The sequence below is a fragment of the Gordonia lacunae genome, from assembly GCF_002149015.1.
GTDB lineage: Bacteria > Actinomycetota > Actinomycetes > Mycobacteriales > Mycobacteriaceae > Gordonia > Gordonia lacunae.
This window is the reverse complement of record NZ_NGFO01000031.1, coordinates 1-57,671: the sequence shown is the minus strand read 5'-3', so window position 1 is coordinate 57,671 and position 57,671 is coordinate 1. Positions and strand designations below refer to the sequence as shown.

General features: G+C 69.3%; 36 protein-coding genes (1 of these 36 running past the window's edge). 20 read left to right on the top strand and 16 right to left on the bottom strand.

The window, feature by feature from the left end:
- A protein-coding gene (locus tag CA982_RS21495; RefSeq protein ID WP_086537219.1) for an amino acid permease crosses the window boundary here: on the bottom strand, window positions 1-616 show its start. It extends 950 nt beyond the left edge of the window; 616 of the gene's 1,566 nt are visible here — the first part of the coding sequence; its start codon is at window positions 614-616; its stop codon lies beyond the left edge, outside the window.
- A 249-nt stretch (window positions 617-865) separates the two neighbouring features.
- Between CA982_RS21495 and CA982_RS21490 the strand changes: the two genes are divergently transcribed.
- Window positions 866-1,519 carry a TetR/AcrR family transcriptional regulator gene (locus tag CA982_RS21490; RefSeq protein WP_086537218.1) on the top strand — a complete coding sequence of 218 codons (654 nt, stop codon included), beginning with the start codon at window positions 866-868 and terminating at the stop codon, window positions 1,517-1,519.
- Between the two features lie 493 nt (window positions 1,520-2,012).
- On the opposite strand, the gene CA982_RS21485 is transcribed toward CA982_RS21490, so the two are convergent.
- The 3 genes from CA982_RS21485 to CA982_RS21475 all read right to left on the bottom strand — a co-directional run bounded on the left by CA982_RS21485 (window position 2,013) and on the right by CA982_RS21475 (window position 22,591).
- The gene (locus CA982_RS21485; protein WP_244176421.1) at window positions 2,013-3,074 is read right to left on the bottom strand and encodes a hypothetical protein; all 1,062 of its coding nucleotides are present in this window, start codon (window positions 3,072-3,074) and stop codon (window positions 2,013-2,015) included.
- On the bottom strand, window positions 3,071-21,505 hold the full coding sequence (locus CA982_RS21480) for an amino acid adenylation domain-containing protein (RefSeq protein WP_086537216.1): 18,435 nt from the start codon (window positions 21,503-21,505) through the stop codon (window positions 3,071-3,073). The genes CA982_RS21485 and CA982_RS21480 overlap by 4 nt, the downstream gene beginning before the upstream one ends.
- Before the next feature lie 552 nt (window positions 21,506-22,057).
- On the bottom strand, window positions 22,058-22,591 hold the full coding sequence (locus tag CA982_RS21475; protein ID WP_086537215.1) for a DUF4188 domain-containing protein: 534 nt from the start codon (window positions 22,589-22,591) through the stop codon (window positions 22,058-22,060).
- Between the two features lie 50 nt (window positions 22,592-22,641).
- On the opposite strand from CA982_RS21475, the gene CA982_RS21470 reads away from it, so the two are divergent.
- From CA982_RS21470 to CA982_RS21460, 3 genes are all read left to right on the top strand, one after another.
- Complete coding sequence (locus CA982_RS21470) at window positions 22,642-23,238, top strand: TetR/AcrR family transcriptional regulator (RefSeq protein WP_086537214.1); 597 nt, start codon at window positions 22,642-22,644, stop codon at window positions 23,236-23,238.
- 35 nt (window positions 23,239-23,273) lie between these two features.
- Window positions 23,274-23,777, top strand: coding sequence for a MarR family winged helix-turn-helix transcriptional regulator (locus CA982_RS21465; RefSeq protein WP_086537213.1), 504 nt, complete (start codon window positions 23,274-23,276; stop codon window positions 23,775-23,777).
- A 112-nt stretch (window positions 23,778-23,889) separates the two neighbouring features.
- On the top strand, window positions 23,890-24,759 hold the full coding sequence (locus CA982_RS21460) for a type IV toxin-antitoxin system AbiEi family antitoxin domain-containing protein (protein WP_086537228.1): 870 nt from the start codon (window positions 23,890-23,892) through the stop codon (window positions 24,757-24,759).
- 72 nt (window positions 24,760-24,831) lie between these two features.
- Here the strand turns inward: CA982_RS21460 and mmsB are convergent, their stop codons facing one another.
- The 3 genes from mmsB to CA982_RS21445 are packed head-to-tail and all read right to left on the bottom strand — an operon-like array spanning window position 24,832 to window position 28,512.
- Window positions 24,832-25,701: a 3-hydroxyisobutyrate dehydrogenase gene (gene mmsB / locus CA982_RS21455; protein ID WP_086537212.1), complete on the bottom strand. Its 870-nt coding sequence runs from the start codon at window positions 25,699-25,701 to the stop codon at window positions 24,832-24,834.
- Between the two features lie 39 nt (window positions 25,702-25,740).
- Window positions 25,741-26,916, bottom strand: coding sequence for an acyl-CoA dehydrogenase family protein (locus tag CA982_RS21450; protein WP_086537211.1), 1,176 nt, complete (start codon window positions 26,914-26,916; stop codon window positions 25,741-25,743).
- 6 nt (window positions 26,917-26,922) lie between these two features.
- Complete coding sequence (locus CA982_RS21445) at window positions 26,923-28,512, bottom strand: CoA-acylating methylmalonate-semialdehyde dehydrogenase (RefSeq protein WP_414961770.1); 1,590 nt, start codon at window positions 28,510-28,512, stop codon at window positions 26,923-26,925.
- A gap of 102 nt (window positions 28,513-28,614) precedes the next feature.
- On the opposite strand from CA982_RS21445, the gene CA982_RS21440 reads away from it, so the two are divergent.
- Entirely contained in the window at window positions 28,615-29,055 is a 441-nt protein-coding gene (locus CA982_RS21440; RefSeq protein ID WP_086537210.1) for a flavodoxin domain-containing protein, read from the top strand.
- Between the two features lie 24 nt (window positions 29,056-29,079).
- Here CA982_RS21440 and CA982_RS21435 read toward each other — a convergent pair whose 3' ends face one another.
- Complete coding sequence (locus CA982_RS21435) at window positions 29,080-30,027, bottom strand: DMT family transporter (protein WP_086537226.1); 948 nt, start codon at window positions 30,025-30,027, stop codon at window positions 29,080-29,082.
- Window positions 30,028-30,141: 114 nt separating this feature from the next.
- Here CA982_RS21435 and CA982_RS21430 point away from each other — a divergent pair, with 114 nt between their 5' ends.
- Genes CA982_RS21430 through CA982_RS21415 form a run of 4 tightly spaced genes read left to right on the top strand, consistent with a single transcriptional unit; the run spans window position 30,142 to window position 33,836 of the window.
- Complete coding sequence (locus CA982_RS21430) at window positions 30,142-30,420, top strand: hypothetical protein (protein WP_086537209.1); 279 nt, start codon at window positions 30,142-30,144, stop codon at window positions 30,418-30,420.
- Entirely contained in the window at window positions 30,417-30,911 is a 495-nt protein-coding gene (locus CA982_RS21425) for a SixA phosphatase family protein (protein ID WP_086537208.1), read from the top strand. The genes CA982_RS21430 and CA982_RS21425 overlap by 4 nt, the downstream gene beginning before the upstream one ends.
- 21 nt (window positions 30,912-30,932) lie before the next feature.
- A complete protein-coding gene (nadE, locus tag CA982_RS21420; RefSeq protein WP_086537207.1) occupies window positions 30,933-31,757 on the top strand; it encodes an ammonia-dependent NAD(+) synthetase in 825 nt (274 codons plus the stop codon).
- A gap of 39 nt (window positions 31,758-31,796) precedes the next feature.
- Complete coding sequence (locus CA982_RS21415; RefSeq protein ID WP_086537206.1) at window positions 31,797-33,836, top strand: NAD(+) synthase; 2,040 nt, start codon at window positions 31,797-31,799, stop codon at window positions 33,834-33,836.
- Here CA982_RS21415 and CA982_RS21410 read toward each other — a convergent pair.
- The 4 genes from CA982_RS21410 to CA982_RS21395 all read right to left on the bottom strand — a co-directional run bounded on the left by CA982_RS21410 (window position 33,768) and on the right by CA982_RS21395 (window position 39,815).
- Entirely contained in the window at window positions 33,768-34,982 is a 1,215-nt protein-coding gene (locus CA982_RS21410; protein WP_086537205.1) for a Cmx/CmrA family chloramphenicol efflux MFS transporter, read from the bottom strand. The two genes, CA982_RS21415 and CA982_RS21410, sit on opposite strands and share 69 nt — an antisense overlap.
- Before the next feature lie 547 nt (window positions 34,983-35,529).
- Window positions 35,530-36,930: a WS/DGAT/MGAT family O-acyltransferase gene (locus CA982_RS21405; RefSeq protein ID WP_086537225.1), complete on the bottom strand. Its 1,401-nt coding sequence runs from the start codon at window positions 36,928-36,930 to the stop codon at window positions 35,530-35,532.
- A gap of 132 nt (window positions 36,931-37,062) precedes the next feature.
- On the bottom strand, window positions 37,063-37,896 hold the full coding sequence (locus CA982_RS21400) for a fibronectin type III domain-containing protein (RefSeq protein ID WP_144066089.1): 834 nt from the start codon (window positions 37,894-37,896) through the stop codon (window positions 37,063-37,065).
- Entirely contained in the window at window positions 37,896-39,815 is a 1,920-nt protein-coding gene (locus tag CA982_RS21395; protein ID WP_086537204.1) for a protein kinase domain-containing protein, read from the bottom strand. Before CA982_RS21395 ends, CA982_RS21400 begins: the two co-directional genes overlap by 1 nt.
- A 105-nt stretch (window positions 39,816-39,920) precedes the next feature.
- Between CA982_RS21395 and CA982_RS21390 the strand changes: the two genes are divergently transcribed.
- The 6 genes from CA982_RS21390 to CA982_RS26700 all read left to right on the top strand — a co-directional run bounded on the left by CA982_RS21390 (window position 39,921) and on the right by CA982_RS26700 (window position 46,698).
- Entirely contained in the window at window positions 39,921-40,472 is a 552-nt protein-coding gene (locus tag CA982_RS21390; protein WP_086537203.1) for a nuclear transport factor 2 family protein, read from the top strand.
- Window positions 40,473-40,851: 379 nt separating this feature from the next.
- A complete protein-coding gene (locus CA982_RS21385) occupies window positions 40,852-41,844 on the top strand; it encodes an acyl-ACP desaturase (protein WP_004022003.1) in 993 nt (330 codons plus the stop codon).
- A gap of 197 nt (window positions 41,845-42,041) precedes the next feature.
- Window positions 42,042-43,175, top strand: a complete 1,134-nt coding sequence (gene dusB, locus CA982_RS21380) for a tRNA dihydrouridine synthase DusB (RefSeq protein WP_086537202.1) — start codon at window positions 42,042-42,044, stop codon at window positions 43,173-43,175.
- Between the two features lie 178 nt (window positions 43,176-43,353).
- Window positions 43,354-45,612 (top strand): LCP family glycopolymer transferase, encoded by a 2,259-nt coding sequence (locus CA982_RS21375; RefSeq protein WP_086537201.1) that lies wholly within the window; start codon window positions 43,354-43,356, stop codon window positions 45,610-45,612.
- 106 nt (window positions 45,613-45,718) lie between these two features.
- Window positions 45,719-46,381, top strand: a complete 663-nt coding sequence (phoU, locus tag CA982_RS21370; RefSeq protein WP_058253532.1) for a phosphate signaling complex protein PhoU — start codon at window positions 45,719-45,721, stop codon at window positions 46,379-46,381.
- A 167-nt stretch (window positions 46,382-46,548) separates the two neighbouring features.
- Entirely contained in the window at window positions 46,549-46,698 is a 150-nt protein-coding gene (locus CA982_RS26700; RefSeq protein ID WP_004022007.1) for a hypothetical protein, read from the top strand.
- Between the two features lie 109 nt (window positions 46,699-46,807).
- Here the strand turns inward: CA982_RS26700 and pstB are convergent, their stop codons facing one another.
- The 4 genes from pstB to pstS form a co-directional block, all read right to left on the bottom strand.
- Window positions 46,808-47,584: a phosphate ABC transporter ATP-binding protein PstB gene (gene pstB, locus CA982_RS21365; protein WP_004022008.1), complete on the bottom strand. Its 777-nt coding sequence runs from the start codon at window positions 47,582-47,584 to the stop codon at window positions 46,808-46,810.
- Window positions 47,585-47,629: 45 nt separating this feature from the next.
- Window positions 47,630-48,529, bottom strand: a complete 900-nt coding sequence (gene pstA / locus CA982_RS21360) for a phosphate ABC transporter permease PstA (RefSeq protein WP_086537200.1) — start codon at window positions 48,527-48,529, stop codon at window positions 47,630-47,632.
- A gap of 2 nt (window positions 48,530-48,531) precedes the next feature.
- Window positions 48,532-49,560 carry a phosphate ABC transporter permease subunit PstC gene (gene pstC, locus CA982_RS21355; protein ID WP_086537199.1) on the bottom strand — a complete coding sequence of 343 codons (1,029 nt, stop codon included), beginning with the start codon at window positions 49,558-49,560 and terminating at the stop codon, window positions 48,532-48,534.
- Window positions 49,561-49,701: 141 nt separating this feature from the next.
- Complete coding sequence (gene pstS, locus CA982_RS21350; protein ID WP_086537198.1) at window positions 49,702-50,778, bottom strand: phosphate ABC transporter substrate-binding protein PstS; 1,077 nt, start codon at window positions 50,776-50,778, stop codon at window positions 49,702-49,704.
- Between the two features lie 232 nt (window positions 50,779-51,010).
- Between pstS and CA982_RS21345 the strand changes: the two genes are divergently transcribed.
- From CA982_RS21345 to CA982_RS21325, 5 genes are all read left to right on the top strand, one after another.
- Window positions 51,011-52,303 carry a hypothetical protein gene (locus CA982_RS21345; RefSeq protein WP_086537197.1) on the top strand — a complete coding sequence of 431 codons (1,293 nt, stop codon included), beginning with the start codon at window positions 51,011-51,013 and terminating at the stop codon, window positions 52,301-52,303.
- Window positions 52,304-52,368: 65 nt separating this feature from the next.
- A complete protein-coding gene (locus tag CA982_RS21340) occupies window positions 52,369-53,349 on the top strand; it encodes a glycosyltransferase family 2 protein (protein WP_086537196.1) in 981 nt (326 codons plus the stop codon).
- A 23-nt stretch (window positions 53,350-53,372) separates the two neighbouring features.
- Window positions 53,373-54,152 carry a glycoside hydrolase family 16 protein gene (locus CA982_RS21335; protein ID WP_086537195.1) on the top strand — a complete coding sequence of 260 codons (780 nt, stop codon included), beginning with the start codon at window positions 53,373-53,375 and terminating at the stop codon, window positions 54,150-54,152.
- Window positions 54,149-55,483, top strand: coding sequence for a glycosyltransferase family 2 protein (locus tag CA982_RS21330; RefSeq protein ID WP_086537194.1), 1,335 nt, complete (start codon window positions 54,149-54,151; stop codon window positions 55,481-55,483). The genes CA982_RS21335 and CA982_RS21330 overlap by 4 nt, the downstream gene beginning before the upstream one ends.
- The gene (locus CA982_RS21325; protein ID WP_086537193.1) at window positions 55,480-57,642 is read left to right on the top strand and encodes a hypothetical protein; all 2,163 of its coding nucleotides are present in this window, start codon (window positions 55,480-55,482) and stop codon (window positions 57,640-57,642) included. The genes CA982_RS21330 and CA982_RS21325 overlap by 4 nt, the downstream gene beginning before the upstream one ends.
- Window positions 57,643-57,671: the final 29 nt, after the last annotated feature.

Genomic DNA, 57,671 nt, shown 5'->3' with positions numbered 1-57,671 from the left:
CGACGACACCGACGAGTTCGCAGACGACGCCGATGCTGTTGACCCGGCTCATCCACCGGACGCCGACACAGTTGATCGCGGTCACGACCACCAGCAGGACCGAACCGAGCAGCACCGCATTAGCCGCACCACTCGTGGTGGTCAGGGTCGGGTCGTCGCCGATGATCTGGAAGCCGATCCAGATCGACGGCAGGACGACCTGCAGGGCGATCGCGGCCGCGGCGGCGGTGACCACCTGAGCGATCATCATGAACCACCCGCCGAACCAGCCGACGACCTCGCCGCCCATCCGGCGGGACCACTGGTAGATCGCGCCCGAGATCGGATACCGCGCAGCAATTTCGGCGAAGCACAAGGCGACCAGGAATTGGCCGGCGTAGACGATCGGCCAGGTCCAGAAGAAGGCCGGGCCGCCGAAACCGAACCCCAGGCCGAACAGCTGGAAGATGGTGGTCAGGATGGAGACGAAGGAGAACCCGGCGGCGAAGGACGCGAACTTGCCGAGCGAGCGATGGAGTTGCTGGTCGTAGCCGAGCGCCGAGAGATCGTGTGCGTCGGCATCTCCGGCGGGCGAGGAGGGCGTCGTCGCGGGAGCCACTTCGGGGGTGGAGGTCATGCGCGGTCTTCCTTTCAGAGAAGAAGCTCCACGTTGAGCAACGGTGGGTCAGGCACTGTTTCCTGTCACCTGATAGATAAGACCTCCCGGATTTCTATCGATTGACAGGATTGTTCCGGTCGTGAAAACTCCGGTTACGTCCCCGTTACGCGCCTGGGATTACCCCGACCTGCGGGTTCATGGACGGCAGAAGTGCCCGAACCGTCGGCTAGGGTCGAGAAATCCGCCGACCGTACTGAGGAGACGAGCATGCCGACCGGCCCGAGCGCGGCCCCGACTCCGATCGGTCGCGGCCGTCCGCGCCTGGTGCCGGCACGACGACGCGGGCAGACCGCGCGCGAGGAGATCCTCGACGCCGCCGCCGAATTGTTCACCCGCCATGGGTACACCGGGACGTCGACGCGGATGATCGCCGAGGCGGTGGGAATCCGGCAGGCGTCGATGTACCACTACTTCCGCACCAAGGACGACATCCTCGCGACCTTGCTGGAGACGACCGTCGTCGCCTCGCTCGAACGCGCACGGGAACTCCTCGGCGGAGACGAGCCCGCGCTGACCCGGCTACTGGAACTCGCGCGCTTCGACGTCGACCAGCTGGCGCGATCGCGCTGGAACCTCGGGGCGCTGTATCTGCTGCCCGAGGTCGCCGATCAGCGCTTCGCCGAATTCCGCTCGGACCGACAGGAATTGGCCGACTCCTATGCCGCGCTGGCCGCCGCGGCGCTCGGCGATGACACCGACCAGCGCACGCTGCTCCCCTTCCGGCTGGTGGAGTCGGTCATCATGATGCGCGCCGACGAGCAGCGCGGCGAACTCGGCGAGCACACGGCCGCCGGACTCGCCGCCACCGTCGTCGACGCGATCGAGATGCTCGTCGAGCACCGGATCGGGGCGGGTTCATAGGCACCACTGCGCAGACGTCGACCCGACCCGAGGCGTCAGCAGGACACCAGAACTCGTCCAGAGCACCCTCACCCCAGAGCTCCCGAGTACCTCTTCGCACTCTGGACCGTTCTGACGTGAAGCGCACAGGTCGGATACGCCCCCCGGTTCGCGGGCATCCCTCCTGGCAGGGGCGGCACCGCGCATCCGCCACTCGTGCGCCAGAATCGGCAACGAGGGGTCGGACGTTGACCACGGTCAACGATGGACGCACACTCGACGAAATCTCCTGCACAGTCGACGATGTCGGGATATCAGGCCTGTGGAGAACCCTCGGGATCGAAGTGATGGTCGTGGCCCTTGTCGTGCCGGAGCTCAGCAACCCACCTCGGGACCGCTCCTGTGCCTTCTTGACTCCACAGTGAGACGAGCCCGATCCGCGTCCCGCTCGCACCATCGAGCGGAACCGCAGATCGTGCGACGCAGTACGTCGGCGCGGTCGTTGTCCCGCCGGTCACCCTGCTTCGCAGGTGCCGAGCGCACCGCCCTGCAGTGCCACCTCCACCTTGCGCACGATCGAGCAGTCCGCCGGACCACTCCCGACGGTCCGCATGGGTTCGACCCGCTTCACCGCGGGAGTCGGGGCCACCTGCCGGACGACGGGTGCGGTGACCTCGGGGACAACGACCGGCGCGGGTGCGGCGTGCTTCGCCTGATGCGGGACGACGACCCGTTCGGTCGACACCTCGGTGGTATCCGTGCGCAGGTGCCGGGGCCCGTTGATCGGGACCTTCCAGCCTTTGTCGTAACCGTGCGCGGCGCCGATCGCGACACCCGCCGCGACCGCGGGCAGCGCGACGAGGGTGGCGACCACCGCCGTCCCCACCAACGGCCCGACGACGAGTCCGGTGGGCCACAACGGCAACGCGAGTATCAGGCCCAACGGGGCACCCACAACGCCACCGACCGCGAGGGAGAGTGGCGCGGCCACCCCGGCGCCGATGACGCCGCCCACTGCCGCGTCACCGACCATCTGTTCGGCCACCCGGTCCGCGCGGGCGGCCGGAACACCGTTGCTCCGCAACACATCCGAGATGCCCTGGACGATCTCACCGGCCCCTGCCGAGATCTGGGCCGCCAGCTCCGGCGACAACGCGCTCGGACGGGTCAGATCGAGGTTGCCGACCCGGACCCGGTCACCGGCATCGGCCGCGACCGGCACCCTCACCTGGCCGAGCGGCCGTAGGTGCCGCGGCGACGACGACGGGACGACCGAGGTCACCTCCGGCCACTGGCCGATCACCACCGGGCCGGCATCCGACACCAGCGCGGCGTCGACACGCGCGATCCGGAAGGCGTTGCCGGGCAGCACCTCTCCGCCTGGCGTCGATGACGAGGGAACCACCGGGACCGGTAAGGCAACACCGGGCGCGGCCGCCTGGGCGACGGCCGGGGCCGTCACGGTCAGCGATGCGGCCAATGCGCAGCCGAGCAGGGCCCCGGCCGGGCGGCGACCGCGCGGGCGTGGGCACCGGTGTGCGCCGGATTTGCCGATCTTGTCCATGGACGACCTCATTTCTTGATGGTGAACCGATCATCGTGAGCAAACGCTAACCCCGAACGGACCTGCTGCGAGGCACTTTCGGACGTCAGGTGGTCGTCGAGGACCGCGGCGATCCGCACGATCGCCTCGTTCTCGGTCATCCCCAGATGGTGGGTGTCGACGTCGACATTCGTGATGCTCCCCCGGACGTATCGACCCCACCCGTCGGCACCCACCGCATCCGGCCGCCGATCGCGCACGGCGGTGAAGTAGAGCAGGTCGGTCTCGACGATCGGCGGGCACCAGTCTCCGGTCGCACGGATGAGCAGGTTGTAGGCGTCGGTCAGCCGCTCGATCGTCGCGGCGTCGATGCCGAACCCGTCTCCGAGACGCTCGGCGATCTGTTCGGCGGCGCGTTCGGCGGTCGCATCCGAACTCACGAAGTCGATGCCGAGCACCGGCCCGAGATTGCTGATCAGCTCTCCGGCTGTGACCGTGGTGATCGCCGAGGTGTCGACGCCGTCCGCCTCCGCGTCGAGCATCGCCAGCAGGGCGACCTCGTGCCCGGCCGCCCGCATCTCGGCCGCGACCGCGTGTGCGATCACCCCACCCAGCGACCAGCCCAGCAGGTGATACGGGCCCTCCGGCTGCACCGACCGGATCTCGTCGAAGTACCTCCGGGCGATCTCGGACATCGTGGTCGGACCGGGCACCTCACCCCCGATCTGGGGCGCCTGCACACCGTAGACCGGTCGGCCACGCGGGATCTGCCGGCTCAGCGTCTGGTAGCACCAGGACAGTCCGGACGCGGGATGGATGCAGAACAGCGGCGCCTGCTCACCCTCCGGACGGATCGGGAGCAGGACGTCGAACCCCCCGCCGCGTGACCCCGGGCCACCCGGCCCGTTCGCGACGTCGTGGTCGGCATCGAACCCGTCGCGCATACCGGCCTCGATCCGCCGGGCCAGGTCGGCCGGGCTCGAATCGGAGAGCATCCACCGGATCGGGATCTCGACGTGCAGCTCGGTCTCGAGATCGTTGACCACCTGGACCGACCTCAGCGAATTGCCCCCGAGGGCGTAGAAGTCGTCGTCGGCCCCGACCCTGGGCACGCCGAGCACGTGCTCGAACGTCCGCGCGATCTCGGTCTCGAGCCACGACGAGGGTGCGCGGAACCCGGAGGCGCCGCGGGGCGGCTGTGGCAACCGCGCCCGGTCCAGCTTCCCCGAGGCGGTGAACGGCAGCGAGTCCAGCACCATCACCGCGGTCGGCATCATGTATCCCGGTAGCGCCGCCGACGCGAAGGCGACGACCTCGGCGGTGTCCACCGATCCCGCCCCGCCGCGGTCCGACCCGGCCGGCACCAGGTAGACGGTGAGATAGTCGACCGCGTCGGTGGAGGTGACCGCGGCGGCGGCGCGGGCGACGCCCGGATGCCCGGCGAACACCGCCTCGATCTCGCCGAGTTCGATCCGGAGCCCGCGCAGCTTGACCTGGAAGTCGCTGCGTCCCAGGTATTCGAGCTCACCGGTTCGGCGTCGGCGCACCAGATCGCCGGTGCGGTACATCCGGGCACCGTCGACGAACGGGTCGGCCACGAAACGGTCGGCGGTGAGACCCGGGCGCCCGTGATAACCCCGCGCCACCTGCGTCCCGGACAGATACAGGTCGCCGGTCACCCCCGCCGGCACCGGACGCATCCGCGAATCCAGCACGTAGGCACACGCATTCCACACCGGTACGCCCATCGGCACCGCCCCGTCGCCGGCGGTCCCCACCGCGGCGGACGTCGCATGCACGGTGAACTCCGTCGGACCGTAGAGGTTGTACATCTCCACTCCCGGCAGCGCGCGGCGGGCGGCGTCCACCACGTCGGGCCCGAACGCCTCGCCCGCCACGAGCAGAGTCCGCAGCGAGGTCGCGGAACCGGCGGGCAGGGCATCGGCGAACACCGCCAGCATCGACGGCACGAACGAGGTGATCGTGACCCGGTGGGCGGACATGACCTCGGCCAGGTACCGCGGATCGGTGTGGCCGTCCGGTCGCGCGATGACCAGACGGGCACCCACCGCCAGTGTCGCGAACAGTTCCCACACCGACACGTCGAAGGTCGCGGGAGTCTTCTGCAGCACCACGTCCGCTCGGTTCAACCCGTACTCGGCGCTGATCCAGTGCACCTGATTGATCACCGAACGATGCGACACGGCAACACCTTTGGGTCGTCCCGTGGAACCGGAGGTGAACAGAACGTAGGCGAGGGCATCCGGGTTCAGCGGTCTGATCCGCAGGTCGTCCGTCAACGGGGCATCGTCGAAGCCCGACAGGTCGACGGAGTCGAGTGAGGACAGCACCAGCACCGGCTGGGCACACTCGATCATGTAGTCGATCCGTTCGGCCGGATGATCCGGGTCGATCGGCACGTAGCCACCGCCCGCGGCATGCACCGCGTACATCGCCGTGATCTGGTCGAGCGAGCGCCGCATACGGAGTGCGACCAGCGAATCCGGGCCCACTCCCTGTGCGATCATCCACCGGGCCAGTCGATTCACCCGCCCGGCGAACTCGGCGTAGCTCTGCGTGACCGCCCCCGAGATCACCGCGGTCTCCTCGGCGTGCACGGCCGCAGCCGAGGCGAACATCGAAGCAAGGGTCTCGCCGGGGTCCACATGATGCGACGTCGCGTTCGTATCCTGGAGTGCGGCAAGTCGTTCGGCGTCGTCGAGCATGTCCACGTCGTGGACGGCGCGGTCGGGATCGGTCGTCATCGCCTCGAGCATCCCCACCAGCCGCTCGACGAACCGTTCCACGGTCGACGCATCGAAGAGATCGGACGCGAAGGTGACCCCGCCGGTGATGCCGGCCGGCGTGCCGTCCGCGGCGTAGGCGTCGGCCACCGTCACCTGCAGGTCGAACAGGGCCAGCCCGGTGTCCGGCTCGACGGCCCGCACCGACAGGTCGGGCAGTTCGATGTCGGTCGTCGAGATGTTCTGGAACGCCAGCATCACCTGGAACAGCGGATTGTGGGCGTCGGACCGAACCGGATTGAGTTCGGAGACCAGCCGCTCGAACGGGACGTCGGCGTGACCGAATGCCGCGAGGTCGGTGTCGCGCACGTCGTCGATCAACTGCGCGAACGACAGTCCGCTCCGCACCCTCGTACGCAGGACGAGGGTGTTGACGAACATCCCGATCAGGTCATCGAGATCGCGTTCCCCGCGTCCGGCGTACGGGGTGCCGATGGCGACGTCGTCGGTCGCGGCGAGGCGGGCGAGCAGGGCGGCCAGCGCGGCGTGGAAGACCATGAACAGGGTCGTGTTGTGCGCGCGGGCGACCCGTTGCAACCCCGCGTGCAGATCGGCGTCGACGATCAGGCCGACCGAATCCCCGGCGTAGGACTGGGTCGCCGGGCGGGGCCGGTCGGTGGGTAGTTCGAGCAGCGGGGGCGTGTCGGCCAACTGCTCGACCCAGTAGTCGATCTGCGCCCGCAGCAACGAATCCGGGTCCGCCTCCGACCCCAGAACCGCCCGCTGCCAGATCGCGTAGTCGGCATACTGCACCGGGAGCGGCGCCCATCCGGGCGCGTCCCCCTGAAGACGCGCGACGTAGGCCGTCATGATGTCTCGGGCGAGGGGCGTCAACGACGAGCCGTCACCACCGATGTGGTGCAGGACGACGGCGAACACCCATTCGTCGCCGCCCAGGTCGAAGAGCACGATGCGCGTCGACGCCTGGGCGGTCAGGTCGAACGGTGTCCCGATGAGATCCGCGATCGCCGGGTCCAGTTCGGATTCGGCGACCTGGGCGACCTCCATCGGCACGATGTCGGCCTCGGCCGGCAGGATCACCTGCGCCGGCTCGCCCTCGACGAAGGGGTAGACGGTGCGCAGGATCTCGTGCCGATCGACGACGTCGCCGATCGCCCGGTGGAGCGCGTCCACGTCGAGATCTCCGGACAGCCGCACCACGATGGGGATGCTGTACGCCGACGAATCGGGTTCGATCCGATTGAGGAACCACATGCGTTGCTGGGCATAGGACAGCGGAACCCGTTCCGGACGGGCGTGCGCCACGAGGCCAACCCGGCCGGTGTCGGCGTGGGATTCCGCGCGCGCTGCCAGCCGCGTCACCGTGGACGCCTCGAAGATCAGCGAGACCGGGATCGTCGTGTCCAGCGCCGCACCGATTCTCGCCACGACGCGGGTCGCGGCGAGACTGTTCCCGCCCAGGTCGAAGAAGTCGTCGTCGGCACCGACCGCGGCGTCGACGGACAGGACGTCGGCGAACACCCCCGCGACGATCTCCTCGACCGGCGTGGCGGGTGCGCGGAACGTCCGGGTGGTGACGATGGGCGCGGGGAGGGCACGCCGGTCGAGCTTGCCGCTCGGCGTCAACGGGATCTCGTCGAGGACCACGACCGCGGCCGGGACCATGTACGACGGCAGGACCTCGCCGAGTCCGGCACGCAGCTTCTCGCCGGTGAGTGCGACGCCGGGCGCCGGCACCACATACGACACCAGACGCATCCCGATACCGGCGTCGTGGCGGGGAACGGTGACGGCGAAGGCCACCGCGGCCAGTCCGGTCAAGGCCGCGTCGATCTCCCCGAGCTCGACCCGGAAACCATGGACCTTGACCTGGAAATCGTTGCGTCCCAGAAACTCCAGCATCCCCGCGGGGTTCCGGCGGACGATGTCACCCGTCCGGTACGCGCGTTCTCCACTGCGTCCGAAGGGGTGGGCGACGAACCGCGCCGCCGACACCCCGGGACGGTTCAGGTAACCGCGCGCCAGCGCGGGCCCGGACAGGTACAGTTCCCCGGCGACGCCGTCCGGCACGGGTTGCAGACGCGGGTCGAGCACGAGCGTCTGCATCCCGGCGAGTGCCGAGCCGATCGTCGAGCGCTCGCCCACCTGCAGCGGAGCCGTGGCGGTGGCCACGATGGTGGTCTCGGTCGGGCCGTACAGCACGCGGAACTGCCGGGCGCCGGCCGCATCGGCGCCCACCCACCGGCTCACCAGATCGGTGGGCACCTCGTCACCGCCCGAGAACACCACCCGCAGATCGTCGAGCCCGTCCGGCTCCACCGATGCCAGCGCGGCCGGCGTGACGAATGCGTGCGAGACGCGATGGTGGCGGAGGAAATCCGCCAGTTCGCGACCGCCACGCATCCCGGTGGGCGCGACCACCAGCGCGGCCGCTGCACTCACGGCGAGCAGGATCTCCAGCAGCGAGGCATCGAACGACGGGGACGCGAAATGCAGGACCCGCGGGGAGGATCCGGCCGCTCGGTCGACGTGCAGCGTGGCGAGATAGTCCGCGACACCCGCGTGCGAGACGGCGACCCCCTTCGGCACGCCGGTCGAGCCCGACGTGAACACCACCCACGCGATGTTCGCCGGTCGGATCGGGCACACCCGGTCGGACCGGTCGATCGGTGCGGAGGGCAGTTCCCCGATCTCGGCGGCGGTCGCGGGGTCGTCGAGCACCACCCAGTCGAGCGCGCCGGACAGCGCTGGTCGCGAGTCGCGCGTCGTGACCCCCAGCGGCGCTGCCGAATCGGACACCATCTGGTCGATGCGCGCGGCCGGGTAGTGCGGATCCACCGGCACGTACGGGGCACCCGTCTTCACGACGGCCCACCACGCCACCAGCGACTCGACCGACCGCTCGACCGCCACGACCACCGGCCGCTCCGGTGCCGCCCCGCTCCGAATCAGTTGCCTGGCCAGCCGATTCGAACGGCGATCGAGCTCACCGTAGGACAGTTCGACGTCGCCGGCGATCACCGCCGTGCCGTCGGGATCCGCCTCGACGGCGGCCGCGAAGATCTCCGGCAGCAGCGCCGGTTCCGCCACCGCACCCGATCCGACAACCGAGAGCAGTTCGGCGCGCTCGGTGCCACCGAGCCAGTCGATGTCACCGACGGGCGTCGACGCATCCGCGACGATCGCGTCGAGGACGAGCTCCAACCGACGGACGAATCCCGCCACGGTCCCGGGATCGAAGAGGTCGCGGGCGAACATCATCGTTCCGGAGATCCCCTGCGCCGCTCCGTTGTCCGCGTACGACTCGGCGAGCACCAGCTGGAGGTCGAACTGGCAGATGCCGGTGTCGGCCTGCGCGCGCGAGACGCGCAGGTCCGGTAGTTCGACGTCGACGCCGGACAGATTCTGGAACGCGAGAGCAACCTGGAAGAGCGGATGGTGCGCGGTGGATCGCTGCGGATTGAGCTCGGAGACGATGCGCTCGAACGGGACGTCGGAGTGCTCGAAGGCATCCAGGTCGACGTCGCGCACGCGGTCGAGCAGCCCGGCGAACGGCTCCGCCGCATCGAGGCCGGTCCGGAGCGCGAGCGTGTTCACGAACATGCCGACGAGCGGTTCCAGACCCGGTTCGCCACGTCCGGCCACGGGTGTGCCGATCACGACGTCGTCGCCCCCGCCCAGCCGGCCGAGGACCGTCGCGAGCGCGGCATGCAGGACCATGAACAGCGACGCGCCGTGTGAGCGCGCCAGGGCCAGGAGTTGCCCGTGCCGGTGAGCATCGATCGCCACCGGCACCTGCCCGCCCGCCAGTGTCGCCGCCGGCGGTCGCGGCCGATCGGTGGGCAGGTCGAGGACGTCCGGGGCACCGGCCATGGTCGAGCGCCAGAAATCCAGCTGGGTGCGCATCAGCGAGGTCGGATCGTCCTCACTTCCGAGCATCTGCCGTTGCCAGAGCGCGTAGTCGGCGTAGTGGATCGCGAGCGGTTCCCAGGGCGGTTCCGCGCCGGCGAGCCGGGCGGCGTACGACGTCATCACATCATGCGCCAGCGGCGCCATGGACTGTCCGTCACCGGCGATGTGATGGACGACGAGTACGAGCAGGAACCGCCCGTCGGCCGGCTCCCGATGGTCATGTGCCGCGCCGTCCGGGTCGACGGCGACCACGGCCACCCGGATCGGCACCGATGTGGTCACGTCGAAGCCGCGGCGTACGAATCCGACCACGATGTCCTCGACCTCGGCCATCGGCGCCCGGCTCGATTCCACGGCCACCGCGACCTCGTCGAGGATGAGTTGCCTCGGCTCACCGTCGGTTTCGGGATAGATCGTCCGCAGGACCTCGTGCCGCTCGACCACGTCTCCGAGCGCCTGTTCGAGTGCGCGGAGGTCCAGTCGTCCCGTCAGTTCGAGGACCACCGGGATGTTGTACGCCGGCGACTCCGGCTCCATCCGGTTGAGGAACCACATCCGCTGCTGCGCCAGCGACAACGGAAGTCGTTCCGGGCGAACGGTTGCCGTCAGAGGTGTGCGCCGGTCGTCGCCCAGCGATCCGACCAGCTCCGCCAGGGCCGCGACGCCGGGCGCCCGGAACACGGACCGCAGCGGGATCCGCACCCCGAGTTCGGCACCCAGCCGCGCCGTCACCACCGATGCGCTCAGCGAGTCGCCGCCCAGCTCGAAGAAGTCGTCGTCGGCGCCCACGCGCGGAATCCCGAGGACCTCCTGGAACACAGTGGCCACCGCGACCTCGGCGCGGTCGGACGGTGCGCGGAATTCCCGTGCGGCGAACACGGGTTCGGGCAGCCGACGCCGATCCAGCTTGCCGGTCGGGGTGAGCGGGATCTCGTCCAGGACGACGACCGCGGCGGGAACCATGTACGCGGGCAGCGTCTGCTCCAGTGACGCGCGTAGTTCCGCACCGGACAGCGACACCCCCGGTGCGGCGGTCACGTAGGACACCAGGCTCTGCGGCGTCCCGTTCCCCCCGTGCGGGACGGTCACGGCGTAGGCGACGTCCACGCGAGACCCGAGGCGCACGTCGATCTCACCCACCTCGACTCGTGTGCCCCGCACCTTGACCTGGAAGTCGTTGCGTCCCACATATTCCAGATCACCGGAGCGGGAGGTCCGGACGAGATCCCCCGTTCGGTACATCCGGGTGCCGGGCACATCCGCCGGACAGGGCACGAACCGCGCGGCCGTGGTCGCGGCTCGGCCGACGTACCCGTCGGCCAGCCCGGGGCCGACGAGGTACAACTCGCCGACGACGCCCTGCGGGACCGGGCGCAGCCACGAGTCGAGCACCATCGTGCCGACGGGGCCCACCGCGGTTCCGATCGTGATCGGCCCGGCCACGCCCAACGGTGCGCTCGCGGTGGCCCAGATGGTGGATTCGGTCGGTCCGTAGAGGTTGACCATGTTCCGGGCGCCGGCCCAGCGCCAGACCAGCTCGGGCCCCACGGGCTCACCCGCGGTGGCCAGTACGCGCAGGCTGTCGAGACCGTCGGCCGGCACGGTGGCCAGGGCCGAGGGTGTCAGCACCGCATGTGAGATGTCCTCGCGCCGGATCAGATTCGCGAGGTCGGGGCCGCCGTAGACCTCCGGCGGCGACACGGCCAGCCGTCCCCCGGACCCGTGCGCCATCAGCAGTTCGAACACGAAGGCGTCGAAGCTGGGCGATGCCACCTGGAGCACGGTCGACGAGTGGTCGACGCCGAGAACCGCGCGCTGGGCCGCGACGACCTGTGACAGTCCGCGATGCGAGACCGCGACACCCTTGGGCGTACCGGTGGACCCCGACGTGTAGATCACGTAGGCGGTGTCCGCGATCCGGATCGGGCCGCCCCGTTCGGTATCGGTGATCGGGTAGCCGGGGCTGACGCTCGCACGCTCGCTCCGCAGAGAGCCGGGGGCGGCGACATTCGCGTCCGTGTACGGTTCGTCGCTCTGCGTGTCGTCCACGACGATCCAGTCGATGCTGTCGGGCAATTCCGTCCGGCATGCGCCGACCGTGATCCCCAGCCCGGCGCGGGAATCGGCCAGCACGAACTCGATGCGTTCGGCGGGCAGGTTCGGATCCAGCGGCAGGAACGGCACTCCCGCCTTGGCCGCCGCCCAGATCGCGATCGTCGCCTCGACGGACCGTGGCAGAGCGCACGCCACGAGCCGACCCGCTGTGCGCCGCAGGATCTGCCGCGCCACCCGGTCGGACTCGGCGTCGAGCTGTCGGTACGACATCGACGTCTGCCCGCAGGTCACCGCGATCGCATCGGGATCGTGTCCGGCCGAGGCGGTGAGGATGTCGAGCAGGGTTGCCGGTGGCGCCATCTCGCCGGCCCGACCGGCACCCACCGTCCCCGCATGGCGGAGGTCGCCGAGCCGGGCACCGGGCCCGTCGGCGATCCGGGCCAGGCACTCCACGAAGTGGTCGGCGATCTCACGCGCACGGGTCTCGTCGAACTCGTCGCGATGGAACCGTACCGTGATGCCGAGCCCAGGCTCTCCCTCGCCGTCGGTCTTCGGCGCCACGACGACACTCAACGGGTATGGCGTGGCGTCGAGTCCGGTGATGCCGTCGACGTGCAAACCGGCCGAGGTGACCAGCTGTTGCAGCGCGTCCTCGCGCAGTGGGAACGACTGGAAGGCCAGCGCCGTGTCGAACAGGTCCAACCTGCCCACCGCGCGATGGATGGCCGGAAGTCCGACATAGTGATGGTCGAGGACCAGTGCGTTCGCGTCCTGCACGTGAACCAGCAGGTCACGCAACGACATCGACGGTTCGAGACGGACGCGGATCGGCACGGTGTCGAGGAACATCCCCAACGCGCGTTCGACGCCGGGCAGCTCCGGGGGTCGCCCGGCCACGGCGGAGCCCAGCACCACGTCGGTCTCGCCGGTGAGGGTTCGCAGGACGAGGGCCCACGCGGCCGACAGCGCGGTGCCGACCGTCACGGCGGAGTCCGCGGCCGCCGACCGCAGGCGCGCGTACTCCTGCTCGGGGAGTTCGGCGGCGACCTCACCGGCCGGGACCCCGCTCATCGCGGGACCGCGCCGGGTCACCCGGGTGGGTCCGTCGACGTCGGCGTAGGCCTGCGCCCACGCGGCCGTCGAGGCGTCGTGATCCTGGGCCGCGAGCCATGCGAGGTAGTTCCGGTACGACGCCGCCGGGCCCGCCGCGCCGATCTGGGCCGGATCCCCGTAGTACTGCAGGAGTTCGCCGAACAGCAGGGGCATCGACCAACCGTCGAGGATCACATGGTGGTTGGTGACGTGGAGTGCGAAGCGGTCGGTGTCGAGCCGGACGAGGGTGAATCGGATGAGCGACGGCTCGGCGAGGTCGAAACCCGCTGCGGCGTCGTCGGCGGCGATCCGACGTGCCGACCCGCGGTCCTCGGCGGTGGTGAGATCGACGGTCCGGAAACGTACCTCGACGTCGCCGACGACGATCTGCCGAGGGCCCCGCGACGTCTGGACGAAGGCGGTCCGCAGGATGTCGTGCCGGTCGACGACGGCCTGCGCGGCGCGATGCAGCAGCTCGCCGTCGACCGGACCGGACAGGGCGATCGTCGATTGCACGGTGTAGTCGTCCACGGAGTCCGGGTCGAGCGTCGAGTGGAAGTGGATGCCCGACTGCGTCGGCGACAGCGGCCACACATCCGTGAGCGCCGGGAAGCGGTGTCGCAGACCCTCGAGGTCGGCGTCCGGCAGCTCATCGAGGTGCGAATCCGTTGGTGTGACAGCGACTTCACCGCTCCCCACCACCGACTGGACGTCGGTGTTCGGCCCGCTCGCTCCCCGCCCGGCGCCGGTGTGACCGGTTCCGGTCGCGACGGCGGCCAGGGCGGCGACGGTCTTCGCCTCGAAGACCGCTCGCGGCGTGATGGACAGGCCCGCTGCCTTCGCCGCCGCGACCAGCTGCATCGAGACGATGCTGTCGCCGCCGAGTGTGAAGAAGTTGTCGTCGGCGGTGACGTCGTCGAGCTGCAGCACCTCGGCGAACAGGGTGGCGATGATCCGCTCCGCCGGCGTCTCCGGCGCTCGCCCACCCCCGCTCTCGGCACGGAAGTCACACTGCCGCAGCGCCTTCGTGTCGACCTTTCCGGATCGGGTGACGGGCATCGACTCCAGTTCGACGATCGCCGCCGGAACCATGTAGTGCGGCAACGTGTTGGCGAGTTCGTCGTGCAGCGCATGCACGTCCGGCGCCCCGTCGGGCGTCCCCACGACGTAGGACACGATGACCGGATGGCCCGCGTGCCCGCGCTGCAGCACCGTGGAAGCCTGGGCGACACCGGCGTTGCGCACGAGGTGGGCATCGATGTCCCCGGTCTCGATCCGCAGGCCGTGGATCTTGACCTGCTGATCGTTGCGACCCAGGTACTCCAGTCGCAGAACACCGTCCGCTCGTACCCACCGCACGGCATCGCCGGTGCGGTACAGGCGTTCCCCGGGCGCGCGCAGCGGGTCGGCGACGAACCGCGTCGCGCTGACGCCCGGGCGATCGAAGTAGCCGCGCGCGAGTCCGGGGCCACCGAGGTAGAGTTCGCCGACCACTCCGACGGGCACCGGGCGCAACCAGGTGTCGAGGACGAACGCCGACACACCTCGGATCGGCTCGCCGATCGTCACCGGCTCCCCGGGCCGGAGGTCATCGGCGCCGGTCGCCCAGATCGTGCTCTCGGTGGGGCCGTAGTGGTTCATCAGCCGGCGCCCCGGCGACCACCGGTTCACGATGTCCGCGCCCGTCGCCTCGCCGACCACCGCGACGATTCGCAGAGCCGGCAGACGGGCCGGGTCCATCGTGTTGAGCACCGTCGGCGTGATGATCGCGTGGGACACCCGCTCGGTCCGCAGGAGGTCCTCGAGATCGGACCCGCCGTAGACCTCGGGCGGCGCGACGACGAGGCACGCGCCTGCGCTGTGGGCGACCAGCACTTCCGAGACACAGGCGTCGAAGCCCGGCGAGGCGACCTGCAGGATCGTCGAATCCGGGTGCACTGCGAAGGATTCCGCGTACTCGACGACCCGATCGGCCAGACCGCGGTGGGTGATGTGGACGGCCTTGGGCCGACCGGTGGAGCCGGAGGTGAAGATGAGGTAGGCCGCATTGTCCGGCCGGAGTGCGACGGGGGCGACCGGCCGGTCCGGCACCGCGGTGTCGTCACCCAGCGGGAGCGAGCCCGGGCCGACGAGGGTCAGCCACTCGACCGTGTCCGGGAGGTTCGGCACGACGGCGTCGACGGTCACCCCGATGGTGGACCGCGCATCGGCGAGCAGTTCGGCGATGCGGTAGGCGGGGTTCCCCGGGTCGACGGCGACAAAGGCCGCCCCCGTCCGCGCGACCGCCCAGATCGCCACGATGAGCGCGGCCGACCGTGGGATCGCCAGCGCCACCGAGGTCTCCGGGCCGGCACCGCGGGCGGCGAGTTCGGCGGCGAGCCGGTCGCTGCGACTGCGGAGTTCGCGGTAGGTCATGGTCGTGCCGTCGGCACGCACCGCGGGCGCCTCGGGGTGCCGACGTGCGGTGTCGGCGAGGATGTCCCGGAGCACGCGGGCCGACACCGGGGGTGGCCCCTCGACCGGGCACAGCGCGGCGCGTTCGGTGTCCCAGCACGAGGCGAGTGCGGCGACCTTGCGGCCCGGTTCGGCGGCGATCTGGCGCAGCAGCAGCACGAACCGCTCGAGCAGCACGTCCGCGGACTCCCGGTCGAGGCGATCCACGGCGTACTTCAGCAGAAGTTCGTAGGTTCCGGGCCGAGCGTCACCCGAGTGCTCGGTGCCGCCGGGCCGGGGCGGCGTCACCTGGAGACTCACCGGGTACGGGGTGGCGTCGTGCGCGGTGAGACCGTTCCATCGCAAGCCCGCGTCGGCGAGCATGCGGTTGATCTCGTCCGGGTCGACGGGGTAGGACTCCAGCACCGTGGCGGTGTCGAACATGTCGGCCACCCCGGTCACCCGCTGGAGTTCGGCGAGTCCGATGTCGCGGTGGTCGAGCATCGCCGCCTGCTCGGACTGTGCCCGCGTCAGCAGATCGACGACGCGCTCGTCCGGATCGAGCCGGATTCGTACCGGGAGGGTGTTGATGAACAGTCCGATCATCTGCTCGATGCCCGGGATGGCGGCGGGACGATCGGACACCGTGTTGCCGAACACGACGTCGGACCGGCCGGTCATGATGGACAGCAGCAGCGCCCACGCCACCTGGATCGAGGTGTTGGCGGTGACCCCGTGCGCGCGGCCGAGTCCGGCGATAGCCTCCGTCGTCGCGCTGTCGAGTTCGAGGCCGCTCTCGCCGATCTCGCCCGTGGCGCCCCGCTCCGGTACGCCGGTGAGTCGCGTGGGACTCTCGATGCCGGCGAGTGTCTCCTGCCACGCGCGGGCGGTCGCGTCGTGGTCTCGGGCGTGCAGCCACTGCAGGTAGTCCCGGAACGTCCGAGGTCCCGGAAGCCCGGTGTCGCCGACCCTTGCGTCGTCGGTGAGGTACAGGCGCAGCAGCTCCGAGATGAGCACCGGCATCGACCAGCCGTCGAGCACGATGTGGTGATTGGTGATCGACAACAGGTACTCGTCGGTGTCCGAAGTGCCGACGATGTCGGCGGTGTCCGACGTGCCGACGATGTCGGCGGTGTCCGACGTGCCGACGATGTCGCCGCGTGCCACCCGGACGAGCCGGAAACGCACCAGCGGCGGATGCGCCAGGTCGAAGGGCCCGGCCGCCTCGGCGATCAGTCGACGCACTGCACGGTCTCGGTCGTCGGCGTCGGCAATGCCGGTGAGGTCGGACTCCGACCAGTCGACGGACACGTCGTCGAGGACGATCTGTCGCGGCCCGGCGCCGGTCTCGACGAACGCGACGCGCAGACTGTCGTGCCGGTCGAGCAATCCCTGCGCCGCCCGGCGCATCCGTTCGGGTCGCAGGCTCCCGCCCAGTCGCAGTTCGGCCTGCACCGTGTAACCGTCGGCGGTGTCGTCGTAGATCGCGTGGAACAACAGGCCGGACTGCAGCGCGGTGAGCGGCCAGACGTCGACCATCGACGGATGGGCCACCGCCCAGCGATCGATATCGCCTTGACTGACCGAGACCAGCGGGAAGTCCGATGGTGTGTGACCGCCGGCCGTCCCGGACCGGACGTGCTGGGCGAGACCCTTGAGCGCCTGCACCCACAACGCGGCCAGTTCTTCGACGTCGACCCGGTCGAGCACGAGCGAGGCGTACTCCCAGCCGACGTCGAGTTCGACGCCGGCCGGGCCCGGTTCGGCGATCGCGTTGATGTCGACGAGGGCGGGCAACGCCATCCACGGGTCACCGGTCCCGGCCAGCGCGTCGAATCCGCGCGCCGGCATCCACGGACCGGTGTGCTCGCCGGTCCCCATCCGGCCCAGATAGTTGAGGCTGATCTGGGGTTCGGGCCGGTTCCCCAGCACCTCGCGACCGGTCGGATCGAGGTACCGGACCAGGCCATAGCCGATCCCGTGATCGGGCGCGGCCCGGAGTTGTTCCTTGACCTGCTTGATCGCCAGCCCCGCCGACTCACCACCGGTGAACGCATCCTCAAGGTCGACGCCGTGCAGCTCGAGCCGGACCGGGAACCGTGAGGTGAACCAGCCCACCGTCGAGGTGAGGTCCGCACCGGGTACCGCGGCCTCCTCGCGACCGTGACCTTCGAGGGCGATCAGTTCGCTGCCGTCGGTCTGGCCGTGCCGGCGTCGCCACTGCGCGAGCGCGAGGGCCAGGGCCGCGAGCAGCGGATCGTTGGCACCACCGTGGAAGCGCGCGGGGATGGTGGTGAGAACCGGCTCGGTCACATCCGCCGGAATCCGCACCCGGACGCGGCCTGCGGTGGCGACGATGTCGCGATCCGGGTCGAGCGCGCGGCGGCCGAGGAGCCGGTCCTCCGGCGCGACGACCTCCGTCCATCGGTCGAGTTCGGCCGCGGTTCGCGCCGGAGCCTGCTCCGCCAGACCGTGGACCCAGCGCCGCACCGAGGTCGTCGGCAGGCCGAGGTTCGGCACGCTCCCCTCCCGGACCTGATGCCAGGCCGCGACCAGGTCGGCCAGGAGGATGCGCCAGGAGACCCCGTCGACGGCCAGGTGGTGGATGACCAGCCACATGAGGTCCGGCGCGGTGCGCTCGCGGTCCTGCATCCAGACGAACCGCACCAGTACGCCGGCGCGCGGGTCGAGACGGTCGGCCGCGGCCTGGAGGTGCCGGTCGATCTCCACCGCATCCCGCTGGTCGAGCCACGAGTGCTCCAGCACCCCGTCGGCGTCGACCGTGCCGGGTGGCCGGACGACCACGTGCGGTTGGTCCGCCAGATCGTCGACGAGTGCGGCGCGGAGGATGTCGTGCCGATCCAGGACAGCGCTCAGCGTGCGCACCAGCTCGTCGCGCTCGACGGCGTCCGGGAGTTCGACCAGCGCCGCCTGCCCGAACCGGTCGATGGGACCACGTTCGAGCATCGCGTGCATGATCGGCGACAGCGGTAGGGACCCGATGGCACCGCCGGGCAGCTCACGCAACCCCGCGTCGTCGGCGACGTCGGACGCCATTGCGGCAAGTGCCGCAACGGTCTTGTGCTCGAACACGTCCTGGGTCGTGAACGCCAGGCCGCTCGTCTTGGCCCGCGCCACGAGCTGGATGGAGAGGATGCTGTCACCGCCGAGAACGAAGAAACTGTCGTCGGCACCGACCTCCGCCACCCCCAGGACATCCGAGAAGAGCTGCGCCAGCTGATATTCCCTGGGTGTCGACGGCGGCCGGCCAGACCGCGCGGCAGCGAACACCGGTGCGGGCAGGGCACGCCGGTCGACCTTGCCGAACGGGTTCAGCGGCAGGGCGTCGAGTGTCGTGATCACGGCCGGGACCAGGTGCGGTGGCAGACATTCCCGTGCGAACCGCTCCAGCTCCGCCGGTTCGGGCGTCCGTCCCGCCGCCGGCACCACGTACGACGCCAGAACGGTCGTACCTGCCCCGTTGCGCGCCGGCACGGTGACGGACTGTTCCACCTGGGAGTGACCGGTGAGGGCGGCATCGATCTCGCCTGGTTCGATCCGGTAACCGCGGATCTTCAGCTGGAAGTCGGTGCGACCCAACAGCTCCAGCGACGGCGACGCCGGCGCGCCGACCCAGCGCGCGAGATCGCCGGTCCGATACATCCGTTCACCCGGGACGCCGTGCGGATGGGCCACGAAACGAGTCGCGGTCTGACCCGGAAGGTGGGCATATCCGCGTGCCAGGCCGGGGCCGGCGAGGTACAGCTCGCCCGCCGTCCCCATCGGCACCGGTTGGAGCGCGTGGTCGAGGACCATCACCGAGGTCCCGCGGATGGGGCCACCCACGGTGACCTCGCCGACGGGCTCGACCACCGAACTCGCGGCGGTGATCGTCGACTCGGTCGGTCCGTACTCGTTGATCATCGTCGCCGTTCGCGTCCACCGTTCGACGACATGCGGCGCGCACCGGTCGCCCCCGACGACGACCGTCTGGAGCATGGCCAGCAGCTCCGGCTCCACGGTCGCCAGCATCGCGGGGGTCAGGGTCAGGTGGGTCACCTGCTCGTCGGCCAGCAGCCGTGTGAGCCGCTCCCCGCCGATGATCTCCGGCGGCACGACGACCAGGGCAGCGCCGGTCGCGAAGCAGGTCAGGAGTTGTTCCAGCGACGCGTCGAAACTCGGGGACAGCGCATAGGACACCCGCGAGTTCGGCCCGAGACCGTACGTGTGGGTCCGGTCGGCGATGAGACTCGCGAGACCGGAGTGGGTGACCTGAACGCCCTTCGGCACGCCGGTCGAGCCGGACGTGTAGGTCATGTACGCGACGTTCTGGAGTCGGGCACACGTCGAGCGCACCGGGCCGTCGCCGGCTGTGTCGTGGTCGCCCGGGTCGGCGTCCGTCGAGAGGTCACCGAGGTCGATCCGGAGCGCCGCCGGTGGCACGCGATCGGCGAACTCGTCGACGGTGATCGCGGCCCGGGCACTGCTGTCGGCGAAGATGTGCTCGATGCGCTTGCGCGGGTACTCGGGATCCACCTGGACGATCGCGGCCCCGGTCTTCGCGACCGCCCAGACGGCGACGACGGTGCCCAGGGACCGTCGCAGCAGGACGGCGACCGAGGTCTCGGGCACGCAACCGGCCGTCCGCAGCCGTCGCGCGAGTCGCGACGACGCGGCGTCGAGTTCGCGGTAGGTCATCTCCTGACCGGAGGCCCGGACCGCGACCGAATCCGGTTGGCGCGCAACGGTGTCGGCGAGGACATCGGCCAGCAGTCGTGGCTCTGCGGGGTCGGCACCCCGGACGGGTAGCAAGGCCGAGCGTTCCTGCTCGTCGAGCAGCGGGAGCCGTCCCACGTGGTCGTCGGGCGCCCCACCGAGGAATTCGTGCAGGAACATCAGGAACCGACGGTGGTGCGCGGTGAGCTCGTCGGGCGTGTAGATGTTCGGATTGCCCTGCAGGTCGATGTGCGTGCTGCTCTTTCCCGCGCCCGGGTAGATGTTGACGAACAGATCGGACGTCGGGCCGGAGGTCAGGACGTGCAGACGCCCGGTGACCCCACCCAGGACGACCTCGCTGTCGACCATCATGAGGTTCACGGCAGGCCCGAAGGAGGCCGACTCGTCGCGGGCCATCCCCATGTCGGCGAAGATGTCCTCCTGGCGGTACCGCTGCCGGCGCAGGGCGCTCAGCAGCTCCCCCTGCACGGAGGTCACCACGTCGCCGAGGGTGCGCCCCGCAACCGGGACGCGCAGCGGCACCACATTCGCCACCATGCCGCCCGACCTGCGCAGGACGGCCGAGTGCCGGCCGGACACCGGCAGGCTGAGGAGCACCTCGGCGCTTCCGGTCATCCGCGCGAGGTACGCGGCGAAAGCCGCGACGATCACCGGGGTGACGCCGCCGCCCTCGTGTGCGGCGACGTCGAGGAGTTGCGCGGTGCCCTCGGGGATCGGCGCGCTCACCAGGATCGGGTGCAGGGTCGGCTTGCCGTGGCGGCCGGCGAGCGTGACGACCGGCGGAGCGCCCTCGAGGTGCTCGCTCCAGTACTTCCGGTCGTTGTCGTGACGGGTCGACCCCGGGTACGACGCATCCTGGGCGATGATGTCGGCGATGTCGCTCGCCTTCGACGGCGGAGCCGGATCGCCGCGAACGGCGGCGTTGTACAACTCGGTGATGCGCCGGACCATCGTCACGGCGGCGAATCCGTCGAGCGCGATGTGGTGGGCGCGGAGGTACCAGATGTAGTGCTCGTCCCCGACCCGGTAGACGATGCTCGTCATCAGATGATCGGCGAGCAGATCGAGCGGTGTGGTGTAGTCGCGCACCATCATTCGATGAGCGGCGGCGATCGGATCGGGCTCGTCCCGGAGATCCACGGTACGCACCGGGGCGCCCTGTGCGGCGACGTACTGGCGCGGTTCGCCGTCGACGACGATCAGCCGCAGGTGTCCCGATCCGAACTCCCGCCCGGTGGTCCGGCAGACCGTGGCCAGCAACTCGGTGTCCAGCTCGCCGTCGATGTCGACGTATTGCGCCACCGAGATCGGCAGATCGCCCGCGAGGTGCTGGGCGAACCAGATCCCCCGCTGTGCGGCGGACAGCGGCAACGAGTCGATGCCGGACCCCGGTCTCGTCGGGGCGGCGGCCGATGGCCGGGTCGATGTGCTCGCGGACGGGTTCACGAGGTCCTTGTCGGAGATGGTCACGTGGCCTCCATGCGTTCGTATCGATCGCACTCGTCCGGGATTCGGGACGACCCGGGCGGACCCCGCAGACCACGGGACGGAGATTTCACAACCCGCGCAAGATCAAGCCAAGTAAGCCCCCCTGGAGAGCTGTCGCCCCGTCGACAAATCGGACCATACTCCCGATTAACATTCGCCGACATCAATTTTCAGCAAAGGCAAATTGCCGGTAAAGGCACGGTAATGACACCGGAGAAATCGTCTCGAAAGCGTCACGAAAGCGCGGTTGGTCTCAACGGATGAGTTTTCGGAAAAGGGTGGATTTTCGCCGATGTCTCTGATTTTCAGATGAGGTCTCAGGAAAACCGAATGCGGATTCAGTGGACGCTCCGCGATTGTCAAACAACAAGCGTCGGTTGACTTTTGATACTCAACCCCGATCGCGTCATCACGCACCTTGCCGACGAATCGCCCAGAATGGACTTCTGGAAAGTTAGGTGTCGTTGCTAACGAAGAATTTATCTGTGCTAAACGTCGCGTCGGTGGCGACTACCCTGATCACAATTGATCGAATCAGTCATGTGACTCGTCCGAATGGGCAGTGTCATTCACTGACACGACACAGTCCGCAGTCGGCCGGCTCCGAGCGAGTCGACCGGCAGCGGTCGTCGTCCCCGGGCCGACCGGGCGCCACCCGACCGCCCGTGCGAGACCCTGGGGGGCCATCCCGCTCGAGATGGATTCGTGCTCGCCGATGACGTAGGTCTCGTGCCAGATCCCGACCGAGTCGGTGTCGGCGAGTTCCCGGTTGAACCACCGCCAGGCGGGCAGATGCGGAGCCGTGGGGTCAGAGGCGAATCGTCGCAGATCGTCGGCGCTGCGCCAGTACGACAGCACCATGAGGGAACCGCCCAGATAGAGACGGGCATCGAGCATGCCCGCCTCCGGTCGACGCCGGAGATGGATCAGCATTCGCGGCATCGCCGCCATCACCGACAACCACGCGCGCACCCGCCAGGGCCGGGTCACCCGCATCCCGATCAGGAACACCGCCGTGCCCACGGGCGGGACGTCGTTGGTCATGCGGACAGCTCGACGAGATGGCATAGCGGCCTCCACGGTTTTGTAACGACGTTACAGAACGATGTTATGAAACGATGGTGGCTGTGGCAAGACCTCGATCTCACACCGATGACGTGCGTACCCGACTGCTCGACGAAGCGGTTCGCATGGTGGCCGCGAACGGCGTCGGAGCGTTGTCGGTGCGGGAAGTGGCCCGCGCCGCCGACACCTCCACGACCGCGGTCTACTCCCTGTTCGGCAACAAAGAGGGACTGTCGCGGGCGATTCTGGTCCGCGCCTTCGACTCGTTCGCGCATGCACAGCGGTCCGCTGCGGCGGCGGCAGCAGGTGAGGCGACGCTGGAAGGCCTCGGGGTCGCGTACGTCGGGTGGGCGCTGGAGAACCCCCGCCTCTACGAGCTGATGTTCTCCGACGCACTCGTGGTAGTCGAACGCACCGAGGAGACCCGCGCCGCCGCGACGCGTGCGATCACCCCGTTGCGCGCGGGTGTGCAGGAGGCGATCGGCTCCGGCCGGCTCCGCGCCGCGGACCCCGAGACCGTCGTCGCCTCGCTGTGGGCGCAGGTGCACGGCATGGCGACCCTCCTGCTGTCCGGCAACTACCCCGAGGGCGCGGACCCGGTGGCCGCCGCGACCGCCGTCATCGACGGATGGCGCACTGCTCGCGCCTGACCGCGGTGGGACCAGCGGCGCACTAGGGTATCGGTATGGCAGGGCGCAGCATGGATTTCGACCCCATCGCCGAGGCGCGGGAGAACTGGACCCAGGCGGGGTGGGGCGAGGTCGCCGACGGCATGGTGGCGGTGACCTCGGTGATGCGCGCGCACCAGATCCTGCTCGCGCGGGTCGAGGCCGCACTCCGTCCGTACGACCTCAGCTTCTCCCGCTTCGAACTCCTCCGCCTGCTGGCGTTCTCGCGGCAGGGTTCCCTCCCGATCACCAAGGCGAGCGACCGGCTCCAGGTCCATGTCACCAGCGTGACCCACGCGATCCGACGCCTCGAGGAGGGCGGACTCGTCCGCCGCGTCCCCCACCCCACCGATGGACGCACCACGCTCGTCGAGATCACCGAACTCGGCCGGAAGACGGTCGGCGAGGCCACCGAAACCCTCAACAGTGAGGTGTTCGGCAACGTCGGCATGTCCGACGACGAGATGACCGGTCTCGTCGGAGCGATCCAGTCACTGCGGAAGCACAACGGGGACTTCTGAGTCAGCGCACGAACGCGTATGACATCACGCCCCGAAACCGGACATAACCTCATACGGGGGTCGGAGCTACCCGACGATGGAACCGCACGCCGATCGGTTGCGTCGAAACACCATGGACATCGCCGAACTGACCGCCCGCCGCGACGGCGTGTTCTCCACCCGGCAGGCCCGCGATTGCGGCGTCAGCTCCTCGGCCATCCACCGCAGACTCACCGCCGGCGACTGGAAAGCCGTGGCACGCGGGGTATATCTCGTCGCCGGGCACCCACGCACAGCCCGCGCTCAGACACGCATCGCGGTCCTGTCGGTCCACACCAGTGCCGTACTCGGCGGCACAGCCGCCGCCTGGTGGCTCGGGCTCCACAACGACGAACCACGAAAACACCTCATCTACACACCAACCCACGGCACCGCCCGACGCTCGTCTGCGACCGCACTGGTCCGTTACCGACCGCTGCACGCCGATGACATCACCATCCACCACGGACTCCCGACGACGGCCGCCGCTCTGACCGTCCTCGACGCCTCCCTCGACATCGGGATCGGCATCCTCGACTCAGCGCTACTGACCACCCGCGTCACCCTCGACGCCCTCCACGCCGCCCGAGACCGCTACCCCAACCGACACGGGGCACCACGAGTCGCCACCTACCTACGGCTCCTCGGCGACGGCGCACGATCGGAAGCCGAACGACTCACCACCGAACTGCTCATCACCGCCGGCATCACCGGCTGGATCGCGAACATGCCCACCCTCGGCCACTTCATCGACTTCGCCTTCCCCGGCACGAAGATCGCAGTCGAGATCGACGGCTTCGCCTTTCACCGCGACGCGGCCACGTTCCAGCGCGACCGGACGAAACGCAACTTGCTCACCGCCAACGGATGGACCGTCCTCAACTTCACCTGGACCGACCTCATCGAACGACCCACCCAGGTCGCCACGCACATCCACGCCGCGCTCCGCCGATCAGCCGCCTGAAACGCGTATGACGTTGCACCCGGAAACCGGGCACAACGTCATTCGGCTTTCGCAGTGAGGCCGATGCGGACCTCAGTGCAGCGACGTGATGATCGCGCTGAAGTCGAGGTCGGCGTGCTGTTCGGCGAAACCGCGGTAGAGCTGTGCGGCGTGGGTGCCCAGCGGTGCGCGCGACCCGGTGCTGGCGACGGCGTCCATCGCCAGGCCGAGGTCCTTGTTCATCAGGGCGGTCGCGAAGCCCGGCTTGAAGTCGTTGTTCGCCGGCGACGTCGGGACCGGACCCGGAACCGGGCAGTTGGTCTGCACGGCCCAGCAGTTGCCGGTGGCACCGGTGATCACGTCGTAGAGCGCCTGATCGTCGAGGCCCAGCTTCTGGGCGAGGACGAACGCCTCGCCCACCGCGATCTGCTGGACGGCGAGGACCATGTTGTTGCAGACCTTGGCGGCCTGGCCGGCACCTGCGGCACCGCAGTGGATGATCTTGCCCGCCATCGGGTCCAGCGTTCCGCGCGCGGCGGCGAAGGCCTCGTCCTCACCGCCGACCATGAACGCGAGCGTGCCGGCGACGGCACCCTTGACCCCACCCGAGACCGGGGCGTCGACCTGCGCGAAGCCGTGTTCGGTGGCGCGCCGGTGGATCTCCCGCGCGTCGTCGACGGAGATCGTCGACGAGTCGATGAACAGTGCACCGGTCGGGGTCGCCGGCAGGATGTCGTCGTACAGCTTCTTCACGATGCCGCCGTTGGGAAGCATCGTGATCACGACCTCGGCGGCGGCCACGGCCTCGATCGCGGCCGGGAAGGTCTCGATGCCGTTGTCCTGCGCGGTCGTCACCGCCTCGGGAACCGGATCGAACCCGCGAACGGTGTGGCCGGCCTTCACCAGGTTGGCGGCCATCGGGCCGCCCATGTTGCCGAGGCCGAGGAAGGCGATCGTCGTCATTGTCTCTGCTTCCTACGAAAGTGGTTGTGTGGAGCGGGTTCAGCTGTCCCGGTAGCGGGTCGCGATCGAGCGGCCGAGCACGACGCGCATGATCTCGTTGGTCCCCTCCAGGATGCGGTGCACACGGAGGTCGCGGACGATTTTCTCGATTCCGTACTCGGTGAGATACCCGTATCCGCCGTGCAGCTGCAACGCCTGGTCGGCGACCTCGTAGCAGGTGTCGGTGACGAAACGCTTCGCCATCGCACACTGCTCGACCTTGTCGGGCGCGTCGTCGTCGAGGGCGGACGCCGCCTGCCACAACATCAGCCGGGAGGCCTGCAGCGAGGTGGCCATGTCCGCGAGGGTGAACCGGATCGTCGGCTCGTCGATCAGCGCGTTCCCGAAGGCACGACGACTGGCGACATAGGCGGCCGCCTTGTCGAACGCGGCCTGCGCACCGCCGAGCGACGACGCCGCGATGTTGATGCGGCCACCGTTCAGCCCGTTCATCGCGATCCCGAACCCGATGCCCTCGGTACCGCCCAGGAGATTGCCCGCGGGCACGCGCACCTCGTCGAGGATGACCTGGGCGGTGGGTTGCGCATGCCAACCCATCTTGTGCTCCTGGGCTCCGAAACTGAGCCCGGGCGAGCCCTTTTCGACCAGGAACGTCGAGATGCCCTTGGCCCCGGCCTCACCCGTGCGCGCCATGATGACGTAGAGGTCCGACGACCCGGCGCCGGAGATGAACTGCTTCACCCCGGTGAGCACGTACTCGTCGCCGGACCGTTCGGCACGGGTCGCGAGCGCGGCCGCGTCCGAGCCGGCACCCGGCTCGGTCAGGCAGTAGCTCGCGACCGTCTCCATGGTCGCCAGGCGCGGTACCCACGTCGAACGTTGGTCGTCGGTCCCGTATTTGTCGACCATCCACGTGCACATGTTGTGGATGGACAGGAACGACGCGACGGCCGGATCGGCGTACGCCAGTTGCTCGAAGATGCGGACCCCGTCGAGGCGCCGCAGACCGCTGCCGCCGGCATCCTCGGCACAGTAGATGGCGCCCATCCCGAGTTCCGACGCCTCGCGCAGCTCGTCGACCGGGAAGTGGTTCGACGCGTCCCACTCCAGCGCGAACGGCGCCAGCTTCTTCGCCGCGAAACCCGCTGCGGTCTCGACGATGACACGCTCGTCACCGTCGAGCCGAGCGACCGCGGCATCGGCGAAAGTGGTCAACGCCGATCAGTCCATCGTGGGGATGACGAACTCGGCGCCGTCCTTGATGCCGGACGGCCAGCGCGTCGTCACCGTCTTGGTCTTGGTGTAGAACTGGATCGACGCCGGGCCGTGCTGGTTGAGATCGCCGAAGCCCGAACGCTTCCAGCCGCCGAAGGTGTAGTACGCCACCGGAACCGGGATCGGCACGTTCACGCCGACCATGCCGACGTCGACGCGAGCCGTGAAGTCGCGGGCGGCGTCGCCGTCCTGGGTGAAGATCGCGACACCGTTGCCGTACTGGTGGTCCGACGCCAGGGCGAGGGCCTCTTCGTAGTCGCCGGCACGCACGATCGACAGGACCGGTCCGAAGATCTCCTCGGTGTAGATGGTCATGTCCTTGGTGACGTGATCGAACAGGGTCGGGCCGATGAAGAAGCCCTTCGAGATGTCCTCGTCGCCGAAGGTCTGCTCGTTGTTGGCGCGATCGCGTCCATCGATGACGACCTCGGCACCCTCCTCGGCACCCTTGTCGATGAACCCGCGGACCCGCTCGAGGGCGGCGGCGGTGACCAGGGGCCCGTAGTCGGCCTTGGGGTCCAGGCTGTGGCCGACACGCAGCGCGTTCACCCGGTCGATCAGCTTGGCGCGCAACCGGTCCGCGGTCTGCTCGCCGACCGGGACCGCGACGCTGATCGCCATGCAGCGCTCACCGGCGCTGCCGTAGCCCGCACCGATCAGAGCGTCGACGACCTGGTCGAGGTTGGCGTCGGGCATGATGATCGCGTGGTTCTTGGCGCCACCGAAGCACTGTGAGCGCTTCCCGTGCGCGGCCGCGGTCGAGTAGATGTACTGCGCGATGTCCGAACTACCGACGAAGCCGAGGGCCTTGACGTCCGGGTGGGTCAGCAGCGCGTCGACCGCTTCTTTGTCACCGTGCACGACCTGGAAAACGCCGTCGGGCAGACCCGCCTCGGTGAACAGCTCGGCCAGCCGCACCGGCACGGACGGATCGCGCTCGCTGGGCTTGAGGATGAAGGCGTTGCCGCATGCGAGCGCGGGTCCGGCCTTCCACAGCGGGATCATCGCCGGGAAGTTGAACGGCGTGATGCCCGCGACGACACCGAGCGGCTGACGGATGGAGTGCACGTCGATGCCGCCGCCGGCACCGGCGGTGAACTCACCCTTGATGAGGTGCGGGATGCCGATCGCGAACTCGATCACCTCGACGCCGCGCTGGATGTCGCCGAGCGCGTCGGCGTGGGTCTTGCCGTGCTCGAGCGACAGCGTGGTCGCGAGCTCGTCGGCGTTCTTGTTGACCAGGTCGACGAACCGCATCAGGACGCGGGCACGACGCTGCGGGTTCCAGGCGGCCCACTCCTTCTGCGCGGCCGATGCGGTCGCGATCGCGGCGGAGACCTCGTCGGTCGATGCCAGCGGGACCTGGGACTGCACGGCTCCCGTGCTGGGGTTGAAGACGTCGGCGAAGCGTCCGCCCTCGGCGGGAACGCGCTTGCCGTTCAGGTAGTGCGGGATCGAGGGGACAGCAGGAGCGGACACGGAGATCACCTTCGACTTCGTTGGGGGTATGGCCGGTGTCACCACATAGTAGGACATCCAAGTATTTCTTCCAACCCCCTGCTCACCAGCGATTTCGCGCCGACGAGCCGGTTAGGCTACCCTCGCTTTGCGAAAACGCCGACGTCGAGAGGAGTTCACATGTCGGTTGTCATCCTCTACGGAACCGAAACCGGGAACGGCGAGCTCGTCGCGGACGCCATCGCCGACACGCTGGCCGCCGACCACGACCCCTCGATCTACGACATGAGCGAGTTCGCGGTCGAGGACCTCGACCCCGAGGACTTCCTCGTCATCGTGTGCTCGACCTACGGTGAGGGCGAACTGCCGACCGGCGCCGAGCCCTTCGCCGAGGAACTCGAGAGTGTGAACCCCGACCTCACCGGCCTGCGGTTCGCGGTGTTCGGTCTCGGGGACTCGATCTACGACACGTTCAACCGCGGTGGCGAGATCGTCGCCGAGATGCTCACCAAGCGCGGCGCGGTCCAGGTGGGCGAGCACGCCCGCCACGACAACTCGTCGGCGATCAAGCCGGCCAAGCAGGCCGCCGAATGGGCCGAGGGGATCTCGCAGGAGATCTGACATCACCTGACGTCGCGGCTGGTGTCAGACCACCGGCCGCGACCTCGCCGTGCCCGGCTCCCCCGCCGCGGCCTGCTCGGCAGCGACCTCGGCTGCGGCGGTGTCCTCGACAGCGGCGGCCTCCTCCGCAGCGGATTCCTCGGCGGCCACCGCCTGCTCGTACCCCCGCACCGCCGACAGCTTCGCGAGTTCGCACACCGCGCGCACCATGATCGCGAGCACGATCCCCAGGAACAGCGCGGTCGGCACCGACACCTTGAGGTTCTCACCGAGCAGCAGCACACCGAGAACCATCGCGACGGCCGGCTCGGCGACCGTCATCGACGGGAACGACGTCTGTAGATCGCCCGCACCGAAGCCCATCTGCTGGGCGAGGATCGCGCAGACCACCACCAGCACGAAGAGATAGATCTCGGGGTGGACGAAGGTGCGCCAGAAATGATGTGTGACCTGGTAGATCACCGTCTTCACCAGGAGTGCCGAGACGCCGAACAGGATGCCGGCGACCAGCCCGTAGAACAGCGCCTTGTAGTGCGGACTCGACCGATGAGCGAAGATCACCAACGCCACCACGACGCCGACCACCGCCCCCACCGTGCCCCACAGCAACAGTGCGTCGGGGCGCCGCATCGACGGTTCGGGACGCGCCACGATGAGGAAGGTGACGACGCACGCCACCAGCACCCCGCCCCACGCCCACTCGATGCGTGCCGGGTGCCGGTGGTCGGCCCAGGCCTCCAGCGGAAGGGCGAACAGCACCGCCAGCACGACCAGCGGCTGCACGAGCAGGATCGAACCCAGCCCGAGCGCGGACGCCTGCAAACCGAAGCCGCACAGCGCGATCGCCGCACCCGCCCACCAACCCGGCGTGATGGCACCGTTCACCCGGGAGGCGCGCTGACGCAACACGGTGCCCGCCGCGATCATCAACGCGGCCAGCACCGCGAGGAGCGCGGGTACCCAGGTGTGCACGATCCCCAGGGTAACGGCGGCTCCCCGCACTCGCGGCGCCGCCGGAGTCGCCCGAGCCGAGATCGACGGTGTCGGAACACCCACCACCTGCCCGGACCACGTAGATTCGAACCCATGCGTTATCGGTCAGAGCTGGAACGACTGGCCACCCTCGACGCCGCCGCGATCGAGGTGGCCTGCACCGACTGCACCTCGGTGGGCGAATTCATCGCCTGTGCCGTCGACGAGTATCTGGAGTTCGACGTCGCCGCCGAGGAGGCCGAGGCCCGCGGCGACGACGAGCACGCGGCCTTTCTCCGGCAGGAGGCCGCGGCGTGGCGCGCCACCGTGCGGGTGCTGCGGATGATGGGTGCCGAGTCCGGCCAGGGCGACCGGCGGCACGGCGCCGCATGAGCGAGCTCCGCACGCTGATCCTGATGCGGCACGGCAAGTCGGGCTACCCGCCCGCGACATCCGACCACGACCGTCCGCTGGCCGAACGTGGCGACCGGCAGGCCGCGCTCGCCGGACGATGGATGGCCGACGAGGGCCTACGGGTCGACGCGGTGCTCTGTTCGACGTCGACGCGCACCCGTCAGACACTCGCCCGGACCGGCGTCGACGCGCCGGTGACCTATGTCGAGGACATCTACGGCGGCGCACCCGAGGAGATCCTCGAGTCCCTCCGCCTCCACGCGCCCGCCGACGCGCAGACGATCCTCGTCGTCGGTCACGAGCCAGGGATGCCGGCGACCGCCCTCACACTCGACCCGCACGGGTACGTCGAACGGTTCCCCACCTCGGCGTACGCGGTCGTCCGGATCACCCACCCGTGGGACCGCATCGGGATGGCCCCGGACCCGGGGGCGCACCTCGTCGGCGTGCGGATCCCGCGCGAGGACTGACCGATGGCGCACACTGGGACGATGCGTGAGATCCAGCGAACCATCATCGACGCCCTCGGGGTGAAGCCCGCCATCGAACCCGACGCGGAGGTCGAGCGCCGGGTCCGGTTCCTGGCCGACTACCTCGGCGCCACCGGCGCCAAGGGTTATGTCCTCGGCATCTCCGGCGGGGTGGACTCCACCCTGGCCGGACGCCTGGCACAGCTGGCTGCCGACCGGGTCCGGGCCGACGGCGGCGAGGCCGTGTTCCTGGGAGTCCGGCTGCCCTACCGGATTCAGCACGACGAGGACGACGCGGCCGCGGCCCTCGATTTCGTGGCCGCCGACGAGGTCGTGACCGTCAACGTCGCGCCCGGCGTCGACGCTCTCAACGCCGAGATCGAACGCGCCACCGGCACCGGCCTCACCGACTTCACCAAGGGCAACGCGAAGGCGCGGCACCGGATGGTCACGCAGTACGCTCTGGCCGGCGACCGCGGGTTGCTGGTGATCGGCTCCGACCACGCATCCGAGAACGTCACCGGCTTCTTCACCAAACACGGCGACGGCGCGGCCGATGTACTGCCGCTCTCCGGACTGAACAAGCGGCAGGGTCGCGCGCTGCTGCGCCACCTCGGGGCGCCACCGCAGCTGTGGGAGAAGGTCCCGACCGCCGACCTGCTGGACGAGAAGGCCGGCCAGACCGACGAGGATGAGCTCGGCCTGCGCTACGACGACATCGACGACTACCTCGAGGGTCGCGAGATCCCCGTCGAGGCGGCGGAGAAGATCGAGGCCGCCTGGCACCGCAACCGGCACAAGCGCACGACCCCCGTGGAGATCCACGACACCTGGTGGCGCTCCTAGCGGAGGGCACCGGGGCCCGCCCGCGATTAGGGTGTCGGAGTGTCTGTCTATGCAAACGGATTCGCCCGGGTCGCCGGCGCCGTACCCGTCCTGACGATCGCCGAACCCGCGGTCAACGCCGCGCGCACCGTCGAACTCGCGACGCGGGCCGCCGACGACGGCGCCTGCCTGGTCGTGTTTCCCGAACTCGGGCTCTGCGGCTACAGCGTCGACGATCTCTTCCACCAGGACGCCCTCCTCGACGGGTGCCGCGCCGCGCTCGATGAGATCGTGGCCGCCAGCGCCGGGCTGAAGCCGGTTCTCTGCGTCGGGCTGCCGATGCTCGTCGGCGACGGTCTCTACAACTGTGCCGCCGTCGTCCACGACGGTGCCGTCCTGGGCGTCGTCCCGAAGTCCTACCTGCCGAACTATCGCGAGTTCTACGAGCAGCGCTTCTTCGCCGCGGCGCGCGACGCGATCCCCACGACCGTGTCGATCGGCGGTGAGGAGGTCCCATTCGGCGCCGATCTCGTCTTCGAGGCCCGCGATCTCCCCGGCTTCGCACTGTTCGTCGAGATCTGCGAAGACGGCTGGGTGGCCATCCCGCCGAGCACGTGGGCGGCTCTCGGCGGTGCGACGGTGCTGGCCAATCTGTCGGGCAGCCCGGTCACCATCGGCAAAGAGGGCTATCGCACCAACCTGTGCACCGGACACTCCGCGCGCACCATCTCGGCCCACGTGTACGTCGCCGCGGGGTTCGGCGAGTCGACGACCGACCTGGCCTGGGACGGTGACGCCCTCATCACCGAGAACGGCTCGCTCCTCGCGCGGAGCGAGCAGTTCGCCACGACCGACCAGATCATCTCCGCCGACATCGATCTCGACCGGTTGCGGCAGGAACGCATGCGCATGATCAGCCTGCGAGACCAGGTCGGCGACCACGCCGACCGGTTGAAGTCGTTGCGCCGCATCGACTTCAGCTTCGGTGAGCTGTCCGGCGACGAGGACGTGGTCCGGCGGGTGATCCCCCGGTTCCCCTACGTGCCGGCGGATTCCGCCGACCGCGACGAACGCTGCGCCGAGGTCCGCTCCATCCAGGTGCAGGGGCTCGCCCAGCGACTGCGCTCGACGGGCCTGGAAAAGATCGTCATCGGCGTCTCCGGGGGTCTGGACTCGACGCTCGCGCTCCTCGTCGCGGTCGACACCTTCGACCGACTCGGGTTGCCGCGCACCAACATCCTCGGCTACACGATGCCCGGCTTCGCGACCGGCGGACCCACGCTCCGACGGGCCCACGCGCTCATGGACTCCCTCGGGGTGAGCGGCGCCGAGATCGACATCCGGCCGTCGTGCGAACAGATGCTCGCCGACCTCGGCCATCCGTACGCGCGCGGCGAGAAGGTCTACGACGTCACCTTCGAGAACGTGCAGGCGGGCGAACGGACCTCGCATCTGTTCCGCCTCGCGAACGCCAACGGCGCCATCGTGCTGGGGACCGGCGATCTGTCGGAACTCGCACTGGGGTGGTGCACCTATGGCGTCGGCGACCAGATGTCGCACTACAACGTCAACGGTTCGGTGCCGAAAACGCTCATCCAGCACCTGATCCGGTGGATGATCACCAGCGGGCACCACTCGGCGGAGACCACCGAGACCCTGGTCGAGATCCTCGACGACGTCATCTCCCCCGAACTCGTGCCCGCCGGAGACGACGGCCGGATCCAGAGCACCGAGGACACCGTCGGGCCCTACGAACTGCACGACTTCTTCCTCTATCACCTGACGCGGTTCGGTTACCGACCGACCAAGATCGCCTACCTCGCGCGGCAGGCGTGGGGCGACCGCACCCGTGGTCCGTGGTCGGATCTCCTGACCGAGGACAAACGCAACGAGTACGACGCGGAGACCATCGACCACTGGCTCGGGGTGTTCCTGAAGCGGTTCATGGGCAACCAGTTCAAACGCTCGGCGATGCCCAACGGTCCGAAGATCGGGTCGGGTGGGTCGCTGTCCCCCCGCGGCGATTGGCGCTCACCCTCGGATGCGTCGGCGCGGGTCTGGCTCGACCAGCTGGCGGGGGGCATGTCCGGGACTCGGTGATGTGAGGGTCGGCCAGGACAGCACCGCGACCAGGCCGGCACCGGCGGTCCCCGCGACAGCCACCCAGACGCCTCCCAGGGCACCTGCCTCGGCGAGACCGAGTGCTCCGCATACAGGACCAGCCGCCGCCCCGGTGTTCAGCGCCGCAGTGGCGTACGAACCACCCATCGTGGGCGCTTCGGACGCGCCGTAGAGGACCCGGGTGATCACCGCGCTCCCGACCCCGAATGCCAGCACCCCTTGCACGAAGGCGAATGTCAGGAGGAGCGCGGGCGACGACGCCACCAGCGCGAGCGCGATCCAGCCCCCGAGCAGTAGCGGTCCTCCCACACCGAGGAGGAGCCCGGGCCGCTGGTCGGCGAGTCGCCCGGCGATCGCGACACCCACGAACGAACCCGCGCCGAACAGCATCAGCACGACAGCGACGAGACCTTCGGCGAGACCGGAGACCTCGGTCACGATCGGGGCCAGGTAGGTGAGGGCGGCGAACGTGGCCCCGTTCACCAGAGCTCCGAGCAGCATCGGACCGAGCAACCCCGGCGAGCGCAACTGACGCAGTTCAGCCCCGAGACTCGTCGTGGTGCTCGACGCGGCGACGGCGGCGTGTTTGGACCAACCCCGAGCCAGGCCGGCAGTCACCAGAAGGCAGAGCCCCGCGACGCACCAGAACGTCGCCCGCCACCCCAGCGCGGTACCGATCAGTGCCCCCGCGGGAACACCCGCGACCATCGCGATTGTCGTGCCGGACAACAGTATCGACAGCGCCCGGCCCTTGCGGTCGGCTGGTACGAGTTGCGTGGCAAGGCCCAGCGCGACAGCGAGGAATCCGGCATTCGCCAACGCGCTGACCACTCGGGTGGTCAGCAGGATCGAATAGTCCGTCGTGATCGCGGCGAGCACGTGACAGCACGCGAACACGAGCAGACACCACAGCAATGTGAGCCGTGGTGCCCATCGTCGAGTCCAACCGGCCATCAGCGGTGCGCCGACCGCCATTCCGACGGCGAACCCGGACGTCAGGACACCGGCGGCACCCATGGTGACTCCCAGGTCGGACGCAATCGCCGGGAGAAGACCGGCCAGCATGAATTCCGAGGTGCCCATGGCACAGACAGCACAGGCGAGTAGGTACAGCATGAACGGCATGGCGAACTCCGAGGTGAGAGATGCGACAAGGGATTCTTCTCGTCACCACGGCCAGTGCGCGGAGCGTCTACGCTCGGCGCGACCCGGGAGGACCGGGAGATCTAGTGGTCGGCGGGACTGGCGGTGAGACCGGCAGCCCCCGACTCGTTCGCCTCTGGACTCGACATGCGATGAACCCTACACAGGGCCGTATCGGCGAGTGGACCCTCATCACCTGCGACCTGACGGCCGTCGGGGACCACGAGAGGACTCCGCACGCCGCCGGGCCGAGCAAGCGACGACGGAGCGCGTCGAGGTCGGCGAGCCTCGAAGGGCCTGGTGGGACGCCTTGCGAGCCCCTTCGTGGCTCGGTGCGCGACCACATTCACGGCTCCCTGAGGAGCGAGCTTGCGAGCGTCACGAAGGGTCTCGCAACTCGTCTCGCCGAGACCCTTCGTGACGCGCCCTCCGCAAGCTCCGGGCGCTCCTCAGGGAGCAGGGGTTATCCGGTTCTTTCGGATCAGGGAGCGGGGTGCAGGGCAGGCCCGTGAGTCTGGGCCCTCTCGGATCAGTCGCAGGCGGCGAGCAGCTGCTTGAGCTGATCGTCGAAGGCGTTGGCGATCGCCCAGGGGTCCGGGGTCTGATCGGTGCACCCCACGATGCCGATGTTGAGATGGCCGTCGGCGGAGAACACCGTGATGTTCAGTCCCAGTCCGTGGAAGATCGGGCCCAGCGGATAGACGCCGGTCACCCGGGCGCCGAGGAAGTACAGCGGAAAGTCCGGACCCGCGACGTTGGACACCAGGACGTTGAACACCGGCGGGTGCGCCGAGGCCAGATTACGGTCGCCGTAGATCTTCATCACGGTGGACAGCGTTGTGCCCGGGGCGAATTGAGCCCAGGACCGCAGGATGTTCGCGTCGATCTCGGCGTGGTGCTCCTTCGAGGTGCGGCTCAGCTCGGCCTGCTTCTGGAGGCGGGCAACGGGATCCGGCTCGTCGGAGGACAGCTGGGTGAACATGCCGGTGACCTTGTTGGTCCCTTCGACGACCAGGTCCTTCTCGTCGGCACCGTGCACCGAGACCGGAACCATCCCGACCAGCGGGCGATCGGGCAGCTCGTCGTGTTCGAGCAGATAGGTGCGCAGCGCCCCACCGACCATCGCCAGCACGACGTCGTTGATCTTCACCCCGAAGTGGTCCTTCACACGCTTCACGTCGTCGAGCGAGAGCTGGGTGACGGCGATGCTCCGGTGTGGCGTGATGGGTGCGTTGAACCGCGTCCGAGGCGCACGGAACGGAGCCGGCATCGCCGAATCCTGTTGTGCGCGACGCAACCAGCCGACCGGCACGCTGAGCGTCCGGGGCAGCAGTTTGGCCATCGCCAGTGGACGTTGGACGAAGTAGTTGACCGCCCCACCCGCGGCCATCGCGACACGCGACGACGGCCCCGCCGACTCCCCCACCTTCTCGGCATCGAGCTCCGGCGGTTCCGGTGTGAGCGTGCACATCTGCGCCAGCAACTCGGCGCCGGTCACACCATCGGTCCCGGCGTGGTGCATGCGCAGCATCGCGCAGACCCGGCCGTCGGCGAGCCCCTCGATGATCCAGAGCTCCCAGAGCGGCTTCCCCCGGTCGAGCGTCTGACCGGCGAGATGACCACACAGTTCGGCGACCTCGCCGGCACCGCCGGGTGCCGGCACGCCGACGCGGTGGACGTGGCGCTCGATGTCGAAGTCCTCGTCCTCGATCCACACCGGGTGGTCGATGTTGAGCAACGAGTTGTCGAGTTTGCGCCGGAACGCGGGAATGGCCGCGATGCGTCGTTCCATCTCCGCGCGGATCTTGTCGAACCGGTAACCGCCAGGCATGGTGCTCGGGTCGATCTCGAACAGACCGATGACGTGCATCAGTTGCGAACGCGTCTCGAGGTAGAGAAACGATGCGTCCAGTCCACTCAAGCGCTGCATGAGTTCAGCCTCTCCTCGACGTCGGGCACCCACCCCGCAGGCACCCCACGCCATCATGCCGCACCCGATGTGCCTCGCGGAGCCGGTTCCGCCGACCACCACGGCCACATCGGGACAGATCGTCTCCGGCGGTCAGAGCGGCAGCGAGTCCACCATGTCGAGAATGTCCTGACCGTCGGTTTCGAGCACGACGATCATCGCCAGTTCGCGGGACGGGTCGTCGGTGATCTTGAAGACCCCGCGACCGTTCTCGTCGATCAGACCCGTCCCATGCAGCCATCTCACCGGCCGCGACGTCGCGGACGAGCGCGAGTACTCCGCGTTCAGCGCGTCCCGGGACGCGAACCAGAACACGCCGAAGGGACGATCGACCGAGCCCGCGGCACACCGCACGACGAAGACGGTGCGGACCTGGCCCGCACCGGTCTCCGACGGGCCGACCTCGTCCCGGCCGCCGGAGTATCGACGGATGCACTCGGTGTTCATCCATTGCGCGGCGGTGTCCGGGGCCTGCGGGAGCAACTCGGGGAACTGCGCCACGAGCGGCGCGAATTCTCCCCAACTCGCGCCTGTCCGGACCCGCTGCACCGGACCGGGCTCGGAGTACACACCACCGCGCATCGCGACCACCCGGTAATCATGTTCTCCGGCAGACACACTCGCGTCCTGGGCCGAGGTGTCCGGCCCCTGGTGGACCACGTATCCGTCCCCGCGGAGAAGCTGGTAGGCCGACGCCCCGGGGACCGGGTCCCAGGTCGCGATCACCCGGCCCGGGCGCGCCTGCAGGGTCAGCCCGCCGGGCGCATCCAGTGCGTCGGGCGCCGTCACCGACCGGACCACCGCGAACCCGCCGACCGCCACCACCGCCGAGATCAGCACGATCAGCCCGATCAGCCACGGCCCGGCACCGATCTGTCGCGGCCGGGTCTGGACGGTTGGTGAGGTCGGCGGAGTCGGCGAGTTCATCAGATCGGCAGCCGCTTCAGCACGTCGCCGGCCGCGGCGGCGGGCTCGCCCGGGACGACGACCCACACCACCGATCGGGCATGGTCTCCCTCGTCGAACGTGAGGATGGCCTGACCCTGACCACCCTGCTTGTCCGACAGGTACAGCGTGCCGGGATGTCCCTGCGCGGTCGTGTAGTCGACGCCGCGGAGGTCGTGGGCGGTGACCTTCGCCGCCGCGGTGGCCTCGTCGGGGGTGTCGTACGAGTCGACGATCACCTGGTACGCCGCGACCTGCGGAACGGACGATCCCGCGCTGCCGTTCCCGCTCGCCGTATCGGCCTCGCGGGTGCACGACACGGTGCGCTTGCTCGACGAGAAGGCGAGGTCGCCGTCCTCACCCCAACAGCGCATGGCGTCGAACCCGTTGGTGCTCAACGGTGTCGCCGGGATGAGGTCGTGGTAGAGGTCGGCGACCGGTTGCAGCTGCCCCCACGTCATGAAGACGTCGACCTGCTCGGAGTTCCGCGAGAAGTCCGACACCCGGCCATCGTCGTGCGCGGCGACCTGGTACGTGTACGTGCCGGGTACCGGTCGGGGCGCGGTGAACTCGGTGTCGGGCCCGGAATAGATCACGGCGTCGTTCTGGGTGACGACGTAGCCGGTGGCACCGGCCACACTGTTCCACCTCAGTTCGACGGCAGTGGTCGTGACCTCCGCATCCGGCGGGTCCGGGGTCGCGACGGACGTGGCCGACATGCGCACGAGACCGGCTCCGGCGCCGAGGATCCCGGCGACGAGCACCGCAACGATCCCGATCACGATCAGATGGCGGGGCCCGCGGACCGGATTCGGTTGCGTCGCGCCGTCGTCACCCGGCCACGCCGGCAACGGCTCCGGCGGGATCCGAGCCGGTGGCGCGTGCTCCGGACGTCGCGGGCCCGGATCGCCGGGCACCGGGCCGGCACCCACACCGACACCGGTTCCGGCATGCCCCGACCCGACAGGGAGACTCATGTCCGCACCGGGGGGCGCAAGCGCCTCCCGGGACTCGGGCGAGATCACCGGGCCGACAAGTGTTGCGCGGGAGTCGAAGACGTCGGCGAGCGCCGCCGCGAACTCCCCGGCCGTCGGGTGCCGGCGTCCCGGCTCCTTGGCGATCGCCCGCGCGAGCACCCGGTCGACGGCCGCCGGCAGGGCCCGGTTGCGGGCGCTGGCGGACGGAGGTTCGTGATGCATGTGCGCCGTCATCAGCCCGTGCAGCGACGGCGAGTCGAACGGCGGTGCGCCGGTCAGCAGTTCGTACGCGGTGGCCGCGAGCGAGTAGATGTCACTCCGGCCGTCGACGCGCAGGCCCTCGATCTGCTCCGGCGAGGCATAGCGCATCGTGCCGATGGTGATCCCGGTGCCGGTCAGGTGCGTGACCTCGTCGAGAACCTGGGCGATGCCGAAATCGGTGAGCTTGACGGCCTCCGGGCCGCTGACGCCGCCATCGTCACGTACCTCGCCCGGCGTGATCAAGATGTTGGCCGGCTTGATGTCCCGGTGCATGACGCCGCGTCGGTGCGCCGCGTCCAGACCCGCCGCCGCGCCGGCGATGATGGTGCACGCGAGACCGGGGTCGAGGGGGGACTCGCGGGCGAGCATCCGGGCGGCGTCGGTACCCGGCACGTATTCCATCGCGATCCACAGCAACTCGTCGAACACGCCGCGGTCGTAGACGGCGACGATGTTGGGATGGTGCAGGGGCGCGACGATGTCGGCTTCGCGTTCGAAGCGGGCGCGGAAGACCGGGTCGGTGGCGTGAACCGAGCGGAGCACCTTGAGGGCGTCGGCACGCGGCAGCCGGGGATGGGCGGCCTGGTAGACCTCGCCCATGCCGCCGCGTCCGAGCACGCCGAGGACGCGGTACCCCGCGATCAGGTCCCCTACCTGGTACATGACGTCCTCACCGATCCGTGTGCGGTGGCTGTGCTGGGCACGAATGGTACCGAGTGTCGCGAAACCCGGTGGACCGCGCCGGTTCGGACTCTACGATCGGCGACGATGGAAACCACCGAGAGTCCCACCCCGCCGGCCGCCGCGGCAGCAGAGTTCACCGCAGCCGAACTCGACGAGGCATTCGCGCAGTTCCAGCGCACGGTCGCCGAGATCGCCGTCAGCCGGGACTGGGACAGATACGCCGAGCTGTTCACCGACGACGCCGACTACATCGAGCACGCCCTGGGCACCATGCGCGGCCGCGAGGAGATCCGGACGTGGATCTGGCGGACCATGACCTCGTTTCCCGGCAGCCACATGACCGGCTTCCCGTCGCTGTGGCATGTGATCGACGCCCCGACCGGCCGCGTCATCTGCGAAGTCGACAACCCGATGCGCGATCCCGGCGATTCGACCCACATCACCGCCACCAACATCACCATCCTCACCTACGCCGGCGACGGCCGCTGGAGTCGCGAGGAAGACGTGTACAACCCCATGGAGTTCGGGCGGGCGGCCATGCGCTGGTGTGAGAAGGCCCGCGAACTGGGCACCATCGACGAACCGGCAACGGCCTGGATGGAGACGACCGGGGTCATGTTCGCCTCCCGGCGCTGAGCCGCCCGGCCACCGGACGAACCCCCGCCGAGCTGGGCGGATGCGGCGTTCGGGGCCGAGACCGCCGGCATGACGGAGGACACCCTCGCGGCCCGTAACGGTTCGCCGGTGTGACGACGACACCCTCACGACGGACTTGGGACACCGGTGAGCGTGCCGTACGCTAGGACTTTGACCAGTGGCGTCGGGGCCGGAGTACACCCCACCCGACACGCCGCGGTCCGGCGGACACGGCACGCACCCGCCAGGACGTCGAGCACCACCGACGACGTCGAGAACCACGATCGTGGCAGCGGCCGCGCCCGTGGACCGACCCACACGACGCAGACGACGACACACGCACGATGACACACGCGGACACCGTTCGGAGGACACCCATATGGCACGCGACCTGACGCAACTCGAGCTCCTCAAGGAGCTGGCCCCGGTTGCCGAGGACAACGTCAACCGCCACCTCAAGATCGCCAAGGACTGGAACCCGCACGACTACGTGCCGTGGGACGAGGGCCGTAACTTCGCCGCGCTGGGCGGCGTCGACTACGACCCCGAGCAGTCCCAGCTCGACGAGGTCGCCAAGGCCGCGATGATCACCAACCTCCTCACCGAGGACAACCTGCCGTCCTACCACCGCGTCATCGCCGACAACTTCTCGATGGACTCCGCCTGGGGCCACTGGGTCGGTCGCTGGACCGCGGAGGAGAACCGGCACGGCATCGTCATGCGCGACTACCTGGTGGTCACCCGCGGCGTCGATCCCGTCGCCCTCGAAGAGGCGCGGATGATCCACATGACCAACGGCTACGACCCGATGCTGGCCGCCGCCGGACGCGTGGACGAACTCGAAGAGCACGCCGACGAGCTGGGTCTGCTGCACTCGGTGGCGTACGTGACCTTCCAGGAACTCGCGACCCGCGTCAGCCACCGCAACACCGGCAAGGCGTGCAACGACCCGATCGCCGACAAGATGCTCCAGCGCATCGCCGCCGACGAGAACCTGCACATGATCTTCTACCGCAACATCTGCGGCGCGGGTTTCGACATCTCCCCCGACCAGACACTGCGCGCCGTCACCGACATCGTGACCAACTTCCAGATGCCCGGCGCCGGGATGCCCAACTTCCGTCGCCACGGCGTGCTCATGGCCAAGCACGGCATCTACGACCTGCGTCAGCACCTCGAAGAGGTCGTCATGCCGGTCCTGCGCAAGTGGAACGTCTTCGAGCGCGAGGACTTCACCAGCGAGGGCGAGAAGACCCGCGAGGAGCTCGCCGCCTTCCTCGAGCAGCTCGAGAAGGACACCATCCGCTTCGAGGAGATGCGTGACCGTTCGCTCGCCCGTGAGGCCAAGAAGCGGGAGCAGCAGGCATCCTGAGCACCACCCTGCCCTTCGAGGCTCGCTCCGCTCGCACCTCAGGGAGCAGTGACGGGGAGCTTTCGACCACCGCAAGTTCGCTCCCCAGCCCCCTGAGAAGCGAGCTTGCGAGCGACGACCCCCGCACCCTGAGGAGCGAGCTTGCGAGCGACGACCCCCGCCCCCTGAGGAGCGAGCTTGCGAGCGTCTCGAAGGGGCTGCGCATCGGGTCGATCGAACTGGCCAGCCCGGTCGTGCTGGCCCCGATGGCCGGCGTCACGAACGTCGCGTTCCGCACGCTGTGCCGTGAACTCGAACTCGCCCGCACCGGCACCGTCTCCGGGTTGTACGTCTGCGAGATGGTGACGGCCCGGGCACTCGTCGAGCGCCATCCGGTCACGATGCACATGACGACCTTCGGACCCGACGAGAACCCTCGGTCGATGCAGCTCTACACCGTCGACCCGGAGTACACCTATCAGGCCGCGAAGATGATCGTCGACGAGAATCTCGCCGATCACATCGACATGAACTTCGGCTGCCCGGTCCCCAAGGTGACCCGTAAGGGCGGCGGCTCGGCGATCCCCTACAAGCGCACCTTGTTCCGCAAGATCGTCGCGGCGGCCGTCCGCGCCACCGAGGGCACCGACATCCCGGTGACGGTCAAGTTCCGCATCGGCATCGACGACGAGCACCGCACCCACCTCGACGCCGGCCGGATCGCCGCCGAGGAAGGCGCCGCCGCCGTGGCCCTGCATGCACGCACCGCGTCGCAGCGCTACTCGGGCGAGGCCGACTGGGACGAGATCGCCCGGCTCAAGGAGCACGTGACGTCCGTGCCCGTGCTCGGCAACGGCGACATCTTCGAGCCCACCGATGCGGTCGCGATGATGCGCCGGACCGGTTGCGACGGGGTGGTCGTCGGCCGCGGTTGCCTCGGCCGTCCGTGGCTGTTCGCCGAACTCGCGGCCGAGCTCGGCGGCTTCGCCGCCCCCGCGCCGCCGACTCTGGGCGAGGTCGCCGACATCATGGTCCGGCACTGCCAGCTGCTCGTCGATCATCACGGCGAGATGAAGGGTTGCCGTGAGATCCGCAAGCACGTCGCGTGGTACCTCCGCGGTTTCCCCGCCGGGTCGGAGATCCGGCGGCGGATGGCGTTGGTCGGCAGCGTCGACGAACTGCGCGAACTGCTCGCCGAGCTGCCCGCCGACGCCCCGTTCCCCTCCGACGGCCACGGTCCGCGCGGCAGACAGGGTTCGCCGGCCAAGGTCGCGCTGCCGGACGGCTGGCTCGACGATCCGGACGAGGACGTGATCCCCGCCGGTGCCGAGATCATGCACTCCGGCGGTTGAACCGAACTGCGAAAACCGTCACAACAGCCGCCTCGCTGAGACCCTTTCTCAGGTGCGGTCAGTACTATTGCGCTTCAGGTCCCGGGCGCCGGGACCTCACAATCTGTGTGCACCGCGCCGGTCGAGCCCCGATCTGCGGTGATGCGCGAGTCAGACCACGGGGCATGAGGAACGTGCATTGAGTCGTAGGACACCGGGCCCGGACGACCCCGAGGCGGGCGACGCCGATCGCTCTCGTCGTGGTCGTCGCGCCGGACGCTCCCACGACGAGTTCGGCCCGATACCGGGCCAGGACGCATCCGCTCCCCCGGGTCCCGCTGATCCCGGCAATCAGCCTCCCGCTCACCCCAGTCTCCGGGAGCCCCGCTCGGCGGATCGCTTCGTCCGCGGACGGACGCGGCTGACCGTCCGACAGCTCATGGAGCAGATGAATGCGGAGGAGTCGACCCCGGCCGATCCGCCTGCGGGCTCCGGCCGGCCCGGCTCGCGGCGCGCGATGCCGCCGCGTCCGGAGTCGCGGGCCTCCGAGACCCCGTCGTCGACCCGCGGACGGTCGCGCCGACTCGGACAGCCGTTCGGTCACGGCACCGAGCCGCCACCGCCCGGGCGCGTCCCGGGCGGACCCCAACCGGCACCCGACGACCGTCCCACCACGGTCCATCGCTTCGACGACGACGTCACCCAGAAGATCCCCACCGTCGGCGGTTCCGCACCGGACCTGTCCGACCGAGCGACCGAGCAACGGGCCATCGAGGAATCCAGGGCCCAGGAGCCCGTCGCGGGGTCGCCGGCCGGGAGCCCGGTCGCCCAGCCACCGCTGGAGCGCACACCCGACCTCACCGGTCCCCTCGCCGTGCGTTCGGCGCCCCGGCGCCATCCGGGACGCGACGAGGACCGGCAGGGCGCGGTGCTCCGCAAGACCGCCGCGACCGGACGGATCCTGGTTGCCATCGCCTGCGTGCTGGCACTCGTCGGCACCGGCTTCGTCTGGGGCTACCTGCAGTCGTGGAACGGCAACTGGCGCAACGTCACCGCCGTCGACCCCGACGATGCGAACATCCGCAACAAGGACGCCCAGTACGGCGACGAGACCTATCTCATCGTCGGAACCGACACCCGCGGCGGACAGAACGCCAAGGTCGGCGCCGGCACCACGGCTGACGCCGACGGCGCCCGCTCGGACACCGTCATCCTGGTGAACGTCCCCGCGAACCGCAGTCGTGTCGTCGCGGTGTCGTTCCCCCGCGACCTACAGGTGGACCAGCCCGCCTGCCGTGCCTGGGACAACACGACCGGCGCCTACGGCGCCGAGATGCCGCCCGCCGACGACGTCAAACTCAACGGCGTCTATGCCGCGGGCGGACCGCAGTGCCTCGTCCGCGTGATCACCGCGATGAGTGGCCTGAACATCAACCACTTCATCGGCATGGATTTCTTCGGCTTCGAAAAGGTCGTCCGCGCGATCGGCGGCGTCGAGGTCTGCTCGACGGTTCCCCTGTACGACTACGAGATCGGCCAGATCCTGCGCAAACCCGGCAAGCAGAAGCTGACCGGGCGGCGGGCGCTCAACTACGTGCGGGCCCGCAACATCTCTTCCGAGGGCAACGGCGACTACGGGCGCATCAAGCGTCAGCAGCTCTTCATGTCGTCGCTGCTGCGGTCGTCGTTGTCGGGCAACGTGCTGTCGAATCCGAACAAGCTCAACGGCATCGTCAACACGTTCATCGAGTACAGCTATGTCGACGGCGTCGACACCCAGTCGCTCATCAGCCTGGCCGAGTCGATGCAGGGCATCGAGGCCGGACGTGTCTCGTTCCTGACGATCCCGACATCGGGTACGTCCACCGACGGCGCCAACAACGAGATCCCGCGCACCAGCGACATCGACGCGATCTTCGACGCCATCATCGACGACCTGCCTCTGCCCGGTGAGCAGGCGAGCAAGAAGCCGCCGTCGTCGTCGAAGGCCCCGTCGAGTTCGGATGCCCCGAGCACGAGGGTCGACGCGACCACTCCCGGACCGGTGACCGCAACAGCCCAGAACCCCGGCAATGTGGGCGTCCGGGTACTCAACGGCACCGACCGGACCGGTCTCGCCACCGAGGTGTCCGAACAGCTCACCCCGTACGGCTTCGACGTCCGCGGTGTCGCCGACGCCTCGGAGAACCGCAACGACACGGTCGTCCGCTACGGGCCGGGACAGCGCGATGCCGCCGCGACGCTGGCCGAGATGTTCCCCAACGCGAGCATCCAGCTCGACCGCACGGTCAAGTCGGGTGTCGAGCTCATCGTCGGAGCGGATTTCACCGGCTCCCTCGGCTCGGTTCCGGCGTCGGGCGCGACCCTGACGGCGAACCAGCTCGCACCCGCCGAGAACACCGGCAATCTGCCCAACGACCTGGCGATCACCAACGCGGGCGACACCACCTGCACGTGATCGCGAGCGGCCGCGAGCGCCCGGGTGGACGGATCTGCACCCGACGTTCACCGCGCGTTCATCGGTCGGAGTCGGACTCGAGTGATCACGCACGTATCCTGGGATCATGCGTACCGCCTATCAAGAGCAACTCGAGGCCCTGACCTCGGTATTGGGTGAGATGTGCGAGCTCGCCGGCACCGCGATGGCGCGCGCCACGCAGGCACTGCTGCAGGCCGATCTCGCCATCGCCGAAGAGGTCATCGGGGACACGGACCGGATGAGCCGCCTGACGGCTCGCGCCGAAGAACAGTCCTTCGCGCTTCTCGCGTTGCAGGCGCCGGTCGCCGGCGACCTGCGCGGAGTCGTGAGTGGATTCCAGATCGTCGCCGACGCCGACCGGATGGGCGCGCTGGCGCTGCACGTCGCCAAGGTCGCCCGGCGCCGCCACCCGGCGAAGGCGCTCCCCGAAGAGGTCAACGGCTACTTCGCGGAGATGGGCCGCCTGGCGGTGACCCTGGCGAAGAACGCGCACGAGGTCCTGGTCACCAGCGACCCGCAGGCCGCGCTCCGCCTCCAGGAGGACGACGATGCGATGGACGACCTCCACCGTCACCTGTTCACCGTTCTCATGGACCGCGAATGGAAGCACGGCGTCGCGGCCGCCGTGGACGTGACCCTGCTCGGCCGGTATTACGAGCGGTTCGCCGACCACGCGGTGCTGATCGGACGCCGCGTCGTGTTCACCGCGACCGGCAAGACCCCGGAGCAGTTCCAGAGCGTGGGGTGATTTCCCTCGCTCGACGCGGATCGTCGAGCGGAGGGCCACACCGAAGAGGCCGAGAATTCAGGTTCGCACACTGAATCTCGGCCTCTTTTCATGTTCGTGAAGATCTGAGCCCGAAGTGAGGCCGACGAGATTTCACACGCGCCGAGGTCGTCGTTAGGGTGGCGGACATGGCCCAGCACTATCCGACCGAGCCCGATTTCAATGCGGTGACCGACGAGGACGCAGAGGCTGCCGCCCACCGCCGCAAGATACTCGCGTACCTGGGTGTGACCGCGTCGCTGGTCGCCCTGCTGGCGATCCTGCTGCTCAACATGTGACGACCCGACCCAACCGCAGCACCTACCCCGCTGCACCCGTGACCGCCGACACGACGAGGCCCGCTCCCCGGACGACGGGTGAGCGGGCCTGATCGGTCTCGCGGTGGGTTCAGCCGAAGCGACCCGAGATGTAGTCCTCGGTTTCCTTCTTCGTCGGGTTCGAGAACATCGTCTCGGTGTCGTTGATCTCGACGAGCTGACCGGGCTGGCCGACTGCCTCGAGGTTGAAGAACGCGGTCTGGTCGCTGACGCGGGCCGCCTGCTGCATGTTGTGGGTCACGATCACGATGGTGTACTCCTTCTTGAGTTCACCCATCAGATCCTCGATGGCCAGCGTGGAGATCGGGTCGAGTGCCGAACACGGCTCGTCCATCAGCAGGACGTCGGGCGAGACGGCGATCGCGCGGGCGATGCACAGCCGCTGCTGCTGTCCGCCCGAGAGGCCGCCGCCGGGCTTGTCCAGACGATCCTTGACCTCTTCCCAGAGGTTCGCGCCGCGGAGGCTCTTCTCGGCGACGTCGTCGAGCTGGGACCGGTTGCGGACACCCTGCAGACGCAGGCCGGCCACGACGTTGTCGCGGATCGACATGGTGGGGAACGGGTTCGGCCGCTGGAACACCATGCCGATGGTCGCGCGCACGCTCACCGGGTCCACGGTCTTGCCGTAGATGTCCTCGCCGTCGAGGAGCACGCTCCCCTTGGCGTAGGCCCCCGGGGTGACCTCGTGCATGCGGTTGAGGGTGCGCAGCACCGTCGACTTGCCACAGCCCGACGGGCCGATGAAGGCGGTGATGCAACGCGGCGGGACCTCGAGGGTGACGTCCTTGACCGCGTGGAAATCGCCGTAGTAGATGTTCAGGTCTTTGATGTCGAGGCGCTTGGCCATGGCAGTGGTCCGTTCTGGAAAAGATGACCCGAGATGGGTGGGAGGTCAGGAGGTCTTGGGGGCGAAGAGCTTCGACACCGCCTTGGCGCCGAAGTAGACGATGGCGACGAGGATCACCAGCGTCAGCGCCGCGCCCCACACCTGGTCGAAGGCGCCCGGTCCGTTGTTGTACTGCTGCACCATCATCAGCGGCAGCGACTGCTGGTTGCCGTCGAAGGGATTCCAGTTCATCGCTCGGGTGGCGCCGACGAGGATCAGCACCGGTGCGGATTCGCCCATCACCCGGGCGATGGCGAGCATGACGCCGGTGACGATGCCCGACAGCGCGGTCGGCAGGACGATCTTCACGATGGTCTTCCACTTCGGGATGCCCAGGGCGTACGACGCCTCCCGCAGGTCCTGCGGGACGATCTTCAGCATCTCCTCGGTGGCACGCACCACGAGCGGCACCATCAGGAGCACCAGCGCGATGGCCACCACGAAGCCTGACCGGGGAAGCCCGAGCGTGGTCCGCCACACCGCGTAGACGAACAGCGCCGCGACGATCGACGGGACTCCGGAGAGGATGTCGACCATGAAGGTGGTGACGCGCGCGAGGAGCGACTTCTTGGTCGCGTACTCCACCAGGTAGATGGCGACGAAGATGCCGAGCGGGATCGAGATGACGGCGGCGAGCGCGGTCTGCATCAGCGTGCCGACGATCGCGTTGGCCGCGCCGCCCCGCCGCTCGGCCTGGGTCCACCAGTCGATGTCGACGATCGTCTCGATACCGCGCGACACCAGGGTGAACACCAGCCAGAGCAGGGGAACCAGCGCCAGCAGCAGGGCGGCGATGACGGCGACACGCACGGTGCCGTCGGTGAAACGCCTGCGCCCGGACATCGGGGTGAAGCCCGACGGCTTCTTGACCGGGTCGGCCGCGGAACTTGTCGTGGTCACAGACATGGTCACTTCTTTCCGGCGACGACCGCGCGGGCGGCGGCGTTGACGATGAAGGTCAGGACGAACAGGGTGAGGCCGGCCGAGATGTAGGCGCCGGTCTTGGCCGGGGAGTCGAACTCGGCCGCGTTGTTGGCGATCTTCGTCGCGAAGGTCTCGCCGCTCTCCATGAGGTTGAAGTTCATCGGCCCGACGGTCGAGATGATCAGCAGCAGGGCCATCGTCTCGCCGAGCGCGCGGCCCAGGCCGAGCATCGACCCGGAGATGTACCCGGAGAACCCGAAGGGCAGCACCGCGACCTTGACGACCTCGAACTTGGTGGCGCCGAGAGCCAGCGCCGCTTCCCGGTGGCCCTTCGGGGTCTGCATGAAGACCTCGCGGGTCACCGCGGTGATGATCGGCAGGATCATCACGGCCAACACGATCCCCGCGGTCAGCAGGGTGCCGCCGGTGCTCATGTTGGCGACCTGCGTCGGCTGCTGGAAGAAGGGCAGGAAGCCGAGGTTCCCGACCAGCCACTCGTTGACGGGTACGAGTGCCGGTCCGAGCACGAGGATGCCCCAGAGGCCGTAGACGATCGAGGGCACCGCGGCCAGGAGGTCGACGGTGTAGGTGATCGGGCCGACGAAGCGCTTGGGCGCGTATTCGGTCAGGAAGATCGAGATGCCGAGCGCGACGGGCATCGCGATCAGCAGGGCGATCACCGAGACGACGACCGTGGCGTAGAACAGCTGCGGGATGCCGAAGGCGAGCGTGTCTCCGCTGGTGATCCACTGACCGGTGTAGGTGAAGAAGTTCTCTTCGTTCTTGGCCAGCGACGGGATCGCCTGCGCGAGGAGGAAGAGCGCGATCAGCGCGATGACGATGGAGACCACGAAGCCCGAGCCGACGGCGAGGGTGCGGAACACCCGGTCGGCCACGCGGTGGTGCGCGGCTGCGTGGAGCGAGGAGTCGGGTTGGTCGGGCGATGACCCGGGGGCCTGGAATTCGCCGGTGTCCGGCGGAATCGCGCCACCCTCTTTGCTCAGCGAGGTCATGCGTCCTTCTTGTGATTCGGCTCTGGTCATTGGGGCACTTCCCGCCGTCTCGTGGACACGCGAAATGTCGTGTCAGTGTGTCAACCACATGCGCGGGGCCGCAACCGAAGCGGCCCCGCGCACGCGATCAGATGGGGTTGATCAGGCGTTCCCGGACCCACCGGACAGCGAGTCGATGGTTCCCTGCAGCTTGGCCTTGAAGGAGTCGGGGACCGGGACGTAACCGATCTCCTCGAGGCCTGCCTGGCCCTCGTTCAGGACCGCGGTGAAGGCGTCCTTCAGCGTCTGGCTGGTGGCCTCGTCCTCGTAGCCCGCCGAGCAGACGATCGAGTACGGGGTGAGCAGCAGCGGGTAGGCGCCCGGGGCCTTGGAGGCGAACAGCGCGTCGGTGTCGACGACGAGGTCCTTGCTGGCCGGATCCTTGAAGGCCAGCGACTCCAGGGCCTTGCCTGCACTCTCGCCGTTCAGCGTGACCGGGCCGGCACCGAAGTCGACCTGGGCGACGCCGAGATCGTTCTCGGTGGCGAAGCCCCACTCGACGTAGGTGATCGATCCGGGGGTCTTCTTGACGGTGTCGCCGACGCCGGTCGACTTCGACGCACCGGAACCGACGCCCTTGGGAGCGAATTCCTTGCTGTGCTCGTACGGCCAGTCGGCGGGGGCCGAGTTCTCCAGGAAGCGCTGGAAGTTGTCGGTGGTGCCCGAGCTGTCGGAGCGGTAGACCGGGACGATGTCACTGCCGGGCAGCTGCACGCCCGGGTTCAGCGCCGCGATGGCCGGGTCGTTCCAGCTGGTGATCTTGCCGTTGAAGATCTGCGCGATGACGCTGGGGTTGAGCTTGAGATCGGTGACGCCGTCGAGGTTGTAGGCGACCGCGACCGGGCCGACGACCAGCGGCAGGTGCCACGGGGCGTTGCCGTTGCATCGCGCGGTGGCGTCGGTGACCTCGTCGTCCTTGAGGGCCGAGTCCGAGCCGGCGAAGTCGACGTCGCCCGCGATGAACTTCTTGATGCCGTCGCCCGAGCCGCTACCGGTGTAGTCGAGCACGATGTCGGTGTTGTCGGTCAGGACCTGGCTGAAGTGCTCCATGGCCTTCTGCTGCGCGGTCGAGCCCTCGCCGCTGACCGTCTGTTCGCTTCCCCCACCGCACGCCGTCACGAGGGTCAGTGCCGCAATCGCCGACACCGACGCCAGGGCGCCGTTCCGATTGATTTTCACCGCTGGTGTTGCCTTTCCGTTCGCGTTCTCCGCGCCGACAGGCGTCGGGTCCGGAGTGTCCGATTGGAAAGCTATGGGGGCGTGGTGGACTGCTCCCCTACAAAAGATGAACGACCGGTGAACTGGCCAAGGCAGACGGGGTGCGACCTGCCTCCAGGCGATCGTACGTGATCTGCGTAACCCGACATTCGAGACTTAGGCAAGCCTTGCTATAGTTCTGCGGATCGCACTCATGGCCACGCCCTCACCAACTCCGGCTTCGACCCCCCGGCACGTCGACCCCCCGGCACCCCGACCCGGCGCGCTTCGGCGTTTCCGTTGCGCGGCGATCGATCTGCTGCACGGGCACAATCGGGCGGCACTGGTGATCGGCCCGCTCGACCTCCCGTCCCGGGCGGTGGCCGCCGACCGGATCGTGCGCCTGGCGCGGATGGGTCCGCACACCCGGGTGGGGCTTCTGCCCTCGCCCCACCGGCGGAACTGGGTGTTCGACCCCGATGCGGCGGCCGACTCGGTCGTCGACGCACCGCGCCCGGCGCCGGGCACGGACCCGGCCCGACTGTTCGACGCGCTGTACTCCCTACCCCACCGGCCGTTGCGGATCGTGCTGGCCGGCGACCACCTCGCCCTGGATTACGACCACGGACTCGGCGACCTCACCCTGCTCAACCTCATCGTCGACGTCATCGTGGGCGCGATCGATCCGTCGACGCTGCCGCGCCGGGGGCCGGCTGTCTCACCATTGCTGGTCGCGTCGGCGCTCACCGTGGCCGACCCGCGCCGGGCCGCGTCTCTCCTGCGCTTCCAGTGGCGCCGCGAACCCGCCGAGCCGGTGGTCGCGCATCGTCCGGTTCCGCCCCGGCGGCCGGTGTCGGCGAATGTGCACATCGCGGCCGCCGACGTGGACGCGATCCGGGCCGCACGAACATCGTCGATGCCGGGCACGGGGCTCTTCGCCGTCTACACGGTCGCCCTGGTCGCCGCGCTGACCGAGGCGGGCGTCCGGTTGGACCCGATGGTCACCCTGCCCTTCGACGCCCGCACCTATCTGCCGGCCGGGGTGCGGACCTACGCCAACTTCTCGGCGGGACTGAGCTTTCCCGTCGACGACGCCACGTCGGCGGCCGCACTGCAGCGCGCGATGACCGCCTCGGCCCGGATGGGGCGGCCGGCGGCCAACCTGGCACTCGCCACGATCAAGACCCTGCGCCGCCGCACCGGTGGGGTGGCGTCGGGTCAGCACCTCCCGGCCGACGGCGAGGTCCGCGCCGAACTGCTCCACTCGAGCGTCGGTCACCTTCCCGGGCGCGAGCGCGGCTGGCAGTGGTCCGACCCCGCCCGTGCCGCGGTCATCGCCGTGGCCACGCCGCCGTCGGCGGCCGGGATCACGGTGACCACCGGTTTCGTGGGCGGCGGGATCTCGATGACCGCCGCCTTCCGCGACGACGTCGTCGACCCGGCACGCATTCGCGCGGCGATGGACGCCGTCGCCGGGCACGCCGCACGGATCGTCGGGGTGCCCTGACGTCCGCCAGTCCCCCGGATCCACCCGCGAACACCACCTGATCCCGAGCTATCGAAGGCCGAAACGTGCTGCCCTCCCACCCTGCCGAACCGCTGGCCGACCCGGTCACCCCTGTCCCCGGCGACGCCGTCCGGGCCGAGCCGACGCTGTCGGTGATCATCTGCTGCTACACCGAGCGTCGGCGTCGATCACTCGACACCGCGATCGCCGAAGTCCGCGCGCAACTCGGTCCCGACGACGAACTCATCGTCGTCGTCGATCACAACGAGTCCCTGTGCGCGGATCTGGCAGCCGCCCATCCCGACGCGATCGTCCGCGCCAACGACGGAACCCGCGGGCTCTCCGATGCGCGCAACTCCGGCACGGCCGCCGCCGGCGGCGACGTGGTCGTCTTCATCGACGACGACGCGTGTCCGGTCCCGGGCGCGCTGGCGGCCGTCCGGGCCCGCTGCACGGACCGCGATGTCGTCGCGGTGGGTGGTGCTGTTGCGGCACAGTGGGACTCCCCCGCCCCCCGATGGTTCCCCGAGGAGTTCGGGTGGGTGATCGGCTGCGACTACCGCGGACTACCCGGAGACGGCGCCGCGATCCGCAATCCGATCGGCGCCGCCATGGCCGTCCGCCGGGACGCCTTGACCGAGATCGGCGGTTTCTCGACGCGGCTCGGACGCCGGGGCACGGTGCCCGCCGGATGCGAGGAAACCCTGATGGGCATCGACCTCCGGCGCCGTTACCCGTCGTCGACGCTTCTGCGCGACATCACGTTCGGGGTCACGCACGCGGTGACCGACGACCGAGCCCGGTTCGGCTACTTCGCCCGTCGGTGCTACCAGGAGGGCCGCTCGAAGGCGATACTGTCCGAACTGTCCGGCAGCGGCGAGGCATTGGCGAGCGAGCGGAGGTACACCACCAGGGTGCTGCCCGCCGGGGTCTGGCGGCATCGCCGGACCCCGAGTCGCGTCGGCGCGCTCGCCGCCGGCTTCGTGTTCACCTGCGCCGGATACGCTTCCGGGCTCGCCCGCCGCGGCCGGGGGGTGTCCCGATGAGGCCCGGCCGACTGTTCGCGTCGATGGGCGCGGTGGTGGCGACCGCGGTGACGGCCTGTTCGGTGCCGACCGTCCTGGCCGAGCCCGACACCGGGCCGGAGGTGATCTTCGTCGACGAGTTCGACGGTCCCGCCCGTACACCGGGCAGCCCGTGGCAGATGATGACCGGCGGTGGGGGCTGGGGCAACAACGAGTCGCAGGTCTACACCGACTCCTCCGCCAACGCCCGGATCGACGGCGAGGGGCACCTGGCCATCACCGCGCGCCGGGGCCCCGACGGCTACACCTCGGCGAGATTGTCGACGAAGGACCGGCTCTCGGTCACCTACGGCCGGATCAGTGCCCGCATCGCCGTACCCGCGGGCACCGGCCTGCATCCCGCGTTCTGGATGCTCGGCGACGACATCGACGAGGTCGGGTGGCCCGCGGCCGGTGAGATCGACATCATCGAGACGCTCGATCAGGCACCGGAATTCCACACCGGGGTCCACGTACCGCAGGCGTCCTCGGAACGGGGACAGAACATCTCGAGGTCGGGAGTCCCCGCCCGGCCGCTGGCCTCGACCTTCCGTACCTACTGGCTGAACAAGCTCCCGGGCCGGATCGAGAGCGGGATCGACGACCAGCGGCTGTTCGTCGTCGAACCCGGGGATCTCGCACCGGACTCACGCTGGGTCCTCGACCAGCCCTTCCATCTACTGCTCAATCTCGCCGTCGGGGGCAACTGGCCCGGACCGACCGACGACACGACACCCGCGGAGAACACCATGCTCGTCGACTGGGTCCGGGTGACCGCACCGTGACAACCGACTACGTCCACGACGCGGCGGAGGACACCGCCGAGCCGGCTCCCGTCCCGCTGAGTCCCGCGATGCCACTCGAGGGAGCTCCCGAATGGGCCGGTGCGACCTGGGTCGGGACGCTCGATGTCGCCGAGATCGCCGACGGTGACCCGGCTCCCGGATCGGCGCCCGACGGGTCGGTCACCTGCGTCCCGCTGGACGCCGCGGGTTATCAGCGGGCACGGGTTCTCCTCCGGCACGGCTCGGTACCCATCCGGTTCGTCGACGCGCCGATCGACGACGGCCTGGTGCGGGTCCCGGTCGCACCGTACGCACTGCCGCAGCTGCCATCTCGCGCCTCACTGCCGCCGGTCAGCGTCGTCGTCTGCACGCACGAGCGTCCCGGGATGCTGGCGGACGCGCTGCAGTCGCTGCAACGACTCGACTACCCCGACTACGAGGTGGTGGTCGTCGACAACGCGCCCCGCACCGACGGCACTCGGCGGGTCGTCGGGTCGCTCGACGACCCGCGGTTCCGGATCGTGACCGAGCCGGTCGCGGGATTGTCGAACGCGCGCAACGCCGGTCTGCTCGCCACCGCTCACGACCTGGTGGCCTTCACCGACGACGATGTCGTCGCCGACACCGGGTGGCTGCTCGGGCTGGCCCAGGGTTTCGCCCGGTCGCCGGAGATCGCGTGTGTGTGCGGCATGGTGCCGAGCGGAGAACTGCGGACGCGGTCGCAGGTCTACTTCGACTGGCGGGTGTCGTGGGCGGATTCGACGCGGGCTCGGGTCTTCTCCCTCGCCGAGCCGCCGTCGGATCTCCCGCTGTTCCCTTTCCAGATCGGGGTCTACGGCACCGGCGCGAACTTCGCTGTCCGCCGGGACATCGCGCTGTCGCTGGGTGGATTCGACGAGGCTCTCGGAGCCGGGACCCGGACGCGCGGCGGCGAGGACATCGACATGTTCTTCCGCATTCTCACGGCGGGCCATGCGCTGGCCAACGAACCGGATTCGATCATCTGGCACCGGCACCGCAGCACCGACGACGATCTCCTGGAACAGTCGCGCGGATACGGTGTCGGGCTCGGCGCATGGCTGACCAAAGTCGTCACCGACCGGCGTCATCTCGCGCTCGCCCTTCGTGTCCTCCGGCGCCGGTCGCGCGCCGTCGCGAGAGCCGGTGTCGCCTATGGCGCGATCACCAGGCCGCCGGAGGGGATCGCCGACGGCGTTGCGGCACAGGCAGGCCGGCGCGAGGTGATGTCGGTCGTCGGCGGACCCGTCGCGCTCGTTCGCGAACGGCTCCGCGGCCGGCGAGCCCGGCCGCTGGCCAAGGCGCGGTCGTGACGGCCGCCGCGGAGGCCGCGCCGTCGCCCCTCGCCGCCGCAGACCCCGCGGAGGCCCCGGGATCGACCGGCCGTTCGGGGTCGGTGGCGGTCCTGAGCCTCGTGGCCGCGGTCGCCGGCCTTCTCGGAGCCCTGCCCCTGCCGCCGGTGGCGAGCGCGCTGCTGGTGGGCTTCTTCGTCGTTTGCGGACCCGGTGCCGCCGTGTGCACCTGGGTGGAACTACCGCGACGCGCGCGCCTCGCTGCCATACCGACCCTCGGGTTGGCGCTCACCACCCTCGTCACCATCGCCGCCATCTGGTCGTCCTGGTGGGATCCGACCACACTCCTCGTCGCGAGCAGCACCGCGGTCCTGGTGTCCGGCATCGTCTTCCGCAGGCGCGCGCATGCCCCGGCGCCCGGCATCCGGGAGCTGCGGCGACGACTCACCGACGGCGTGCTCACCGCGGTCCGGAGTCCTGCGCTGCGGTCCACCGGTTTTCGGGTGTCGCTGATCATGTCTGTTGCCGCGCTGATCTTCTGGGCCGTGGCCATGCCGACCCTGCCGGGTGTCGACGCGAGTTACTACGGCCTGTTGTTCTCCGGCAGTGGACGTCTGCTGATCCCGGCGACTCTGCTCACCGCGGCCGCGGCCGTCGTCGCCATCGCCGCCCGCAGCAGCGCCGGCCTGGTCGTCGCCATCGGGACCGCGATCGTGATCAGTCGCGTGACCACGTGGCTCGGCACCGAGATGCCGCTCTACGACTGGACGTACAAGCACCTCGCCGTCGTCGACTACATCCAGGACACGGGCACGCTCACCCCGAGCGGCACCGACATCTACGCCCAGTGGCCGGCCTTCTTCGTGGTCGGCGCGTGGTTCTGCGACGCCACCGGGCTCGATCCGATGGTGCTGGCGCATCTCTTCGCGACGGTCGTCCACGTACTTCTCGCGGTCGTCGTGTACGCCACGGCCCGCACGTTGTCGATGAGCCGGGTGGTCGCGCTGACCGCGGTCGTCATCGTCGAGACGGTCAACTGGGTCGGCCAGGACTATTTCGCCCCGCAGGCATGGGCTCTCGTCCTGGCGTACGGCGCCATCGCCCTGCTGCTGGCGTCGCGCCGCACCCCGCGCGCCGCGGTGCTGGCGATCATCCCGTTCGCGGCCATCGTGCCGAGCCATCAGCTCACACCGTTCTGGGTTCTGGGGGCCGCGGTCGTACTGGCGGTCCTGCGCCGAGTCCGGCCGTGGTGGGCGGTGGCCGTCATGCTCGCCATCGCCGGCGCCTATCTGCTGGCCAACCTGGAAGCGGTTGCTCCGTACGGCATCCTGTCCGGAGGCAACCCGATCGACAACGCGGCCAGCAACTTCACCATGGCCGGCGTGCCCGCCAAGGAGACGACCTCGATGGTGTGCCGCGCATTGTCGGCGGGCGTCGTGGTGGCGGCCGGGATCTGCGCACTCATCGGCTGGCGCCGCCGGCGCGCGCACTGGCTCACCCTCGCCGTTCTCGCGTTCTCCGCTCTCGCCCTGTTGCTGGGGCAGAGCTATGGCGGCGAGGCGATCTTCCGCGTGTACCTCTACGGGCTCCTCGGTTGTGCGCTGCTCATCGCGCCGACCCTCGTGTGGCTGCTCACCGGCTTCTCGCGTGGCCTCGGCGCCCGGTTGCGGGCCGCCGGCGCCGCGCTGGTGGTCTGCGCGGCGGCGCTCGCCGGGATGTATTCCTATGTGGCGCTGTGGCCGGTGATCGTCGAGACCCGCGCACAGTATGAGGCGATCGACGCGATCACGGAGAACGCCGAGCCCGGAACCCGGTTCATCTCACTGCATCCGGCGGGCATGCCCACCCGGACGAACGGCAACTACGCCCCGATGACGCTGGCCAACCCCTACTTCGACTATCCGCTCAGCTTCGACCTCGCGGGTGACCGGATGACGTTCCCCAGCCCCGAACAACTCGGTGACCTCTTCTGGAAGGTCGACCAGTCCGACACACCGACCTACGTCACCTTCACCGAGCAATCGCGCCGGATCTCCGCCTACTACGGCACCTACCGGCCCGACGCCGCTGCCGAACTCGAAGCGGCCCTTCGGGTCGCGCCGGGATGGCGCGCGGTCCACGAGGACGGCGAGACCGCGATCTTCGTCTTCGAACCCCAGCGCGCCCCCGCCGCCCCCTGAGGCGCGAGGAGCGCAAGCTGCAAACCACC

What these genes read in the sequence shown, in the direction of transcription:
- CA982_RS21490 (WP_086537218.1), top strand. Translation starts at nt 866, where the DNA reads ATGCCGACCGGCCCGAGCGCGGCCCCGACTCCGATCGGTCGCGGCCGT.
- CA982_RS21485 (WP_244176421.1), bottom strand. Translation starts at nt 3,074, where the DNA reads ATGAGGTCGTCCATGGACAAGATCGGCAAATCCGGCGCACACCGGTGC.
- CA982_RS21475 (WP_086537215.1), bottom strand. Translation starts at nt 22,591, where the DNA reads ATGCCATCTCGTCGAGCTGTCCGCATGACCAACGACGTCCCGCCCGTG.
- CA982_RS21470 (WP_086537214.1), top strand. Translation starts at nt 22,642, where the DNA reads ATGGTGGCTGTGGCAAGACCTCGATCTCACACCGATGACGTGCGTACC.
- CA982_RS21465 (WP_086537213.1), top strand. Translation starts at nt 23,274, where the DNA reads ATGGCAGGGCGCAGCATGGATTTCGACCCCATCGCCGAGGCGCGGGAG.
- CA982_RS21460 (WP_086537228.1), top strand. Translation starts at nt 23,890, where the DNA reads ATGGACATCGCCGAACTGACCGCCCGCCGCGACGGCGTGTTCTCCACC.
- mmsB (WP_086537212.1), bottom strand. Translation starts at nt 25,701, where the DNA reads ATGACGACGATCGCCTTCCTCGGCCTCGGCAACATGGGCGGCCCGATG.
- CA982_RS21445 (WP_414961770.1), bottom strand. Translation starts at nt 28,512, where the DNA reads ATGTCCTACTATGTGGTGACACCGGCCATACCCCCAACGAAGTCGAAG.
- CA982_RS21440 (WP_086537210.1), top strand. Translation starts at nt 28,615, where the DNA reads ATGTCGGTTGTCATCCTCTACGGAACCGAAACCGGGAACGGCGAGCTC.
- CA982_RS21430 (WP_086537209.1), top strand. Translation starts at nt 30,142, where the DNA reads ATGCGTTATCGGTCAGAGCTGGAACGACTGGCCACCCTCGACGCCGCC.
- CA982_RS21425 (WP_086537208.1), top strand. Translation starts at nt 30,417, where the DNA reads ATGAGCGAGCTCCGCACGCTGATCCTGATGCGGCACGGCAAGTCGGGC.
- nadE (WP_086537207.1), top strand. Translation starts at nt 30,933, where the DNA reads ATGCGTGAGATCCAGCGAACCATCATCGACGCCCTCGGGGTGAAGCCC.
- CA982_RS21410 (WP_086537205.1), bottom strand. Translation starts at nt 34,982, where the DNA reads ATGCCGTTCATGCTGTACCTACTCGCCTGTGCTGTCTGTGCCATGGGC.
- CA982_RS21405 (WP_086537225.1), bottom strand. Translation starts at nt 36,930, where the DNA reads ATGCAGCGCTTGAGTGGACTGGACGCATCGTTTCTCTACCTCGAGACG.
- CA982_RS21400 (WP_144066089.1), bottom strand. Translation starts at nt 37,896, where the DNA reads ATGAACTCGCCGACTCCGCCGACCTCACCAACCGTCCAGACCCGGCCG.
- CA982_RS21395 (WP_086537204.1), bottom strand. Translation starts at nt 39,815, where the DNA reads ATGTACCAGGTAGGGGACCTGATCGCGGGGTACCGCGTCCTCGGCGTG.
- CA982_RS21390 (WP_086537203.1), top strand. Translation starts at nt 39,921, where the DNA reads ATGGAAACCACCGAGAGTCCCACCCCGCCGGCCGCCGCGGCAGCAGAG.
- CA982_RS21385 (WP_004022003.1), top strand. Translation starts at nt 40,852, where the DNA reads ATGGCACGCGACCTGACGCAACTCGAGCTCCTCAAGGAGCTGGCCCCG.
- phoU (WP_058253532.1), top strand. Translation starts at nt 45,719, where the DNA reads ATGCGTACCGCCTATCAAGAGCAACTCGAGGCCCTGACCTCGGTATTG.
- CA982_RS26700 (WP_004022007.1), top strand. Translation starts at nt 46,549, where the DNA reads ATGGCCCAGCACTATCCGACCGAGCCCGATTTCAATGCGGTGACCGAC.
- pstB (WP_004022008.1), bottom strand. Translation starts at nt 47,584, where the DNA reads ATGGCCAAGCGCCTCGACATCAAAGACCTGAACATCTACTACGGCGAT.
- pstA (WP_086537200.1), bottom strand. Translation starts at nt 48,529, where the DNA reads ATGTCTGTGACCACGACAAGTTCCGCGGCCGACCCGGTCAAGAAGCCG.
- pstC (WP_086537199.1), bottom strand. Translation starts at nt 49,560, where the DNA reads ATGACCTCGCTGAGCAAAGAGGGTGGCGCGATTCCGCCGGACACCGGC.
- CA982_RS21345 (WP_086537197.1), top strand. Translation starts at nt 51,011, where the DNA reads ATGGCCACGCCCTCACCAACTCCGGCTTCGACCCCCCGGCACGTCGAC.
- CA982_RS21335 (WP_086537195.1), top strand. Translation starts at nt 53,373, where the DNA reads ATGGGCGCGGTGGTGGCGACCGCGGTGACGGCCTGTTCGGTGCCGACC.